This window comes from Vibrio clamense (genome assembly GCF_050337905.1).
GTDB lineage: Bacteria > Pseudomonadota > Gammaproteobacteria > Enterobacterales > Vibrionaceae > Vibrio > Vibrio cortegadensis.
On record NZ_JAKJTJ010000020.1, the window covers coordinates 57672 to 115342 of the forward strand.

Sequence of the window (57671 nt, forward strand, 5' to 3'; positions counted from 1 at the left end):
CATGGAAAACTCATTAATTAACAATAAATTGAATACAGATGAACCTCTGAATATTCGCCACTACTTTACCATTTTACTGAACTACAAATGGCGCATTCTCCTATTCTCAATAATGATGACAGCAATTGCAGTTCTGATTGTGCTATCAATACCATCACAATATACCGCAAAAGCTTCATTGCTCATTGAATCAAAACAAGCAAAAGCGGTCTCCATCGAAGACGTTTACGGTATTGATACAAAAAGCCAGGAATACTACCTTACTCAAATTGAAATTTTGAAGTCAGATCGAATTGCTGAAGAGGTTATTGCTCGTCTAAATTTAAACAGTAATCCAGAATTTGATCCAACCGTTGAAAAAAAACCAATGTTTGGATTGAATATTGACATTTTTGAACAATTTCCAGTCTTGAAAGCCTTCAAAAAAGAAGAGGTTCCTGCGTCAATAGAAGCGGCAGCGTATCGCAACAGCCGCTTGGTTCTTGCCAAATTCAAGCGGGGCCTAGAAATTAGGCCTATCAGAAAAACTCAGCTCGTGAGTATTCTTTATACAAGCAAGGATCCAAAACTATCAGCAAACATTGCCAATGAAATTGGTCGTGTTTTTATGGATAGCCACATTGAAGCAAAACTGGAAGTCGAGTTGAAAGCCAATACATGGCTAAACAATCGCATGGAAGAGTTAAGAGGAAAGTTAAGAACATCTGAAGCACAAATGCAAGACTTCTTAAAAACCGAAGGTCTGGTTGATATCAAAGGTGTAGAGAGCTTAGCATCTCAAGAACTTGCCGAGCTAACATCACAACTCAATAAAACCAGAGATCGCAGAGTTGCAGCTGAAACTCTGTTTTTAGTCGCTCAATCATACAGCCGTAAAGATAGTGATTTGTCTTCGCTCGCCTCTATTCCTGAAATATCCAATCACCCTATTATACGTGATGTAAAACTCGCTGAAGTTCAAGCTGAAAGAAAGGTTTCAGACTTATCTAAACGTTACGGTCCTAAACACCCATCTCTCAAGTCAGCACAAGCAGAATTAACATCCGTAAAACGAAACCTGAACTCTGAACTCAGACAGTTATTAAATGGTATCAATAATGAACTTCAAGCAGCGAAGCAGGCGGAAAAGTCATTACATAGAGAATTAAAGAAAAGAAAACTAGAGTTTCAAACACTCACTGTAAAAAATGCAAAATATTCTGAATTAAAACGCGAAGTACAAACCAATAGCGAGCTATTTGACCTATTTCTTAGTCGTCAGAAAGAGACCAGCGCATCCAGTGACTTTAATGCGACCATTGCGCGTTTTACTGATTTTGCAAATCCTCCATTGTCACCAAGCAAGCCAAACAGAAAACTAATTGTGGTACTGGTTTTCATAGCCTCTTTCGGATTTGCTTGTGTCATGGCATTCATGGCCGATGCAGTCAATGACACGTTCGTTGATATCAAACAAGTAGAAAAACAGCTTTCATTAAGCATTTTAGGCGTAATTCCAGAAATAAAAGTGAAAGGTCAGTTAAAGCTTAAGTCCTACTTTGATAGTAAATTCAGAGATTTAACAGAAGCGATCAGAACAATTCGAACAGGATACTTGCTCGCCAACACCAACAAAGAAGCCCATGTTGTGATGGTCACATCATCGTTGCCAGAAGAAGGAAAGACAACTTCAAGCATCAACTTAGCTTTTTCGCTTTCACAAATGGAAAAAACACTCCTTATAGATTGCGACTTAAGAAAACCATCTATTGCACATCGCTTTGATGTTCCAGGGTCTCAACCTGGTGTAACCAACTTGCTCACTAGAACTCATAGCTATAAAGACTGCATATACACAGATGAAGAGTCGAATTTAGATATTTTGACGGCAGGTGTTTTAACCAATAACCCGTTAGAACTGATTTCTTCAGAGGAATTTAAATTATTAATAAATAAGCTAAAAACTGTCTACACAAGGATTGTTATTGATACACCACCTTGCCTTGCCGTAAGTGATAGCTTTATGCTGACTCAATATGTCGACTCGACGATATTAGTCATTAATGCGGCACATACTAGAACTAAAGTTGTCCGTGATGTGGTCGGAAAATTAGCACAGCAAGGCGTCAGAATTGATGGCGTTATTCTAAACAAACTAAACGTCAAGAAAGCAGCACATTATGGTGGATATCATCAGTACCAATCCTACTATGGTTCTGAAAACTCTTAATGTCCAACTCAAAAGTACAATATAATTTTTATTTCAAACCTCTTAGATGGCTTGCCATCTTTGGGGCCTTGGCGATGGTATATTTCTCATTCTGCTTTGGCGTAGCATCTGTCTACGCCTCTGCTGCCGAGAAAAATATAGAGCGTTGGTCCATTCGTCCAGACAGCGTAACATTAGAAAACATATCAGAAACAAAAACAATCGCATTAAAAGCAATTAGTCTCCAACCTTCTCATCCTCACTACTTTAATATACTAGGTAAGATCTATGAGTGGGAAGCCTTTCTCAAGAATTCAACTGACAGAAAAAATAGTTTGATCCACGCTAAAAATGCTTATTTAGAAAGCGCATCATTAAGGCCAATATGGCCTGATACTTGGGCCGATTTAATTGTAGTCGACTCGCAATTAGATAGTAAAAATATCGTGCAATATATAAATAAAGCCGATAAATATGGGCCATTTACGCCTAAAGTAAACCAAACCGTTTCACAAGTTGGACTCATAAACTGGCAATTATTTACCTCACCACAAAAAAAACTAGCGCTAGATCATGCAGCACGAGCTTTAACTCATCCCAAAACCAGGGGTGACATGTATCGTTACCTTAAATCACAAGGCCAATTACACTCTGTATGTACTGCTATTGTTAAACACTCTAGGGACTATAATAATAATGTTCCTCTTTGCGATAGGTTTCTACAATGAATTCCACAATAAATAAAGTGATTAATAGACGCCCGATAGCACTGCTCGTTTTGACCTTAATCTCACTGGGCACCGCTCTACTCTCTCTATCGAAAACATTGAATAGCCATGGCAATAGCACATATTTGTTGGAGTACTACCTCGGGGGAGATTTATATTTACATTTTATCTGCGCTTTGCTCATTGCACTGATGTTTATTAGGGTACTTACAGCATTGCATGGCGTTAAATTCAGTACGATCTTCGCTTTTATTACAATTTCTTCATTTTGCTTGATTGATGAAAGTTTACAAATATTTTCAAGTACGAGGACATTCTCTTGGCTAGATATTACAGCAAGTTTATCCGGTATAACTTTTGCTGTTGTTATCGCTTATATGCTCAACCATGCTCATGGTCAACTAAAATATCGAACGAAAAAATATATTGTCGAAAAAACCTAATTATCTGGAAAATAGACATAATCAGATCGCCTTAAAAATGAGAAATAGACGGTTTTTACTCTAGCCATCCTATATTAGCAGCAATAACATAATTATAATTTGTCTATCTGGAATATAGGATACAGACATGAAAAAAACACTTTGGCTAGTACTACTCATCACAATTTCATTAGGATTAACCGTTGCATTAACGTTACCTAATATAAACAATAAAACAAACACGGCTTGTTCAAGCACTGAGGCAATAAAAGAACAGTTAGAGCAGGCAGATGACCTTGTAGGCTTAGTCAAGAAATTGTCTGCACAGTGCCCTAAAATGGCAAAAGAAATAGCTAAACTGGCTTCTTTAATACAACCCACTTTAATGGCAGAAATCCTAAAGTCGGTTTTAGAAATTGTTCCTAATAGTGATATTGCAGAATTAACAGCAATGCTTGTTGAAATCGCACCTAAAAATTTACAAGCTGAACTTGTACAAATTGCTGTAGAAGTAAATCCAGCTCTAGCGCAAGAGATCGTTGATGCTGTGGCTAAAATAGGAGCGATGGATCCAACAGATATAATTTTAGCTGCAATTAGTGGCGGTGCTGACCCGGCAAGCATTACTGAACCAACAGCCGCAGGTACACCGACCGCTGGAGCATTAGTTGCCGCTGATAATTTACCTGTGACAAACGATAACTCTATCCTTGTCAACTCCCCGACAGCAGATGGAACTTCTGAAACAGTTAATACACCTGCGGCGAACAGACCAGTTTTAACGACGAATACGCCTGCAGTTGCTAGTTCTCCGATAACGATCAACTCTCTGGCTGCCGATAACACTCCTATCGCAAACAATGCCCCTGTGAGTAATACACCAGTGAATAATGCACCTGCAATTAGTGCTCCCGAAAACGGAAACATACCTATTGCTAACTTACCGGTTACGGATGTACCTACGACACTACCAACCCCCCCTGTTCTGACAAATCCTGGAAACACATCCACTATAGGAACGGGTAGTGGTAGCGGTGGCGGTACCGCATCAACGAATTAGCACTCTATCATAATCCCCTTACCCCGGAGGTTGGTTAAGCAACCTTCGTCATTTGACGAACTATCGTATGCCTTTTATAGAAAAAATAACCTTTACCCTGTTCTTAATTTTCATCTTCTGGCTCCCCATACCTCTAGGAAGCAACCGTCCACTTGCCTGGTCTTTCAACGAAATATGGCTTGCTCTGATAATGCTATCTTGCTTGTTTATCTTCCCATTAAAGCATTGGGTCAACTGCATAAAACGAACAATTGTCATCGTATTACCACTTCTGATAACAGCAACATGGTCACTCATTCAAAGCATTCCGAACCTGCATTTATCTCAAGATCCTGGGTTAGTGTTAGTCTCTGCGCTTAAGGGATTTCACTATCTGCAACTTTGTTTAGTATCTTCAGTGCTTATCTATAATTCAACAACACTAAAATTGCTTGCCACTGTCATGCTCGCAGCCGGTATAACTCAGGCTTTTTATGCAAGCGTTATCAACCTACTCCATCTTGACCATTCATTAATATTTGAATTGCCACTAGGAAGTAGAGCATCAGGCAGTTTTGTCTATCATAATCATCTGGCTAACTTCTTAATGCTAAACCTTTGTATTGGCTTTGGTCTGTTGACAGCTCAGCTAGCAGACTCAAAATCCGTTGGGATCAAAAACAATATGGCGCATTTTTTGTCTGTACTACTCAATGACAAAACGTTTGTGCGCCTCGGGCTAATAATAATGGTTATCGCATTGGTTTTGACACGTTCAAGGATGGGAAATGTGTCTTTCTTTATTGCACTAGTTGTAGGGTGTGCCCTCTTGCTAAAACACTATAAGTTGAAATCAAAAAGTGTTTATATCTTAATTTTCAGTCTATTCATTGTGGATACATTTATCGTCAGTAATTGGTTTGGACTTGAGAAAATAAAGCAAAGGCTTGTGGCGACGAGTTTAGAAACAGAGTCCAGAGATGATGTGATTGAATACTCACTTGCTGCTGTTAAAGAAAGACCATTATCAGGCTTTGGCGCTGGTACTTTCTATTCAACTTTTCCGGCGTATAACCAAGGTAATGTCCAATTATTCTATGATCATACACATAATGATTATATCCAATTTACATTAGAGTACGGCCTAGTTACTGTCATGCTGTTAGGGGGAATGATTGTGCTCTCCGCACGCCACGGTCTTAAAGCCTTCAAAAGAAGAAAGAACCGACTAATGCGTGGAATTGGTCTGTCTTCATTAATGGCAATTATAGGCATGACTGTTCACATGAGTGTAGATTTCCCTCTACAAGCACCAGCAACAGCAATGTATTTTATACTATGTTTAATGATGGCTCATTGGTCATTAAAGATTCCGAGTTCATCCTACAAAACTCGGGGAACTACAGTTGCCACAGTTAACCACTGATAGGTTAAACAATAAATTAGCATCCTAATAACTAAAAACCCCCTATAACATCATCATAGAGGGTTTTTATGCCACATATTTGTCAACAAAGCTAATAGCCTAAGATATACCTACTATGATTAGGAATTAATTTTTTCACGGATAACGATGCAATAATACAAGCTGATAGCAGCAACCCAACGAAAAAGACAAAGAACAACCATGAGTCTAATTGAATATAATGTAAATTAAGCCTCGATATGATACTGATAACAAATGGGTGGATAAAGAATGCAGCGAAACTAGTTGATGCAATAACATTTATGTATTTGTTGTCCACATCCTCAAATCGATGTAGAAGTACCATAAAGAAGAAACACAATGCAATCTTTTGAATAAACATTAAATCTAAGCCCACAAATTCAAAAGGCTGTTTATGAGAACTCCCCTCACATCCCCAATAGATTTGCAATAAAAGCACTAAGAAAATAAAAACAAAGATATAAATTTCTTTACTTCCTAGGTATTTGTATATGTGGTTTTTATGAATCGAGGCCACCATTCCAATCAAGTATACTGGTGTAAAATAGACAAAACTCTGAATGACATTGATATTATCAATTGGGCGATGGATGAAAACCGCAACTAGTGATAATAATATGATAATCATCATCTGAAACTTTAAGTTTAAACGAATAAACATCACGTGTATGGGAGAAAGAAAAAAGGTTATCATGATAAATGGGATATACCAGTAAGCAGTAATAAATCTTCCAGAGATATAATACTTAATAATCGGTACAATATATTCGCTTAAAATCCCCTCACCATTGGGGAGGAAATATCCGTCAAAGGCACTACTCTGTGTTACCACATAGAGTGTAATAGGAGCTAATCCTATGATTAAATATGGATACAGCACATTTTGACATTTTTTAATGATGAACTTTTTATGGTTAAACTTTGAATAAAATACATGATGAAACAGAAACCCTGAGATAAAAACAAAGAGTGATGTCCCACCCGATATAAAATTCATTACAGCTTTATCAAATAAACTATCAAAACTCATCCCAACCACTGAAAAAGAGTGCCCTGAAATGATAAACAAGATTGCAATAGCTCTAAATTGCGTAAAAGAATTGATATGCATGGAAGCCCTAAACAATGACGCATAAATTATAATAAAACATGAATGATAAGGAGCAATTACCTAAATTTGATAAGCACCTAAGTACACTGGCATACTTCTTAAGATTTTCTTAATTTAGCTTTTATAAGTAGCCAAGCAAATTTGCTGTTTGTTATCAAGTATCGCTTCCACATTCTACGTGGTTCTTGAATTACTCGATATAACCATTCCAAGCCAGAATTTTGCATCCATAAAGGTGCTCGCGAAACTTTTCCAGCAACAACATCAAATGTTCCACCAACTCCCATAACAAAGTCGACGCCAAGCTCATCTTTCCACTTGTTTATAAAATTTTCTTTTTTTGGAGAGGTAATGGCTACAAAAAGTAGCTTAGCTCCAGATGCCTTAATTAAATGAACCAAAGCAAGCTCATCATCCCAAAAGTACCCATGATGAAAACCTGCGATCTCCAAGTTAGGATGTTTTTCTCGCATAACTTGTGCTGTTTTGTCGACAACCTGCTCCTCCGCTCCTAGATAGAAAACAGGAAATTTTTCTTGTTCTGCCATAGCATTAAGTTCATGGAACAGATCGACACCAGCCACGCGTTGCCCAACATTATGGCCCATAAAACGAGCCCCCCAGACAACCCCCATTCCATCAATATTAATGATATCGCACTCAGTGACCGAATCAGCAAGTTCAACATCCGCTTTCATGTTCACTATCTTTGCGACATTGACAACGACATGTTGAGTAAAAACCTGATCCGCAACCCGCTGCTTTATTGTTTCAACCGTTTCCTTCATAGACAAAACATGCATTGGTACATTTAAAAAATTTATTTCTTTGTTAACTAATTCGCTTTCCATAATTTTTCTCTAACAGTATTTTTCGATGTTACTTGGTGATTTCGGATGGCTATGAGTGGTTATGATTTTGGTTAGAATAAACAGAAAATGAATAATACATCCAAGCTTGAGTCCAACGAATGTAATTGATTCCAATAGAGAACCGAATATTCTTCTGATAAATAAATTGTTTCTTCTCTGCTGAGTACAGAGTATCAACAGAGTTATTCAGTATTTTTTTCGCCAAAGCGATATGTTCTGATGTAGGGTCAACTTTTATTAATGTGATGATAGCTTGGGCGACAGAATGAGGATCAATTGGATATCGATTAGTATTATAGTATTTCGCAGTACCATCTTTTTCGAAGAAGTTATTGATGTAATAGTCTAGCCCTTTTTTTATCGTCGCATCAAAAACATCAGTATCTAACGCTGCTTTAATTTCATACAGCGCTTCTAGATTATATCCAGTATGAAACCCATCGATAAACTGGTGATGGTGCCGTTCACCATAAACCCAACTACCATCTATAGATTGTTGCCCAGCACTACGGGCAGCAATCCTTAAAGACAAGTCTCGGTATTTCCTGTTTCCTGTTTGACTGGCAGAAAATGCCACCCAAGCAGCAGCCCAAAGACTAGCGTTGTGAACAAAAGCGATCTCACCCGGTATATAGGCAAAAAATTCCTGATTATCAATGTTCGTATAGAGATGGTTTACAATAAAATCAGCGCTGCTTAAGGCGGTATTGACCATATCGTCGCGTCCTAATTGGAGCCCGAGTTGATATAATGCGCGACTCACATAAACCGTGGTGATCACGTTAGGTTTACCTTTAGGAACAAAAAAAGCACGCGCTTTCCAGTCAAAATGATAACCCCAACAAGAAGAGGTCCATTCATCACCAGCACAATTTTGTTCAAGTAACCAATTACCTAACTCTTCAGCTTCAGCAAGTAATTTCGAGTCCTTTGTACTTTTGTACTCTTCTAGTATCCCTAAAATAAATAAACCGATCCCCTTAGGATTCCTTTTTTCAGGCACCCCAAATAACGGGCGAAAGTTGATAGGTGAACGCTTAAATAATTGGATCCAAGCTAGTCCAACGATGCTATCTTTCAAGCTTGGGAAATGACAGAAAAAACGGGCATTCAAACCATCAAATGGATCATATCCAGCAAAGTTTCGTAACTTCGCCTGTTGAAAAATAGTATCTTTTACATCAACAATGTTATTCATTTTCTAAGCCCAACGTATCATCATAAACTTTTTGCATCTGAGGGATAATTGCATCAAGAGAAAAATTATCATCAAATTTAGTCTTTGCCGCGTTAACAAACTCTCTATTTGCATCACGATCTGAAATCATAGTGATCAAGGCTTGCTCTAAATTTTGGATATCTCCAGCATCAACTAGCAGGCCATCAACACCATCAGATATGGCATCTGGAATACCCCCTGCATAGCTTGAAACGACAGCAATACCGGCAGACATAGCTTCTAGGACTCCCATAGGAAACCCTTCGTTGTAGCTAGGTAAACAATACACGTCCGCTTTTTTCAAGATATCTAATTTTTCCTGACCACTAACCCAACCTAAGAAGTGAACTGAGTCGTCAATACCCAGCTTTTTTGCTTCTTCTTTGTATTCACAAATATTTCCATCACCTGCCATCATTAATGTTGCATGTGGTAAAACATGTTTAATTTGCTTGAAAGCATGAATGAGATCGAGTGCACCTTTACGTGGGCCAATCCTTCCCAAAAAAGCAATCGTTCCAGGTTGGACTTCGGATCTCTTTATCGATAAAGTTGGAACTGCATTATAAATAACATTGACATGATCACTTTTATTAAGTGTTTGATACGCCCAATCAAGCCAGTGTGACGAAAGAACAATAACCTTATCAGACATTTCAAAAGTTTTTCTGATATGCGTTTTTTTCTTTTCATCACATTCATTGGCGTAAAACTCTCTGAACTCAGCACCATGTAGATGAAGAATCACTTTAGTGTTTAATGCTTTTACCATTCTGACTAACAGAGATTTACGCTTGTAACTTCCACGTGAAGACATATGGATATGAACTAAACCAACGTCATGAAATAAAATATAATAAGCTAACTTGAATATGCACATGACGAACAACTGCGCTGCGCCAAGGTGTCCCCATTTATTGTTAGAGGAGTGACTAGTAATTAATTTCACTCGATTATTTTCGAAAAAACCACACTCTTTATAGACACTTAAAACGGTAGCAACACCACCTTGACCATGAATATCGGTTGCCACTGTAATATTAATTTTTTTATTCACATCTATTCCTTGATTGTGCATATTGCTTGTCTTATTTTCCCATTTCGTGTTCTATCTAAAGAATTAACCAAATTAATGCTCACACTCATTGTTTGCCCCAATCTATCTTTGGTGTTAGCAATAAGTTTTGATTCCTGGTTTGAGTCAAACACAGTCTCATCTATGACCGCCGAAATGACGATTGAGCGCGGTTCATTTTGAATAAATTGACATGCAAGTAAGCCATCTACCCCTTTGGGAATGTGGTTCAAAATATGAACCTTCTGACCATCTTCACCGATAAGATAATCACCTACACGGCCCTCAATTTTACTAATGATGGGGAAGACTCTTCCGCATGGGCAGTGGGTCTCATCAGACAACACGACATGATCACCCGTTTTATATCGAATTAAGGGAAAATGTTTATTGTTAAAATTGGTTCCAACGATTTCGTGAGTTCCATCCCCAGCGTCAAAAAACTCCACATGAGAATAATCAGTTAACACGTGATAACGACCATGCTCGCAATTAGCGATTGCCGCCACTCGTTCAAATAACCCGTACCAATCAAAAACTGTACATTGGAACCTGTCTTCTACTACTCGTCTGTCTTCATCTGATAGCGATTCTGAAGAAGTAATTATGGACTTAAGGCCTAATGGGTAATATTCGCCTTGCGACTCTAGATATTTAGCAAGGGTAACGATTGATGACGGGTAGGCTTGGATAATTTCAACACCGAAATCAACCATCGCTTTAATGTAGTGTGGTAACGCATTTTTTGTCATATGAAAGGATGACAACATGATCATATCTTCGAACCATGAGTATCGCCAAAATGGGACGGTCTTCTGTTCTAAAGGAACAATCATGTCGCCTCGAATCCACGCGCGCTTGTCACCTTTTTGATAACCTGCCCAATCGAGGTGGCGAGCAACAAATGCTTGCTCGCGAATAACCGACTCAATATCTTGAGGGATGGACAAAGGAGTCCCAGTAGTGCCACTTGTTGCACCATGAATAACATTTTTCTTTTTTGCATCCGAAACAAAGTTTTCACTATTCGATTTGATATCATCTTTACTAATGACAGGAAAACTCTCTAATCCATCAGACTCTAACTTTGAATTTTTATAAGCTGGTACTGTTTCTGATTTTTTAATCACCGAATTTAACTCTAATTCAGAATATTTCTTCAACTGATTAAGGTTTTTATCATGTGCTAGTAATTTTTTAGTTAAGCCTTGTTGACTTTTTCCTTCACGAATAACAACTCTAATTAATGCCCGTACACTTAACAATGTATTCTGAACAAAGATTGGAGAGTTAATATAGATTCCACTTAAAAACATGTCTCGAGTCCTAAATAAAGTTGCTAGGGTCAATATCAGATTTGATCACCTTTGCAGGTATGCCACCAACAATAGTTGATGGTGGTACATCGGAGATAACCACTGCATTAGGTGCAATAATCACGTTGTCACCAATATTTATTGGACCAAGGACGCGAGCACCTGCACCGATATAAACATTATCCCCTATAATTGGGACATCTACATGTTTAGACCGACCACCTATAGTAATGTTTTGCCCAAAGGTGCAGTTTTTTCCGACCCGCGCTCTTTTATGTATAACACACCCAATACCGCCATAAGCAAATTTGCTACCTTTCCCGATAATGGCACTATGAGGAAGAGACGAATTGAAAAGAAAAAATTGGATTGCGTAAATTATCTTAGACACAAAACTCAAATGATGACTATTACACCATTTTCCAATTAACATTAAGTTTATCAACATTTGTTACAATACCCATTCATCAATAATTTATACTTTTTGTTTCGTCCTGACATTCTTTATACCTCAAATAGAGAATACATAAAAACAGCAGTAATACTGGTGTTTTAGTTGTTAATGAATTATTTGTTAGGCTTATAACGAAGAATGTCATCATCGCTAACTTGTCCGAATACCTTCCATTTATAGCGAAGAAAAACATTGGAAGAAAAACGCATACTGTTAAAGGTATCATCCCTAATAGTCCAAATGTAAAAATCCAACCAATAATATAATTTTCAATAACTTTTATCCCAATATACAATTCTATCGATTCAAGAAGTCTATCACTAGCGCCAAAGATCCATTCGGAAATGCTTAGCTGTTCAAATAAATAAAACACATCAATCCGAGCCGAAGCACTGCTATCTATATAGAGTTTTGACATAATTCGATCTGAAATATTTGAATCAATCAAAACAAATATAAATATAAGCAGTGAAAAATAGCCTAAAAGCAACAGCATCGAGATTTTAAACTTATCCCCATTGACACCAGTTGTACAAAATCGCCACAACACAGGAAGACAATAAAGAAAAACTGTGACAGAAAATATGACTAAAGCTGCTCTTCCTCCAAAAGAAAAAAGAGATAAAAGAATAATCAACACATACAGAAAACTTGGCACTACACTTCTGTTGAAAATAAGAATTGCAAGGCTTGCAGTAATAAGTGCATTGTTTAGCGGATGTGTGAGCAGAGCTGTTGAACGAAAAAACGAAAAAGAATTGAACTCAACATTGACTACACGGAAATGCAGTAAGTATTCAATAATTGCTATAATTGAGTTTATGAGTATCAAATAAGCTATTAACTTTTGTAATTTACTTGCTTGATCTTTACTTATTATTGAAAGCAATGGTATTAACAACAGTGGTGAGAGGAATGTATTAATCAAATATGCCATCCCTGATGTTCCATGTCGAACAAACCCATAGACCACAACAAATAGTAAAGATAAAATACTTACGTACCAAATACTATTCAATTTCCCTAATGATAATTCAAACCATCGAGGCCCCAACTTTAATGTAACAATTGCAAAGGAAAACATAATTGTATATGCATAAATATGTATTTTTACAAATGCGGGACCACCATTTGATACATAAGGAATCCCTATATTTTCAAGAAAATACCCACCAAGAGTTACCGACGAGATAATAGAAATTACAACATAGAGATAGATACTAGTGCTTTTCATTGACAGTTAAGCCCTTTATGTAGTCTTTGATAGAAAAGCTATTTAACATAAAATGCACTGACCCATATGATAAAAATCCAACGCTGATAAAGATAATAATAACAAGCCAACTCGGTAGTATATTTGTATACATGCCAGTAACATTTACAGATATAGCCATCATCATGGTTGCCAATAAAGTTTCAGGTAGATGTTGAGGACACGGATACCGATACCCAAGGCGCGTCCCCACGATTAAAGTGAAAATTGAAACTACAAAAAACGCTAACATAAAACTGATTGCAGCACCTATCGCTCCATACTCTGGAATTAGTTCCAAAGAAATTCCGACCTGAATGACAAATGCACTTAAGGTTAAAATTGGCATCCACTTTGTTTTCATTACGAATTGAAATCCATGGTCCAAAAAATGACACTTAATATTAAAAAACCAAGTAGCAATAGATAAAGCGTAAAATATCTTTAGATCCATACCTTGGTAGGGTTCACCTAAGAATAATTTAACTAAATGTGGTGCTAGCAAACATATACCAACTGTCGACGGTATACTGAGTGCGCATATAACACCTCCATAGTATCGATGCTTCTTATACAGTTCTGATTTGTCATTAACTACTTTAGTCAACTCAGGGAAAAGTGGTAATGCTACGACCATAAATACTAGTGACATAATTCCCATTAACAAATTAGAAACCGCAGAATATAACCCAGCCTGTTCAAGATCAGTTAATGATGCAATGAGCAACCGGTCGCTACGTGATGCTAGTATACCTAGTAATCCAGATATCATTAATGGAAGGCCAAAACTAAGCAGTGTAGTTTTCATCGATTTATTATATTTATTAGATATTGTCCCATGATATCCAACAATTACTAATGAAATTGTATAGCTTACAATCAATGCAAATATAGCTGACACAATATTCTCATAATACAAAAGGGTAATATAACTTATTATTACAGACAACATTGATTGAACAAAAACAGCTTTTCGATAATGAGTCACTCGCTCTTCAACCCTTGCACATTCCGTTAAATATAAATATAAACTCTTTGATATTAACAACAGATAAATGGCTGCAAAATTTGTTACGGTGAAAACATTAAACATCATCATGCATATAAAAATAACAAGTGATGATAAAAACAAGCAAACCAACAACCAAAATGACAACTGTGATACAAATTTCAACTTTGATGATGATGTTGAATAGAATCTCACTAAGCAGTTATTAATCCATTGAACCAGTACAGAGCGAGCACCTTCTGTAAATACTAAGAAAATTGCTAACAGACCGTATTCATTTGGAGATAAATACCTCGTCTGAATTGAGATGAGTAAAAACAGGCTAAATGCAGAGAGTATTTGAACCGGCGCATATTTAAAAAGCTTACTTATCACTATTAATATTTCCGTATGCCACTTGATACTTCTCAACGACGCTGTCTATTGAAAAAATGGATTTTATTTCGTCTCTATCAATTGTCTTCACACTGTTTATGTACGCTAATATTCTAGATACTTCATCATCCATTCTATTTACATCAATAAAGCAAACGCCTAATCCTCTGAAAAATGAATTTTTCTCATCCAGGATACCGACAGACGTCGATATCAGCGGCAACCCTGCAGCTAACATCTCCAACGGTGCTAGCCCAAATGTCTCTTCCTTTGATAAGAAAACACCTAAGTCCGCAAGTTCATATTGTTCAATTATCTGGGCTTGAGACATCGCACCCATCCAATGAACTTTTTCGCTAATATTTAAGTTTTCAGTTTTTATCTTTAGTTCTCTCGAGTATTCATTATCATCTGGGCCAATAATAGTTAGCTCTACATTAATTGAACTACTCAGAGTTTTAGTTAACTCAATGATTAGATCAATTTGTTTACGAGGTGTTATCAGGGCACAAGTAACTAACCGAATTACTGAGTCACCATATGAACGACTATTTTTCGCATGGAAGAACGAGCTATCAATTGGGTTGCCGATTTTAACTAACTTATGAAGGTGTTCTCCCTTCACTTCATCAAAAATGATATCGCCTACGCATGTGATCATGTTTGCTTTTGACAGAGTCATTTTTGGCAAGATTGACTCAAAGATTATATTGTTAAAAAAACCTCGTGACTTTCTCGCTATTTTCCCAAAAGAATGAAGTGTTAGTATGGATTTGACATTATTGGACGAAAATAGTGGGAGGCTTATTAAATGGCTATGTACTATATCCGGCTGAGATTCTTTTATTTTTTTGTATAGAAAGTAATTATGATAAACAAACCCAGGCACCGTAATCCCAAATAACGTCTCTTTTTCTGGGATAAATGTAAGCGTTACCCTTTCATGTAAAGCATACTGTTCAAATAATTCAACATCCGTCGTACCCACTTTGATTGCAACTATTTCATACATATAGCCTTCTGGCGGTTTTTCTGCTAACGAACGAATGATTTGCTGACAAACACTATCTACTCCTCCTGCATTTTCGCTTCCCCACTTGACTGTGCTGAGAGGAACAATAAGCAATATCTTTTTCATTACGTTTCCTTTAAGGCAACATTAAGAAATAACGCTGCCTTAATTAAGTTTGCATCACACCGCAATAAGACAGTGCAGATCAGTGAAAGCCATCTGTTTGTTAAGCGACTACGCCTCGAGTATCAATCACCACTTTCTTTGCAAAAGAGGTTTTATCTGCTGCTTTGAACTCTTTATGATCAACAAGAACAACAACAACATTGGCAATTTCCATCGCTCGCTCAAGTGTCACTAATTCAACACCCGCTTCTGCTAATTGGTTCGGCAAATCAGAGATATTCGGTTCAACAACAAGAATCTGCCCAATATCATCCTGAGCTAAGTTCGCTGTAATATCTAATGCAGGGCTTTCACGTAGATCATCAATGTCCGCTTTAAATGCAACACCAAGGCATGCAATTACTGGTTTTTTAAATTGGTCCGCCGCTTGTTTAACTTGCTCAACAACCCATTGTGGTTTGCCATCATTAACATTACGTGCCGCGGCAATCAGTTTTGACTCTTCTGGGCAACTATTGACTATGAACCACGGGTCTACCGCAATACAGTGTCCACCTACACCTGGACCAGGGTTTAAGATGTTAACGCGTGGGTGACGGTTGGATAACTTAATCAATTCCCACACATTAATTTTAAGCTTTTCGCTAATAAGAGATAGCTCATTTGCAAAAGCAATATTCACATCTCGGAATGAGTTCTCTGTCAGTTTCGCCATTTCAGCTGTACGAGAGTTGGTTACAATGCACTCCCCTTTAACAAACGTTTTGTACAGCTCCACCGATTTTTCACTGCAAGACTTGCTCATACCACCAATCACGCGGTCGTTACTCACGAGTTCTTGCAATACATAGCCAGGTAATACGCGCTCCGGACAGTGAGCCACTTTAATATCGGCCCCATCGCCTTTCTGCTGCGGGAAAGTTAAATCCGGCCTTGCCTCTGCCAACCAACCTGACAGTTTTTCTGTTGCCCCTACAGGTGACGTGCTTTCTAGAACCACCAAGTTTCCTTTCTCAAGTACTGGTGCAATCGCTTTTGCCGCGGCTTCAATATAACTAAGATCAGGCTCGTGATTATCCCCTTTAAATGGAGTAGGTACGGCAACCAAAAATGCATCCGCAGATTCTGGTGTAACCGTAGCTTTCAGCTTTCCTGTCATCACCGCACTTCTGACGACAATATCCAAATCCGGCTCAACAATATGAATCTCACCTTTATTAATGGTGTCGACAGCGTGTTGATTGACATCAACTCCGATTACATCAATTCCTCGTGATGCAATCACTGCCGCAGTCGGTAACCCGATATACCCCAAACCAATAACTGAAACTTTACTAAACATTTTTTTCCTCAAATTTTATCTTGCTAAAATATCTGCGATACGCTGACTTGCTTGACCATCACCGTATGGATTGTGCGCTTGGCTCATCGATTCATAAGCCTTTCTATCTAAAAGCAATTGAGTTAGCTCTTCATAAATAATTTGTGTATTTGTACCGACTAGCTTAACGGTACCGGCTTGTACCGCTTCTGGTCTTTCCGTTGTATCTCGCATAACCAAAACAGGTTTACCCAACGATGGCGCTTCTTCTTGAATACCACCAGAATCCGTTAAAATGATGTGTGCTCTATCCATCAAATAGATAAAAGAGAGATACTCTTGCGGATCAATGAGGAAGATATTGTTAACGTCGCGCAATAACCGATTGATTGGCTCTTGCACATTTGGGTTCAGATGGACAGGATAAAGAACTTGGCATTCAGGGTGCTGTTTAGCGGTCTTCAACAATGCTTCACAAATACGTTCGAAACCTCCGCCAAAACTTTCGCGTCGATGACCTGTGACTAAAATGAGGTTTTTTTCTTTATCGAGTATTGAAAATTGTTGGTCCAACGTCTCTTTCAAGTATGAATCGCTGTTGATTTTATTGCGGATCATAAATAGAGCGTCAATAACAGTGTTACCTGTTGTGTGAATGGTGTCAGCGCTATAATTTTCACTTAATAAATTTTGCTTTGACGTCTCTGTTGGTGCGAAGTGATATTGAGTCAGTGCTCCGGTTAGTTTCCTATTTGCTTCTTCAGGCCAAGGCGAATAAATATTTCCAGTTCGCAAACCCGCTTCTACATGGCCAACCGCTATTTGTTGGTAATAACAGGCTAGTGATGTAGCAAAAGTCGTCGCTGTATCCCCATGAACGAGAACTACATCAGGCTTGAACGTCTTTAAGACGCCCTCCATTCCATTTAAAATCTTAGTTGTCACGGTACTTAACGTTTGACCAGGCTCCATAATATTCAGATCAAAATCAGGCATAATTTCAAACAATGCCAAGACCTGATCAAGCATTTCTCTATGTTGTCCTGTCACACATACTTTCGTTTCAAAACGACTGTCTTGCTTCATTTTATGAACCAATGGTGCCATTTTTATCGCTTCAGGCCGTGTACCAAATGCTATTAGAACCTTTTTCACAATATCGACTTCCTGTTATTCCAATTAAAATACCTACTCAAGGTCGAGATTCACTTCACAACATTGAAATCAGTAGTTATCACAAATTTTGAGCACGCTACCGCCACTAGATATCGCCTCTAGAGTGCTATTTACAGCAGTAACAACATAATCATTGTTTATAAACACTTATATTTTCGCGCTCTGCGTGATATTAGGGCTCACGCTAAGCAGTAAATTTATTAAAGATCCCTTCAGAACCAACATCAATTAAGTCAAATGCTTGTTCAAAAAGTGATATCCCACCTTGGTATGGATCGGGAATTTCTGTTTCATTAATGAGACTATGGGATAAAAACAGAGATAATTTATATCTATATTCAAATGGACAAATATCAAAAAGGTCTGCAAGCGTTGATTTATCAACAGCTAAAATCAGATCAAACGTTTCAAAATCATCATTTGTTATTCTCCTAGACTTTGAAACTAAAGGATTGTAACCACGATTATTAGCAACCAATATAGCTTTAGGATCGGGGGCCTTCCCTTGAATAAATTTGAAGACACCAGCACTATCAACTTTCCAGCATAAATCTCTCTGCTGCGCCTTTTGCCTCAAAACAGCTTCCGCCATTGGAGAGCGACATATATTCCCAGCACATACGACAAGAATTGATAGATTTTTTCTTTCCATGACAAATAACAAGGTCCTAAATAATGATAATCGCTTCTTGAATATCCTGTATCTTTTGATGGCAAGGATAATATCTTAAGACGCGACCTGAGTTTGTCTCATAATTGCAACTAACATTAAATATAAAGTTATTTTATGCTGACAATTTCATGCTCTATGACTTAGAAGCAGCTTGTGTTCGAAATTTAACCATCAGCTTTGCAATCTGACTCAGTCATCTTCCCTCACCCGCCTCATCCATTCTTAAATAACATTAAAAGGTTTTATTTACAGTAAGTTATAACAAGTTCATTTTTCAAAAAAGCCTACTATTAAAGTAAAAAGTGAGCCTTGGTTATCATCTCCTTGATAAATTTCTCATCGAAATAAAATTTTTTAATTTATTATTCTGACTCTATTATTGATAAATCAACGCCTATTGTGCGTTGAATATTTGCTTGCTAGACTCATTTCGAAATAAATTCACCCCTTATTAAATAACTTATGGTGTTAAGATGAACAAATTATACTCTTCGCTCTTGATTAGCTTTACCTCTTTATTTACGACAATGTCAGTTAGTGCCGATGAAACCACTCAACAAACATCTGCAAACATTGAACTATCAACCCAAAATATCCAAGAAACTGGTGGCTACTTATCTGCGGATATATTCATAAATAATAAAAGCAATGACTTCGAAAACATTAAATATTGGCTATCAGTAAAAGGCCCAAAAGGTTTATCTTTCCCTGCTAAATCAGTAGTGCAAGGCGATAACTCTAATATTGAGACGGTAGAAACTGGAAGTATTCTCAGTTTCAGTCGAGGAATTTGGATTCGTGATTATATGGAAGATGGCTTATATACTGTATCTATTGAAGGTGTAAATACTGACACCGGAGTAATATTTAAAGAGTCAAGCCAGTTTGTTAAGGGCGTTGATTTATTAAATCCAGCAGTTATTGACGGTCTAAGTTTACAAGTTTCTTTATCTATTGCGTCGAGTATTCCAAGTGATGGCGGTTACCTACCTCTTTATATTGATGTTCAAAATGCCAGAGAAATCCCTGCTAGTGTTGAGTTTTGGATAACCGCAGAAGGCCCTGACGGACTCAACATCCCAATTAACTCTAGACAAGCTCTAACTATTGGCGGGGAAGACTCGTATACTAAAGCTCGTGGATTCAGATTCGATGCAAGTTATCCTAAAGGTGAGTATGTGCTCACTACGCAGATGTATGATGTAGCATCTGGTCAGCACATAGAGTATTCTCTAAGCGTATTCAAAGACTAATCGATACTAGCCTCAACTGGAATACTATTATTTCCCTCAATATCGATATCAATTACGTTTTTATCGATGAATAAAAACGTATATTCATCTCTATATGAATTATTCTTTATAGCGACGTTAGAAAATGACCAGCGCTCATCCTTTGTTATTGTACGGATCGCTGTTTGATATTGAGGGTTACTCACACCATCAAATGTGATGACTTGAAATTCATTGTTTGTTATAGATATATTTTCAATAGGGCTAGTTGCTTGTTCCCAATCAGAATAACTCTGCAATCTAATTCCTTGCTGAGAATAGCTAAACTGATTATGATTAATTCTCAATCCACCCCAACTAACCTTTCTGTCTGATCTAGAGTTTGGGTAGATATTCAACAAGAATCCATCAATGTTTGATAAATTATTATTTTCAAAAAGAACGTCTGAGTAATAACTTAACTCCACGGCGCTTCCGGTAATATTATTGAAGTCATTATTTATAACTTTTGCATTCGACACTTCTGTTCTTGATGATAATTTAAGTGAACATTCAATAAATTGGTTTTCGATAATAGAAATATCATTACTTCCTCCGACAAATGTATTTTTTGTTGCTTGAGTCGTTGTAACTTGAGCACATCCCTGAAACTTATTCTTCATTACTATTATGTCTTCAGAACCAACGGCATATTTTCCTTCGTCAGGACTTGTCGTTATCCTTAATGCCGCATCACCAAAATGATAGAACTCGTTATTTACTATCATACTGTTTTTGGTACTGGCTAAGTACAGCCCCTGTTCTCCCCAAACTTGGTTACTGTTTCCATTATTCAATCCAGTAAATACGACATCAGAGATCATCAGATCTGTCGTGTGCTTAATATACAACAGATACTCACCAACAAAGTCATCACACTTTGCCAGTTCAGCTTTTCCTGCCCCTATAATCGATATATTTCTTTTACTGAACAACGAAATAGTTCGACAAATATCATAAAGCCCATTTGGGATCATTAGCGTATCGTCATCATTTAATTCTGCTAACGCTGACTGAAAAGCTAAACTGTCATCTTTACCATCATCTGCTATGGCACCAAAATAGGTCACATCGTATACATTACCCTGTGCATTCATGATCGGTAGACTAAGAGATGCAAATAGTAAAATTAATCCTTTCATAATTTATAGCCTCAAAAAAAACATACCAACCAACAGAGAATAGTAGCATATCAATCCGTATTTAATTTTTATTATTAATGGTGAGAGCCTCTTAATTTAATTCTTATTTATGAAACATCTCATTAATGAGTCAATGTTATCCTCCTTTTCAGTTGAACTTTATCTACCTGATATAGACAATTCCCCCTAGAGCATCCCCTAACCTGATTTGCTCATAACTACCAGTACTAATTTAATATTTCAGACACACCTATATTATTTTAATAATTATCAAACATGCGAATTAGAAGGAAGCTTTCATGTCGCTCAAGTATTTTGTTCTTACCATAGGCGCTATATCGTCAGCCCTATCCACAGCACACGCAGATACGATTCACTCGAATGAAATATATACAAATTTAAAATGGTCGTGGAATCAGAGTCAATTTGAGCCAAGTTCGGTTCAGGTAATGGCAACCCCTGTTGTCGCTCAACTCAATGACGATAATAGCGACAATATAATTGATAATAATGATGTCGCTGATGTCATCATCATCACCTTTAAGAACAAAGATTACGCGAAAGGCGGTATAATTCGAGCTCTAAGTGGCACGGACGGTGCTGAACTGTGGGCTTACAATAACGGTGCTATTATCGCTGATGCTCGTTATTCTCCTGCAGTTGCTGACCTTGATGGTGATGGCGTTGTGGAAATTGTCACAACCAGTAGCTCTAGCAACTTTATCAATATTCTTGATGTCGACGGCAATATAAAAAAACAAATTCCAAAGGTGGAAAGTGGGTGGAGATCTGTCGGTGATATCTCTTTAGCCGATCTAGATGGTGATGCCTCGATTGAGATTCTCTCAGCCAATGCTGTATACAATTACGATACTGGTTTAGTGTTCAGTCACCCTTGGGCTCCGTCATCGATTAGTGGTGATTTTAATGGCGACTCAAGAGCAGAAGTCTTTACTGGTGGTGCTTTATATCAAAGTAACGGTTCTTTCGATTGGCAATACCAGGCCAATGATACAGTCTGGTTCTCATCTTTAGTCAACCTCGATGACGATAAGCAACCAGAAGTTATCGTGTCTGTACCAGCAACGTATAATTCAGCTGAAAATAGTGTGTTTACTGTCTTGGAACATGATGGAACCACAAAGTGGGAAGTGACCAACCTCGAAAATTCAGGGGGAGGTGTTCAAGCTGTATCAAATTTTTTAGGTCGTGAAACTCCAATAACAACAAGCTTGTCAAAAATTTTCGGTTACGCCAATTACCACAGCTCACCTTCAGCAACCATTACCATTGAAGAGAGTGATAAGCTTTGGATTCGTTCTGGAGCAGCTATCGATGCGATTGGGACTGCGCCTAGTTCAGTAGTAGGAGGTAACGGCGGGTATTTAAATAGCCCAATAGATCTCTCTCAAGTTGAAGCAATAGATATTACTTCAGGTCGATACTGGTGGGGGGGATATCATGTCCTTGCCTTAGATTTCTATTTAAAAGATGGCTCCCAAGTATCGATGGGCTCAAAACGTTACTACTCTCATCATATCAAAACTGAGCGAGTGACCGTGCCACACAACTCCTTTATCAAAAGTATCAATGTCTGGACATCATATTGGTTGGTCGATGGCTTGCAGTTTCAAATCGCATCAGTACCTGACAACCACGATGTCAAAGGCATCGTTTATGCGGGCTATTCAGCCGTGGATATGTATAATTTCAAAGGGGAAAAAGTGTGGTCAGTACCAAATGATGACATAAATAGTGGCAAAATTGGGGTATCCGCTTTCGATTTCGATAATGACGGCATTGATGAGGTGTTAGTTCAAGATCGTCAAACCGTTCGTATTCTTGATGGTCAAACAGGTCGTGTATTAAGCTCTATTGATAACTCTTCAGGTACATTGTGGGAATATCCAATTGTTGTCGATCTTGCAGGTGACGATAATGCAGAGTTAATTGTCGTTGCTAATGATTATGACCGTCCTTATGCAATAAATCATGGTGTCTATGTGTATGAATCTGCGGACGATGACAAGCCATGGAAAAATGCCACACGTATTTGGAACCAACACTCTTACCATTTCTCGAATATCAGTCAAGATGGGTCGATCCCAAGCAGTGCAACATCTAGCTGGTTAACACACAATACTTATCGTTCAAGCACCTTACGTGGCGTTGTAAACAATACGAAGTCTCCTATTTTTGGTCGCCAAACAGGAGAGATCTCTAACCATCATGTATTAAACGATCAAACGTTATTTGTACGTTCTGGTTTCGCGATTGACGCTTTAGGTACAAGCCTTGATCATTTAGCCGGTGGGGATGGTGGAGCATTGCGTTCGCCTGTCAATTTAGCTCAAGTTGAATCTATCCAAGTAACCTCTGGTGATTATTACTGGGGTGGCAATCATATTATTGCCTTAAAGTTCACCTTCAAAAATGGCTCATCAATTCTCATGGGATCTAAACATTACGCTTCAAACAAAGTCGTGGAAACATTCACTATTCCTCAGGGAACGCAGATACAACAGATGAATGTATGGACCAATGGTTGGTTAGTTGACGGATTACAATTTGAACTAAACTAACATCTAACCGTTAGAGACTAAAAAAGCCCGGCATTTGTCGGGTTTTTTATTAATGAAGTGAATACGGAGATCAAATAAACCGTTCTATTCTCTTTCCTCTCTACCTATGAACCTTACTGCTTTTTCTTCTTGCTGTAAGCTCGCTTCTTTCTTTTAAAAGCAGGGCGTTCAACCTTAGGAAGCTGCCTCAATGATTCTGGAATATCACCTGTTTTTACGGTGTGCATTAAATGGTCGATTCGAGTTTCTAACGCTTGCATAAATGGCTGATAGGCTTGATTTCTTTCTGCCATTCCTTGAAGTTGATGTTCCCAATGCGCTGTCATATCGGGATAGGTAGACTCAGAAGGTAAAGCATGAATTAACCCACGACCCGCTTCGCTACTTAAAATGGTTTTTCCTTGGCGCTTGAGTAACTGTCTTTTAAACAAGGTATCAAGAATACCTGCTCGTGTCGCTTCAGTGCCCAATCCATCCGTCTCTTTAAGAATTGTCTTCAACTCTTTATCTTCAACAAATCGAGCTATACCTGTCATTGCTTGTAATAGAGTGGCTTCAGTAAAATGCTTTGGCGGTTCAGTTTTTCGGTCTTTAATCTCACCTTCTCGACATGTTAATACGCTACCTTTTGTTAAAGGTGGAACACTATCCATTCCTGCATTATCATCTTCAATTTTTCCCATCAAGGCTTTCCAGCCAGGCGACACCAATTGACGGCCTTTCGCAATAAACACACCACCAGCAATATCAAACACCAATTTAGCCTCTGCATAAACGGCTGATGGATAAAATTGCATCAGATATTGCCTTGCCACTTGCTGATAAATTTTCATTTCATCGGCAGACAAACTATTCATCGACATTTTCTTAGGCGTTGGAATAATGGCATGGTGCGCATCGACTTTTTTATCATTCCATGCTTTTGATTTAAGGGATAAATTAGCGTTTTGAACCGCTTCTGTTAACTCTTTACTGTTATTGCCTATCGCCTCAGTCACCGACCTAGCTTGCGAGTAATGTTCCGTTGGCAAATAACGACTATCTGAACGTGGGTAAGTGATCAATTTGTGTTTTTCATATAGCGACTGACAGACATCTAGCACTTGTTGAGCACTCATACCAAATCGCTTAGAAGCATCAATTTGCAGTGCAGATAACGAATAAGGTAATGGTGCAGATTGCTTGGTTTGTTTCTGTTCAGACTCAGTTACCGTTGCTGGTTGATTCATTATTCGCTGAGCCACATTTTCCACAAGCTTACGATTCAGCACTCGCCCTTCTTCATCCTGCCACGGTAAACACGCCTCACTCGGCTTCCAACGGGCCCGAATATCAAATTGCTGATTGCCATCTTGATAAGGGATCAAAGCATGTAAGGTGAAGTAATCTCTAGGAATAAAATTTTCTATCTCTTCATCTCGACGAACGACTAGCCCTAATATTGGTGTCTGAACTCGCCCAACAGAGAGCACGCCTTGATAACCAGCTTTCTGCCCTAATAGCGTATATGCGCGGGTCATATTCATGCCATACAACCAATCGGCTCGAGAGCGTGCTAATGCAGACACTGACAATGGAATAAAGTCATTATTACTTCGAAGTTGTGTAAGTGCTCTTTTCACAGCAGGTAAATTTAAGTCGCTGATCAACAACCGTTCCATCGCCGATTTTTTTGTCTTACTCACTTTGCAGTAGTCAATCACCTCATCAACTAATAGCTGCCCTTCTCTGTCTGGGTCACCCGCATGAATGATATGCGTCGCCTCTTTGAGTAACTTACGAATAACCGTAAGTTGTTTACTCGATGTTTTACGCGCTCTTAATTGCCATTGCTGCGGCACAATAGGCAAATCATTTAAGTTCCACTTTTTATATCTCTCTTCATAGCAGTCTGGTTCTACTTGTTCTAACAGGTGTCCAATACACCAAGTCACGATATCCCCATTACCACAACGAATGAAACCTTGATCTTTCTTTTGAGGATTAGGAAGTGCCGCTGCAATTGCACGGCCAAGGCTTGGTTTTTCGGCGATAATAAGACGAGGCATAGTAATGAAATTCTATTTTTGAGACATGTTAGAAACAGTTGAGGCCACATTATCTAATGTGGCCTCAACAAATCAAGAAAAACTGTTTGTTTATACAGTTATTGTTAATAATAGTTATAAATACTCGACATATTTATCTAAATCTCGCTCTTGAACTCGCATTGGTGTGCAACCCGGCGTACCTAAGTAGAGAAAACCAACGATTTGGTCCTCCCCTTCAAGACCGAAAGCTGCGCGAACTTGAGGGTGAAACATCCATTTTCCCGAGCGCCAAAATCCCTGAAAACCTTGTGCTACAGCAGCCATTTGCATTGCTTGAGCCGCACAGCCAGCAGAAAGATGTTGTTCAAATGCAGGCACTTTATCGTGCTCCCTCACTTTCGCGATCACGGTAATGACCATGGGTGCACGAAAAGGCGCTTTCCCTACCTTTTCTATCACCGCATCTTCACTTTCATCAGAAACTGCCGCTTTCACTAAAATATCCGCTAACTTTTGTAGCCCCGCCTCACCTTGTGAAATCACAAATCGCCAAGGGGTTAACGCTCCATGATCTGGCGCTCGCAACCCTGCTCTTATGATATTTTCAAGCACAACACCTTCTGGTGCTGGTGATGACAATTTGGCAATTGAACGTCTATTTAGCAAGAGATCTAACGCATCCATAGTGAATCCTTATTTATCGCTTTGTTTTTCTTTTTATTAGGAAATATCCGATTTCCCTCACTCTAGCATAGAACATAAACGATAATAAGTCTCAATATGGGTACTTTAAACCTCAATACTATTTCAATGTCTTACAGCTTAATCGCCAACTCAACCCCTTGACGTATTGCTCTTACGGCATCCAGTTCTCCGGCATGATCCGCCCCACCAATTACATGAAGTTTTTCCCCTAAATCATGCCATTTGTCTTCAAACGGACGCACCGATTCCTGACCTGCACAAATGACAATTTTATCAGCCTCAAGTAACTGCGGCTTACCTTTAATCGAAATGTGTAACCCTTCGGCATCAATTTTGTTGTAACTAACCCCGCCCATTAAGTTCACACCACGTTTTTCTAATGTGCGCTTATGGATCCATCCTGTCGTTTTACCCGGCCCTTTTCCTACTCGTCCTACTTTACGCTGTAGAACCCATACTGTTTTATCACTGAATGAATCTGGGTATGGATATAAGCCCCCCGGATGAGACATCTCTTTATCAATGCCCCAATCATGCAACCAATCATCTAAATTATGTCCGGCAGGCTCAGTTAACATGGTTGCGACATCAATACCGATGCCTCCAGCACCAACAATCGCAATTTTTTCACCCGTGGGTGTTTTTTCTTTAATCAATGTTTGATAATCAACAACTTTATCGGGATCATCAATGCCTTCAATTTTCACTTTACGCGGTTCAACACCAGATGCCATCACCACTTCATCATAGTCACTAAGCATCTCAAACGTTGCTTCAGTATCCAGCTTCAAGTTCACACCTGTCTCATCAATACGGTTAGCAAAGTATCGAATCGTCTCTCTGAACTCTTCTTTTCCTGGGATCTGCATTGCCAAGCGGAATTGACCACCAATTCGATCATTTCGCTCAATGAGATCCACTTGGTGTCCTCGTTCCGATAATGTAGTCGCACAAGAGAGCCCCGCAGGCCCCGCCCCAATGACCGCGACACGTTTTTTTACTTCAGCAGGCTGAACGACAATTTCGGTTTCATGACATGCTCTCGGGTTGACTAGGCAACTGGCTCGTTTCGCTTTAAATACATTATCGAGACACGCTTGATTACAACCGATACAGGTATTAATAAATTGCGCATTATTTTGCTCAGCTTTTAATACAAATTCAGGGTCGGCAAGGAATGGACGCGCCATTGACACCATATCGGCTTGCCCAGTGCTTAATATTTTTTCGGCTTCGTCCGGCGTATTGATTCGATTACATGTGATCACTGGTACTTTTAGATAAGGTTTTACTTTTTCAGTGACCCAAGAGAATGCTGAGCGCGGTACTTGCGTGGCAATCGTTGGAATTCGTGCTTCATGCCAACCAATGCCCGTATTAATAATGGTGACACCTGCTTCTTCGAGTGCTTGCGCAAGCTCAACAACATCTTCGAATGTACTGCCCTGCTCAACCAAGTCGAGCATGGATAAACGGAAAATAATGATGAAGTCTTTTCCGACGGCGGCACGAATTGCTTTCACTATCTCTAATGGGAATCGAATGCGTTTTTTGTAGCTACCGCCCCAATCGTCATATCGCATATTGGTACGTTTACAGATAAATTGGTTAATCAAATACCCTTCTGAGCCCATCACTTCCACACCGTCATACCCTGCAAGCTGTGCAAGTTCGGCGCTGTTTGCGAAGGCATCAATGGTTTTTCTGATTTGACGAGGGCTCATTTCGCTTGGAGAGAATTTAGCGATAGGCGCTTTCATGCCAGACGCACTTTGAGCAAAAGGGTGCATCGCGTAACGACCAGCATGTAAAATTTGCAGTGCTATTTTCCCACCATGTTTATGCACAGCTTCAGTGACCACTTGATGAGCTCGCGCATGTTTTGGCTTACTAAACTCCGCACTTAATGGATGTAAACGTCCACGTAAGTTCGGAGAGAAGCCCCCAGTCACTATTAGGCCAACACCGCCTTTCGCTCGCTCTTCGTAAAACGCGGCAAGCTTTTGTAAACCTTCTTTGTGCTCTTCTAAACCTGTATGCATCGATCCCATCAAAACGCGATTTCGCAACTGAGTGAATCCTAGATCTAATGGCTCTAATAAATGTGGGTACATGGCTGACATCACTTTTCATTCTAGTTTTTGTGGTCTGACCACAATATTACTCACCAGACAAAAAATCAAACATCCGTTTACAATTTTGTAACACCGATCATCTTGTTCTACTTTCAAATAGCAACAAAACATTGAAAGAGAAGCTAAAATAAAAAGTAATGGTTGATAATCACATAGATAAGAATCAACGCTGGCGTGTCAATCTTGAGGTGGTTTGCTTCAAACAATTAACGTAGGATAAGTAACTAATATTATTGAGTTTACTCTCCAACTAATCATCAGCACTCATCCATATGAGTTGTGGGGACCCGATGAAAACAGTATTTAACTTTATACGCATGATTTTTAAAGGTATTTGGAAAGCCATTACTTTTATTCGTCTTGCTCTGGCTAACCTGCTCTTTTTGCTCAGTATTGCCATTGTTTATTTTGTCTATTTCCATGGTAATGCCGAACAACCGCAAGTACAGAAAGAGTCAGCACTGGTTCTTAATCTTTCTGGGCCGATTGTGGAGCAAAGTCGCCAAATCAATCCAATGGATTCAGTCACAGGCTCACTGCTCGGACAAGATCTTCCAAAAGAGAATGTGCTTTTCGATATTGTGGAAACCATCCGAGCCGCAAAAGACGATGAAAAAATCACAGGTATTGTGCTCGCCTTGCGTGAATTACCAGAAACCAATTTAACGAAGTTGCGTTACATCGCTAAAGCACTCAATGAGTTTAAATCTTCAGGTAAACCTATTTACGCCATTGGCGATTTTTATAATCAGAGCCAATATTATTTAGCCAGTTATGCCGATAAGGTTTATCTGTCTCCTGATGGTGGCGTAATGATCAAAGGGTATAGTGCTTACTCCTTATATTACAAAACCTTACTAGAAAAGTTAGACGTCAGTACCCATGTATTCCGTGTCGGTACATATAAATCAGCCATTGAACCTTTCATTCGCGATGATATGTCAAAGGCAGCGAAACAATCTGCATCACGTTGGTTGACTCAACTATGGGGCGCGTATGTTGATGACGTATCCAATAATCGCCAAATAGATGTCAAAACACTGAACCCTTCAATGAAAGAGTTCCTTGCTCTGATGAAATCCGTCGATGGTGATCTTGCAGCTCTCTCTTTGAAACTAGGTTTAGTGGATGAACTTGCGACTCGACAACAAGTTAGAGCAGCAATGGCTGATGTATTTGGCAGTGATGGTAACGACAGCTACAACGCTATGGGGTATTACGAATATCGCACCACACTTGCACCACAGCTCAATACTGCGAGTGACGATATTGCAGTGATCATTGCAAGTGGCGCTATTCTTGATGGCCAGCAACCACGCGGTACTGTCGGTGGAGACACAACAGCCGCTCTACTTCGTCAGGCTCGAAATGATGACAAAGTTAAAGCGGTGGTTTTACGTGTTGATAGCCCGGGTGGAAGTGCGTTCGCATCAGAAGTTATTCGCAACGAAGTTCAAGCGATTCAAGCGTCTGGAAAACCCGTAGTTGTATCTATGTCTAGTCTTGCTGCTTCTGGTGGCTACTGGATTTCCGCGGGAGCCGATCAAATTATGGCTCAGCCGACAACATTGACTGGATCGATTGGTATTTTCAGTGTGATCACGACGTTCGAAAAAGGCCTTAATAAGCTAGGGGTATACACTGATGGCGTAGGAACATCACCATTCTCCGACGTTGGGATCACGAAAGGTTTATCCAAAGGCGCAGCCGATGCCTTCCAGCTAGGAATTGAACATGGTTACAATCGCTTCCTTGGGTTAGTTGGTGAGAGCCGTAACATGTCCCGTGAACAAGTGGACTCTGTCGCTCAAGGTCGAGTTTGGACAGGCCAAGATGCATTGAAACATGGCCTGGTCGATAAAATGGGTGATTTCGATGATGCTGTTGCGCTTGCTGCTGAGCTCGCACAATTAAGTGAATACAATATTTACTGGGTGGAAGAGCCACTTTCACCAGCAGAGCAATTTATACAGGAGTTTATCAATCAAGTTCAGATATCCGTTGGGCTAGATGTTAATTCTTTGCTTCCTGCGAGCATTCGCCCTATCTCAGAACAATTAACTCAAGACGCTCAATTACTCAACAGTTTTAACGACCCTAAAGGGCAATATGCTTTTTGTTTAAACTGCCAAGTTCAATAATAGTTAACTGAGTATCAACTATTGAATAAAAGGGGGGCCTCTATGTGAGGCTCCCCTTTTTATTGCGTGACGATTGGATATATAATCGCAGCCCTGTTCCCTACATAACATTAAGTGATTTCAAGCTATGGCTAGAAAACATATCTATATCGCCTACACAGGCGGAACCATCGGCATGCAAAAATCAGATCATGGCTTTGTTCCTGTTGCTGGTTTCATGGAAAAACAATTACAAAGCATGCCTGAGTTTCATCGACCAGAAATGCCAGATTACACAATCCACGAATACGAACCTCTGATCGATTCTTCAGATATGACACCAATGGATTGGCAACAAATTGCTGATGACATTAGAGAAAACTACGATAAGTATGATGGGTTCGTTATTCTTCATGGTACTGATACCATGGCATATACCGCTTCGGCCTTATCGTTCATGCTTGAGAACTTAGGCAAACCAGTCATCGTAACGGGTTCACAAATCCCTCTGGCTCAGTTACGTTCTGACGGTCAAGCTAACTTGCTTAATGCGCTTCATATTGCAGCCAACTACCCTATCAATGAAGTGTCGCTCTTTTTCAATAATCAATTGATGAGAGGTAATCGTAGTACTAAATCTCACGCAGATGGTTTCAGCGCATTTACTTCACCAAACATGCCAGCACTACTAGATGCAGGGATTAACATCCAGATAAACAGCAGCATTACGGTCAACCAGCAACCTGAAGGCGCTTTTAAGGTTCACGATATTACACCTCAACCTATTGGTGTAATTACAATGTACCCAGGCATTTCACACGAAGTCATTCGCAATACATTGCTACAGCCTGTAAAAGCGATGATCTTACTTACTTTTGGAGTAGGTAATGCACCACAAAACCCTGAGTTGCTAAGCCACTTAAAAGATGCGTCTGAGCGTGGCGTGATAGTGGTCAACCTAACGCAATGTCTGGCTGGAAAAGTCAATATGGGGGGTTATGCAACAGGCTGTGCTCTTGCGGAATCAGGTGTGATTAGCGGCTTCGACATGACCCCAGAAGCGGCGTTAGCTAAGCTACACTTTTTACTTAGCCAAAACTTAAGCTATGACGAAATTAAAACCAAAATGCAGCAAGTTCTGCGTGGTGAAATGAGCCTATAAAATAGTATCCACACTACCGTCATGGTATACAAAAAAGGGTTGGTGAACGTATTCATCAACCCTTTTTTATTAAGCTTTATATTGTATTAGAGATGACGCATTAACCACGACTCACGTTCATTCTCACGATATCGCTTTGATCAGCTTGAAACTGTTTTTTTAATTCAGCTTTCGACTTAAAGCTAATATCGCCACCTGCCGCAACTGTCATATGTTGCGCATCTACATTATGCTTAGATTGATACAACATCACAGCTTGCATACATGAATCTCGCTGCTCTTTAGAAAGTGATGTACCCTCAGGCCACTTGCCTGTTTCTACAGCAAAATTTAAACGTTCGTAAACTTCAGGAGTCATCGCGTCGAGTAATTGTTCTGGGTTCATAATGCACCTTATATTGACCACTTGCAGACAGAACATAACCCGTTGATAAACTGAGTCAAGGATTGTTAAAAAAATAAGTCTATTCGATCACAAGAGAGTAACAATGAAAACTCTAAAATGGCTAGTCGCTCTTTCTGTACCACTCATCGTTAGTGGCTGCTTTGAAAATAATAACACCACAGAAAAACTGTGTAATAACAACCCAGATCTACGTTGTGACCAACTCAATATGAATGATGGTCAATGCCGTTTACCGAGAACGGATCTTATCTGGCACCGATTTGAAGTGAAGAAAAACCCAACGGATGACAATAAAATCAAAGAGTATGAATTTGTCGCTGCTTACAGTAAGTGTCTAGAACTCGCATCTCAAATCGCCCCTATCGATCAAACTCTTTTGAAACAAAAACGTTTTAACGCTCTGATACACAGCATCGCGGAAAAAGAACGTATTGCCGGAGAGTTAACAAACTCTACCGCGCCCAACACGCTCTATTTTTTATGGAGCCAAATTGGCAGTGACAATGCCCGTAGAAAATTTTTGCGCTTAGAAGGGACAAAACAACTCGAAACCGCTGAGCTACAGTACGCACTTGCGACCTTCTACACGACTCGTGATAAACCGAAAACCATTTCTTTGCTGCACAATGCCCTCGTCTTAACCAAGCCAGGTAAGTTAAATAGCGAAATCGTAAAATCGCTTGCGAGCATTAACCAGTCTCTTGGGTATTCTGAGCACTCTTACATTTGGGCCATTGTCGGTAAAGAATTTGAAGTTCCCATTGCTTCTGAACGCGACTTACAGCGAATGTATGGTTTTGATCAAGAAAAAGTCGACCGACTCAACACCATCGCTGAAAATATCGCAGACGAGATAAAAGACGGTAACTATTCTCGAAACATGCTGCCTAAAATAGACAAGCTGCAATAAATACTATGCGATCAGTTGAACCTATCGTTTAATAAAGCATTGAAAGAATGAGACAATAAGCGGTGAATTATTCACCGCTTTTTTCTTTTTTGTTGAAAACTAACGACACCGAGTTGACACAAAATCTTTCATTTGTTGTTGGAGGCCCATCAGGAAAAACGTGACCTAGGTGGCTATCACATGCAGCACAGCGGATCTCGACTCGCTTCATTCCGTGACTTGTATCCTCTAAATATCGGATCGCTTCATCATTGATCGGTGCATCGAAACTTGGCCAACCACAACCAGAATCGTACTTATTATCTGAGATAAACAGTGGCGACTGACAGCAGGTACAGCAATAGATACCCGTCTCTCTATTGTGCAATAATTTTCCAGAAAAAGGCGCTTCTGTTCCTTGTTCCCGACAAACCTTATATTCGGTATCAGACAAGGCCTCACGCCAGTGTTCATCAGGCTTTCGCATCTTATTAACATCATTATTCATGTTAACATCTCTCCATATCTGCAATTAGTTCATTCATTATTTTGCATAAAAACTTGCACCAACGGCCTTTTGTAGCACATACTTTCTTTCCGTGACACATTGGACACAAAACATTTAAATTGCTTTATCATTTTAGGGCATTTTACCCCAACTGGAAGAGCCCCGAACAGGCGTTTACGTTCAAAAAGTAATCATTTGCATAAGAATGTTAAGAAAAGCGGTGCTTTTTTTTGACTTTAAACAAGTTAAGACGGATTATCTATTGCAGATGGTAACTGGGTTCTGTAATTTTACTACCAGTTATCTTAAATCAGAAATTAAGTTGTGGAGCAACATAATGACTATCAAAGTTGGTATTAATGGTTTTGGTCGTATCGGCCGTTTCGTATTCCGTGCAGCACAAGAACGTAATGACATCGAAGTTGTAGGTATTAACGACCTTATCGATCTTGACTACATGGCTTACATGCTAAAATACGATTCAACTCACGGCCGTTTCAACGGTACTGTTGAAGTTGAAGGCGGTAACCTAATCGTTAACGGTAAAACTGTTCGTGTAACAGCTGAGCGTAACCCAGAAGAACTTAAGTGGGATGCAATCAACGTAGACGTTGTTGCTGAAGCTACTGGTCTTTTCCTAACAGACGAGACTGCACGTAAGCACATCACTGCTGGTGCTAAGAAAGTTGTTCTTACTGGTCCTTCAAAAGACGCAACTCCTATGATCGTTATGGGCGTTAACCAAGACACTTACGCTGGTCAAGACATCGTTTCTAACGCTTCTTGTACTACTAACTGTCTAGCTCCTGTAGCTAAAGTTCTTAACGACAAGTTCGGTATCGAATCTGGTCTTATGACTACAGTTCACGCTACTACAGCAACTCAAAAAACTGTAGATGGCCCTTCTGCTAAAGACTGGCGCGGTGGCCGTGGTGCTTCTCAAAACATCATCCCATCTTCAACTGGTGCTGCTAAAGCTGTAGGCGTTGTTCTTCCAGAACTAAACGGCCTTCTAACTGGTATGGCTTTCCGTGTACCAACTGCTAACGTTTCTGTAGTTGACCTAACAGTTAACCTAAAAACTGCTGCATCTTACGAAGCAATCTGTGCTGCTATGAAAGAAGCATCTGAAGGCGAACTTAAAGGCGTTCTTGGTTACACTGAAGACGCAGTTGTATCACAAGATTTCATCGGTGAAGTTCAAACTTCAGTATTCGATGCTAAAGCTGGTGTTGCACTAACTGACAAATTCGTTAAAGTTGTATCTTGGTACGACAACGAAATCGGTTACTCAAACAAAGTTCTAGACCTAATCGCTCACATCTCTAAGTAAGCATTAGTTTAGACTTTCTTTGAAAGCTAACTTGAAAGGTTTTCGAATCTTTTAAGTATAAAGGGCGACTTAATTGTCGCCTTTTTTGTACCTGCTATTTAGCATTAACCTCAGAAATCAGAACTAACTGCTAACTGCTAACTGCTAACTGCACATTTTAAAGCTTAGGATCGTCTTGCAATATCTCGGTTCAATACTGCAAACACACATTTACTAAAATGCATTCGATTGCCATGTGCACGTCGGCAATCGAATGCAATCTTACTCAAGGAGTATCTAATGACTTTACGCCACTTTCCAACAGTGTCAGTTCTATCTGACAACGTCACCATCATTGAAAAAAACGGTATTAAAATTGTTCGAGTGATCCACGAAAAAGCAGAAGCAGGTATTTCTTTGCACGGTGGGCACGTCTTATGGTTCAAACCTCAAGGACAAGATGATGTCATTTGGCTAAGTGACAATGCAGAATTCGATACTGCAAAAGCATTTCGTGGAGGCATTCCTATCTGCTGGCCTTGGTTTGGTCGCATCGCCGCACCTGCTCATGGTTTTGCACGTACGAGCCAATGGACACTGATCGATCACCGAGAAAACCATCATGGCGTCATCGTTAGCCTAGGGCTCGAACAAAATGAGCGCACTCTTGCCATATGGCCGCATCAATTCCAAGCCCGCGTAAACATCGAAATAACAGAAACACTGAAAGTCACTCTGGATGTCAGCAACACCGATACCAAGCCATGGGTTTTCTCAGGAGCCCTCCATACCTACCTCAATGTTGGTGATATTCACCAAACTCAAACTACCGGTATGGGTTCTGAATATATTGATAGCCTACTTGATGCGAAAGTATGCCAAGGTGGAGATGTGCTAACACTCACCGATACCATTGATCGCGTTTACACCTCTCCAACGGATCAGATTGAAGTTCAAGATGACCAACTACAACGCACTCTTGTGGTTAAAAACCAAGGCGATAATTCAGCCGTATTATGGAACCCGTGGGCTCAAGGCGCTCAAGGTATGGCTGATATGACTGATGACGGCTACTTGACCATGTTATGTGTAGAATCGGCTTTACATGCCCCAAGCATCGAAATGGGTAAGACATTGCAACCAGGTGAAAGCCACCAACTCGTTACTGAAATTTTAGTTAAATAATCCAATTGAATAAAATGAATTCAGCGAGAGAGCGTCGCCGTATTTATTGGTGACATGAGGCGCGGTTTTGGTAAACTTGCGCCTTATTTTTTAGTAGCAATATAACTCCCAAGGATCGTTATGGCTTATCAATGCCCACTATGCCAACAGGCTCTTTCGCAAGTAGACAAAACCTTTAAATGCGTCAAGAACCATCAATTTGATTTGGCAAAAGAGGGGTATGTAAACCTGATGCCGGCACATCATAAGCACAGTAAAAATCCAGGTGATAATAAGGAGATGATGCAAGCTCGTCGACGTTTTCTGGAAGGAAATCACTACGATCCTATGCGTCAAGAAGTCGCTCGCCTATGCCAATCATATTTAGCAGATACCAACTATCAACTTCTTGATATAGGTTGTGGCGAAGGTTACTACACCGATCAGATCGAACGAAGCATCACGGCTCAATCCCCAAATGCTCGCGTATTTGGACTCGACATCTCTAAAGTTGCCATTCGTTATGCAGCTAAACGCTACACTAATTGTCACTTCTCAGTAGCCTCAAGCCATCGCTTACCTTTCGCAGATCATTCTCTGGATGCCATTTTACGTATCTATGCCCCATGTAAAGCAGATGAGCTTGTACGCTGCGTGTCTGATCATGGTGTTGTTATCACCGTAACACCTGCTGGCCGTCATTTATATCAGCTTAGAGAGCGTATTTATGATGGAGTAAAGCTACACAGTGAAGAAGCAGAAGAGATTGAAGGCTTTGCGCTGGAGCATCAGCAAAAATTGAACTACATGATGGATTTGCCAGGCCAAGAGGCGTTCGACTTATTACAAATGACCCCTTTTGCTTGGAAAGCCAGCGATGAACTTCGACAAGAACTTAAATCAGCATCACTATTTCAATGCGAAGCTGATTTTATGCTTAGAGTCTACCGCAAACAGTAAGGCTTTTATCAAAAAGTCAAAAAGGCTTTTGCCATTATTTGTCGAGAATGATACTCATTATTATTGATAAATATAATCGCCTCCATTATTATCACCATCTTATTTTTTGGAGGCGGCGCATATGCGTATTATTTTTGTTTTTCTCACCACTCTACTCACAGGTTGCTCAGCAGCGTCTATTTTTAGCCCACAATCTGAAAACGTGCTCCACTCGGCTTCCGTCTCTGCGGTTCAAAATCAGCAAGTCCACACATTCTACGACTATCAACTTACCACTCCGACTGGCCAAATACTGTCAATAAGTGCGCTTCCTGAGCACATTACTGACGCCGATGTCATTTTAATTGGCGAGTGGCATACGCACTCAGCGATACACCGTTTTCAAACCGATTTGCTCAAACAGCTAAATACTCAAAAGGCCAATATCACTCTGTCGATGGAGCAATTCTCACGAGATTCACAACCTGTACTTAATCAGTATCTTGCAGGAGAGATTGGCGAACAACCATTCACGAAGCAAGCGAATGCATGGCCCAATTATGAAAGTGATTACCGTCCTCTCATCGAATATGCTAAGTCGAATCAGGTCGATGTGATCGCAGCAAACGCGCCAAAAGCCATCGTTCAGTGTATAGGGAGAGTTGGGCTAGAGTATTTAGAAACGCTTCCCGTTCAACAACGTCGCGACATTGCCGAAACGGTCGATAATTCTGCGTCTGAATATAAAGAAAAATTCATGGCATCACTGCACCACGGAACACCAGAGCAGACAGAAAAGCAGTACTCCGCACAGATTAGCTGGGATGAAACGATGGCAGAAAGTATCACCCATTACTTAGCTCAAAACCCTGACAAACAAGTGATGCACATTGCAGGAAAGTTTCATACTGAGGGTGGATTGGGCACCGCAACTTCAATCCTCAATCGTAACTCAGCATTGAACATTGTGGTGATCACGCCAGTTACTCAGCTTCAACCCAACAGTTCAGATTATCAACTGCTTGTTCTTGATCCCCCAACCCGTTTTGTTAAACCTGAAAATAGAATGAAAGCTTATAAAGCTCTCAGCCAACGCAACAAAGATCTGAAGTGTGACTAGCCCTTAATGATATTTCTCTTGGTGCCTATTCACTTAATAAGTAACAGGGCCAAGAGATACATCTATTTCCTTTCTAAAACTCAAATCCCCTCCTCTTACTAATGCCCATACGTTCAAGATGGCTCATTTTTTGCTTATTACCTTTCGAGCGTTTTTTATCCAAATTGAATCTAATTTACACAAGTTTTTCACGAACCTGTCGATATATTATCTGAAGGTTAGGAAGGGAGATCACCATGACACCTGTAGGTATGAGTTCAGCAACAGTTAACACTCAGCAACAGATCAAGCCTCAAATAGACAGCGATAAAGCCAGTGCCGTTGCTACCTCGTTGAAAGTAGAGAAAAATACTGTCACGCTATCCAATGAAGGTAAGGCTCTCCTTGCTGCCTTACAAGAAATTGATAAAGAGAGCACTAAACCAGCAGAAGATAAAACGGTTGGAGAAAAAGTGGAGGCATTCACACATGGCGCACTTGGTATGGATAGTCCTGAAAAAATAGAAGAGGAGAAAGACAGCTCATATTCGGCAGGGCAATATCTTTCCGCAGCGGTAACCGTTGGCGGCATAATTTTAGCTTTAGCGTAACTCAGCTAAGTCGGGTTAACTGATTCGAACGATCTATTACACAACCTTATACGCTAATTTCGTTAATGGGTATCTCACCCAGAATTTGCCGTGAACGTAAACTCTTCCTTTTCTTAGCTTCCTCCCTCAAAAACAACAATCTCACACGGCAGCCATCACCTTACTTGTAAATAGCACAAACCGATAACCCACTCCTTGAATTTTCTTTTCTGTCATAATAGTTTTCTATTAGTTTATTAAAACTGTCACATATCAATGATTAACTAAGCCCGCTTTTATCAATAAGGAATAGAAAATGAAGCCGTTAATCAAACCACTTATCTTAGCCGCAGCAACCTATACGCTCTCCTTCTCTGCTCTATCTGCTGAGATAAAAAATGTCATCCTAATGATTGGTGATGGCATGGGACCGCAACAAGTTGGTTTACTTGAAACATACGCTAATCGAGCGCCGCACTCCGTATATAAAGGAGAAACAACGGCTATCTATAAGCTCGCTCAACAAGGCGTAATTGGATCATCATTAACTCATCCAGAAGATGCGATTGTGGTTGATTCCGCGTGTTCAGCTACAATGCTAGCAACGGGTATCTATACGGGTTCAGAGGTTATCGGTATCAACTCAAATGGCGATCATGTTGAAACCGTATTAGAACAGGCAAAACGCATGGGGAAAGCGACTGGGTTGGTGTCAGATACACGTCTAACTCATGCCACTCCAGCCTCTTTTGCGGCTCATCAACCTCATCGTTCTTTAGAGAATGATATTGCATCAGATATGCTACATACTGGTGTTGATGTCATGTTATCTGGCGGATTACGTCACTGGATCCCGAAGTCGACGAATGACAAAAAACAAACTTATAAAGATCTACAAGCTCTGACAGGCGGTGATGTATACCTTAAATCAAAACGCAAAGATGAGCGAAATCTACTCGCTGAAGCCCAAACTGATGGCTACAGCTTAGCGTTTAACAAAACCATGTTAGACAGTGCTCAAGGCGATAAATTATTAGGTCTTTTCGCCTATTCAGGAATGAATGACGGCATCGCTTATACCAACTCGAAACGCGATCCGAACCGCACTCAACCTTCGCTTAAAGAGATGACAGAAAAAGCACTCAATGTCTTATCAAAAGATGAGGATGGGTTTTTCTTGATGGTTGAAGGAGGACAGATCGACTGGGCAGGTCATAGCAATGATGCAGGAACAATGCTACACGAAATGATTAAATTTGATGAGGCGGTAAACTCGGTCTACCAGTGGGCTCAAGGTCGTGAAGATACAATAATTATCGTCACTGCCGACCATGAGACAGGTTCATTCGGCTTTAGTTACTCTTCAGATAAGTTACCAAAACCAGAAAAACGCACTGGCGAAGCTTTTGAGAAGCGCAGTTATGCCCCTAACTTCAATTTCGGAAAGTTTGAAATTTTAGATGGCCTGTACAATCAAAAACAGAGTTATTACGGCATGATCAGCGCATTTGAAAAACTCGATGAAGCCCAACAAACACCAGCAAAACTGGCAGAGATAGTGAACCAAAATAGTGAATTCCCAATTACAGAAGCTCAAGCGGCAAAAGTAATGAAGAGTAAGCCCAACCCATATAGACTTGCTGGCCATAAATATTTAGATGCCGAGAATGTACCAGCGATAAACGACTTTGATGCATTTTTCCCTTACAACGACCGTGGTAATTTACTCGCAAGAGAACAAGCAACTGGCCAAAACACCGTTTGGGGTACTGGTACTCATACGCACACGCCAGTGAACGTTTTTGCGTGGGGACCAGCAGAAAACATTATCCCAGTGTCAAAAATTATGCACCACTCTGAACTGGGGCAATATATTAAAGACCAAGTAAAATAATCAGGTCAAAGCGCTCTGAACGGAGCGCTTTTTACTTTAGAGTAGCCATACCGATAAAGTAGTCATACAGATCATATGGAAGAAAGTGTCTGTTACACACCTATTCAGGATTCTTGCTGACCTTTCACCATATGCAGATGAACATCTTGCTGTGGGAATGGAATCGAGATCCCCTCACGATCAAACCTCAGTTTAACCTCTTTCGTTACGTCCCAATACACATCCCAATAATCCTCAGTTTTCACCCAAGGGCGGACTATGAAATCCACAGAAGAAGTGTTCAACGTATGTACTTTAATTGCGGGCTCAGGCGTTCGTAACACAGCAGGATGGGTGGTAACAATGTCAGTCAAAACAGACTCCGCTTTTAGCAAGTCATCGCCATAGCCAATACCAAAAATCATATCGACTCGGCGAACTCTTTCATGCGTCACATTCTTAATCACATCACCCCATATCTTACTATTGGGCACAATAATAATTTGGTTATCAAAGGTTTTGATTGTGGTGTTAACCAAGCTCATATGGCTCACCTTACCATCGACTCCACCAGCAAAAACAAAATCGCCAACATCAAATGGTTTATAAATCAGCAGCATCATACCTGCTGCAAAGTTCGATAACGTATCTTGCAATGCAAAACCGATGATGACACCCGCGATACCGAAACCGGTCAGAACTGGTGTTAAATTAAGCCCTAATTGAGATAGCCCGACTAAAATACCGAGAACCCACACCACATTGCCCGATATGGTGATAAAAAAGTTCTGCATCAATTGCGATAATTTCAGGTTTTTTGATACAACCGCTTTGCTAGTGATCTTACGTACTAACTTTGCCGCAACACTGCTTGCAAACAGAATGAATACAAACACAAATAACTGGAAGACGTGCTGAGGCGCATTGTTCGCCACCCAACTCCAAAGGTCCGAAGACCAATTTGTCACCAAAGACCAGAGCACTTTACTGTCGAGTAAATCCTGAGTGATACTTCCCGTCACTTCAAACATCAAACGCTTATATTCTGAGGTATCAATATCAAGTTTATCGGCAATAGAGAGCATGGAGCGTAAACTATCAACCGCAATATCAAGTCGTTGATTGATGACTAACTGGCTCAATTGAAGCGAAGCTTTTTCTGATTCAGGGCTCACCGCTAACTGTTTACCGACACTTTTGACCTGCTGGTTAAAATATTCAACAGATGCATAAGTCAACCTTAGCCGCTTTACTACCAACTCCCGATACATTTTCTCCGGTTTGCTTTCGTCCACCCCGAGGGTTTTAAGCCATTCGATATTTTGCCAATTAGCCTCCACAACCGTATCAAGATAGGTTTGCAACTCTTGAGACTCGTTTAGCATTGCAAGCCGTTGTTCATCCGTGGCGGCATTTATTTTTTCATTAAGCGCTCGGATTTTCTCTTCTAAATAAATCGCAGCGCCTTGGGAGTATTTTTGCTGCATTTTAACTTGAGAAATCAGTTTATCTTTAGGGATGGTTCCTCGGCTAACCGCTCCAGCCAAAAAAGAGCGTAGATCATCATTTTTTTGGAACAGTTGAAGTTGAATCGCGTCTTTCTCATTACCTGTTGCGGTAGTTAATGCATTCGATAACTCTTGAATATCCTGATTAACTTGCGCAATATTTTGCTCCACTTTCGATAAAACCGGAGCCTCAACCTCTTCCTCGGCTAAGGCTCTAGGCATAACAAAAGTGGCAAGTAACACCAACAAACTAAAAAAAGAGAAAATTGAATAGCGACGGAAAAACGGTTCCATGACAACCTCACCTATGACAAGTCTTTGTTTCATATAGATAGTCTAAGTGTACACCACGAGTTCTAAATAAGTGGTGAATATTCGTTAGAGTTTAGTGAATAGTATTTGGGTGGACGAGAACTGGCATGAATCGAAAAAATAAAGCCACTGGAATTATCCGCTGGCTTTATTTTAGAAATTTGGCTATCTATTGGGCTACGATATATCTTAGTGCATGTCTTTAGTTACGATTTGGGTGATTCAAAATGTGGTCCTCCCAATCAACCACATCAATTTCGTATACTACTTTATTTCGTACACTTTCACCCTCTGCGTGCATTGCAGATTTTGAACCTGTGATCAGTGGATGCCATGCAGGTAAAGGTTTTCCTTCCGCTAGCACTCGGTAAGAACAGGTTTCAGGCAACCAGTTAAACTCGTCAACTTTATCGCGAGTTAGCTTCAAGCACTCTTCACCAGATTCAAATCGGTTTGGGTAATCTTTACATGAACAGGTTTTGCTATTGAGTAAGCTGCACGCAACGTTGGTGTAGTAAACATCATCGCTATCTTCATCCATTAATTTATGCAAGCAACACTTCCCACAACCGTCACAAAGAGATTCCCACTCTTGTTCAGTCATTTGTCCTAGGGTTTTCTCTTGCCAGAATGGAGTGCTCATCAGTCTACTTCTTTACTTATTACGTGGGAGGCGATTTATACCGCCATGACACACAAAGTGCAAGGATAAAAAGTTTTCCACCTTGCTGTGCGCATGGATAATTTCTGCTACTATCGCGCCCCTTAATCACTTCAACTGGTACTTATTATGGATTGCAGACTCGGATGTGGCGCTTGTTGTATCGCCCCTAGCATATCTTCTTCTATACCAGGGATGGAAAACGGAAAGCCGGCAGGGGTTCGTTGCATTCAACTCAACGATGACAACTTGTGCAAACTCTTTGGTAAGCCGGAACGACCAAAGGTGTGTCACGCTTTTAAAGCTTGTCCGGATGTTTGCGGGAAAACCAATCAACAAGCGCTAGACAACATCACGGAACTCGAACGAATCACCTAAAAAAATGCCGCTCTCGTTGAGCGGCATTTTTAGATTCGTTGTCGACCCAGTAGCGAATGAGACAATGTTGTGCCATCCACCAATTCTAACTCACCACCAACAGGAACACCGTGAGCGATTCGACTTGCGCCAACTTCATGGGCATGGCAAAGCTCAGCAATGTAGTGAGCCGTCGCTTCCCCTTCAACCGTTGGGTTGGTTGCTAAGATAACTTCTGAGATATCTCCACGACGTAAGCGATAATCCAGCGTATCTAAACCAATATCGCTCGGACCAATCCCATCTAATGGAGATAGGTGCCCCATTAAAACAAAAAATCGGCCTGAGAACTGGCCTGTCGCTTCAATGGCTGCGATATCAGCAGGGCTTTCCACCACACATAACTGTCCATTTTCTTGACGCTTTGGATTCGTACAGATATGGCATGTTTCTTCTTCTGTAAAAGTTCGACACTCATTGCAATGCCCTATTTCAGTCATTGCTTGAGAAAGTGCATCCGCGAGTTGCAGACCACCTTTTCTGTCTCGCTGTAACAAATGAAAGGCCATACGTTGTGCCGACTTGGGACCAACCCCAGGTAGACAGCGTAAGGCCTCCATCAAATGCTCCAGCATATGGCTAGTACGCATTATTTATATCGTTACTCTTAGAATGGCATCTTCATGCCTGGTGGTAATTGCATACCGCCAGTTACTGAGCCCATTTTTTCTTTTTGAGTCTCTTCAACGCGACGAGCAGCATCGTTAAATGCAGCAGCAATAAGATCTTCAAGCATCTCTTTGTCGTCTTCCATCAAGCTTTCGTCGATTTCAACACGGCGAACGCTGTGGCTACCAGTGATAGTAACTTTAACTAGACCAGCACCTGACTCGCCTGTTATTTCCATATTTGCAATTTCTTCTTGAAGCTTTTGCATGCGATCTTGCATTTGCTGGGCTTGCTTCATTAGGTTGCCCATACCGCCTTTACCAAACATGTTAATCTCTCTGGTTTATTGAGTTATGTTCAAATAGATGGGGTTGAGTCATCGACTATTCAACCCGCATTCTGCGTTAAATTGGTCGAACACTATCGCGGTCAAGCTCTGCCGCAAAGCGTTTTTCAATAAATTGTACGACTGAATCACTTTCTAAGCTAACAAATGCTTGTTGAAGCTTCGCTTGATAGAGTTTTTCGCGCAGTTCTAGAGGCGTTTCACCTTCGTCACTGATCGTCACTGTTAGATGGCACTCTTCCGCGTACGCAGTGTTCAGCGCTTGTAGTAATTCACTCTGTGCACGATCGGTATTCAAGTGGGCTTGTGTCGCCCTTAAGTGAAGTTCAATCGATGAATCTGTTTTCTTAAATGACGAATTCAATGCGAGCTGTTCAACCAGTTTAGGAATGTTTAATCCTTGAATGGTTGCAGACCAAGCATCTTTTCCTACAGATTCTTGCAGTAATTTTTCCACCATTTCTGGGGTTTTAATATGCTCTAACGCATTTTTTATCTGAGTCGGTGTAAGCTCTTTTTTCTCTTCAGCCACAACAGGTTTAGATGGACGCCAGCGATATGCTTCATCATCTGGTTTTTTATCTGTTTGCGGCGCATGAGTGTGAGAAAGTGGCGACACCAACTCAGAATTACCGTGCTTTTGCGCTACACGGTCTAATACTGATGTTTTTGCTGATGCCGCTTTAGCCTTTTTTACTGGAGAACCAGACGTTGGCTTGTCGCCGCTTTGATTGCGACGCTGAGAGCGTAACTGATGACGAAGGCTACTCACAGGGGACGCAGGCGTATTGCTCGCGGGCGCTTGAACAGGTCGTTCAGCCGGTCTCGTTACAGGCGACTCTTGTGCTGTACCTGAGTTCGCATAGGATTCATTCGCATGCTTGCCATCAGAATACGAGCTATCAGGGTACGGACTATTTCCATATTCTGGTGGTACGTTCCCATGATGGTAGTCGCTCGGAGGAACATCATCATACTGCGGAACCATCTGATCATAATGCGGATCAGAGACAGGGGCTTGCGAAGCTTGATTGTACTGAGCTTGCGATTGCGGCGTTGGCACAGCCTGTCGTGGACTAGATGGTGCAGGAGTAACAGGAGCTGGCTGATCTTGACCAACAGACTGAGACGGTACTCTTTGAGAAGTACTCGGCTGAGGCACCGGATTACTGCGTAGCTCTTGCTGACTTGACGCAGTTTCCGGTGCAGAAGCTGCGGTATTGTCGCTGCTCGTAATAGCACTTGCTCCGACGCTTTGTGCAGGGCGAAATGCCATCATACGTAAGACAATCATCTCTAACCCAACACGTTCAGTTGGAGAGAGAGGTAAATCCTCACGACCTTTAAGTGCAATCTGATAATAGAGCTGTACGTCTTGCGGCGTTAAGCTTTTAGCCAACAACTCAATTTTAGCCGCATCAGGTTGGCTTTGATCCAGTGTTGATGGTAAAGCTTGGTACATAGCAACACGGTGCAACTGAGTAGACAACTGGCGCAGTAAGCCATCCCACTCAACACCATTTTCCGCAAGCGTTTGGATACTATCCATTGCCACTTGAGCTTGCTTGCTGCTAATCGCCTCTAACAAATGGATCGCTTGATCGGTATCAAGCGTACCTAACATATGAGCAACCGTATCAGTGATAATACTGCCATTACCCAAAGCAATCGCTTGATCAGTCAAGCTCAACGCATCACGCATACTGCCGTCAGCAGCGTGCGAGATCATGCCTAGAGCACGAGCATCTGCTGTGACTTGCTCTTGTTCTAAAATTCGGTCTAACTGCTGGTGAATATTATCAACGCTGATTGGCTTCAAATGGAATTGAAGACAACGAGATAAAATCGTCACCGGCAGTTTTTGCGGATCTGTGGTCGCAAGAAGGAATTTCACATATTCAGGCGGCTCTTCTAACGTCTTTAAAAGCGCGTTAAAACTGTGCCTTGAGAGCATGTGAACTTCATCGATCAGGTAAACCTTAAATCGACCACGAGCCGGTTTATACTGAACGTTGTCGAGTAGTTCTCGAGTATCTTCAACCTTAGTACGAGACGCTGCATCAATCTCTAATAAATCAACAAATCGCCCTTCATCAATTTCACGGCATGTAGAACATTCACCACAAGGTTCGGAAGTAATTCCCGTTTCACAGTTTAGCCCCTTAGCAAAGAGGCGACCGATGGAGGTTTTTCCCACACCTCGAGTGCCACTGAACAGGTAAGCATGGTGCAACCTATTCTGGCTAAGTGCGTTCTCCAATGCTGTAAGAACATGGGCTTGACCAACCACTTCATTAAATTTGGTTGGACGCCATTTTCGCGCTAAGGCAAGATAACTCATTAACTAATTTCCAACGAATTTGTATATAACAACGTTTTCATTCTTACGATTGGCAGATTAATGCCCTTCAAATTCGCAAATGCTGTATACGTTCAGGTCTAAACCTTGAAGGCGCTTCTCACCACCAATTTCTGGCAAGTTGATAACAAAAGCAGCATGCTCCACTACACCACCTAATTGGCGGATAAGCTTAGTTGTCGCTTCAATAGTGCCACCAGTCGCCAGCAGGTCATCAACAACAAGAACTTTATCACCTTCCACAATCGCATCTGTGTGAATTTCTAGTGTATCAACACCATACTCTAGCTCATAAGTTTGCGCGATAGTGTTGCGAGGCAGTTTTCCAGGTTTACGAACTGGGACAAAACCAACCCCTAATTCTAAAGCAAGAGGAGCACCAAATAGGAACCCACGAGCTTCCGTTCCTACCACTTTGGTAAAGCCCATGCCTTGGTATTTTTCTACCAGCAATTGAATTGTTGCGCGGTATGCCGCTGGGTCTTCCATCAAGCTTGTTACATCACGGAATAAAATGCCCGCTTTTGGGTAATCTTGGATGCTTTTGATGCTTGATTTGATCAGAGAAATTGTTTCTGTAGTCATAATAATAAATTTACTTAGATTGGCTCATTACATCCTAAATATTATTTTTTTATCGCAAGGGGTAAAGAACGGTTAGTTCTCAACAGTTATCAATAAGGCTGAATATTCATAATGCTGAAAAAACAAACGCCCACTTCGAAAAGCAGGCACATTTCTACGTAATGCTAGTGATTTTCTTGCCGGTTAGCAACTGGCTCGTGCACTGGGATACGAACAAACCAAGTGATCAGCACCACAAGCATAGCAATCAGGGTAAATTTCACCCAAAGAATCGGGGCAATGAAGATAGAAAAAGAGAAACTCAACAGAATGAGAACCAAACCGCGCATTTTAACTTTGTTCGTAACAGCGCCGTTTCTTTGCCAGTTTTCTAGAATGGGACCAAGTGTTTTTTGAGTATGCAACCAGTGATGGAACCGAGGACTACTACGGACAAAGCAAGCACTAGAAAGCAATAAAAAGGGTGTGGTAGGTAAGAGTGGCAGCACGATCCCCACGATACCCAGTAGAAGACTAAGGCCACCAATCACATTCAATCCTAAATGCCGAATACTGATGATGACCTCCTATCTGCTCAACATGAGCTTAAATTGACGTAGTATCGCTTAAAAAACAGCGTAACCATTGAATATACGAATCCACGTCAGTGTTGCAGGTAGTGTCGGAATTAGCAATGCTGCCACTAACCCCAAAAAATAAAAAATATTATACGGTTCGTTAAATGTTTCGTTGTCTGCCATGAGCTCTTCCAGATGTAGATGTTTCACTTTTCCAACTCAATACCGTTAACCAAAAGTTAATGGGTTGAGTGTTAATTGTTTTAGGTGGCAGACTATACCTGAAAGCAATTAACAGAAAAACCGATGCTATGTAAGGTTATTACTATGTAATCTTGTTATTTATGTATCTTGCTGTGAAAGACTATTGGCTAGAGCCTTGATGAATATCCAAACTAAAGCTGCTTGCCCCCAACTTACTCAATGAGAGCTGGCAGCCAGACTGAATCGGTAAATCCATTGTGATGAAATTTTTAACGCAATTTTCCCCTAACCGAACTCCCGCGGGAAGGTGCTGACTTACATATCCATTTGACCACTGCCCATCTAAACCCGCAGGTAAGATAGACAACGTACCTTGCGATAAATCAGCGACACCAAATAACGCTTCAACCGGTGCGGCACACTCTGAGCAAGCGAGCCCTTTCTCCAGAATCTCCGCCATATCTTTGAGATCGGCATTGAAGCACTTCAAATTACGTAAGTAATCATCAAAAAGTGCACGAACTAGCAAAGTCGTGGCAACCCCACCCTCCTCTATTGAAGAGGAATCGACGAGATAAAAAGCAAACTGTCCGTTGATCAACCAAGCATAATCAAAAACCAACGGCATGTTATCGATTGACTGTAATAATCGATAACTGCACTTCCAGCTGCCTTGAGATGTATCTTTGTCGGGTAACAACGCATGAAGCAAGCTACGAGCCGAGGATGGATTATTCTCTAAATACTCTAAATGCCAATGCAATTCTTGATCCGCTGGTATGTCACCACCATCATCCACGCGAAACCATTGGCTGGCAAAATCGCGCTGATCGGCGAGGTGGTTAAACGTATCCTCTAAGGTATTTTCAATTGCAGAGGTTAGATGCTCATGGTTATCGATGGGTTTGGGTAAAAAATCTTTAATCCCGAAACGCAATGCTTTGGCAACATCTGACATCTCTTCTGTTGCAGAAACAACAATCAATGGCAGCGATGGGTACTCTAAACTGACCTCTTCTACAAATTCGATGCCGTCTAATATTGGCATTGAGAGATCACACAGAATCAGATCAGGTTCTGAATGTCTTAACTTCTGTAAGCCATCTAAACCATTCTCCGCTTCAATAATTTTGTAGCCCTGAACTTCTAAATACGCTGTTGTGATGCGTCGAAAGATAGGGTCATCATCGACCAACATGATCAGTTTTGGGTTGATCGCTTCTTGTGCCGAGGTCATTATGGATCGACTGTGAGTTTTATACATAAGCTTGCGCCTCACAATGCTTAGTCAATTAATCATTGTATTTTTTATTATTGTTGTTCAAATACACACTAATATAAAAAGTAGCCTTGAAATGCCATTTATACAAATGCGCCACTCGTTATTAGTGATGCATACTATATATATGGATTATTGTAAATGACGCAACATGTTGATGTGACGCAAACATTGATCACGGATTTGCGTTTAAATTAACTGGATTCGTAACAAAGTGTGTCTGAAAGTATGAAATTAGACGATTTAAACCTATTTCGACTCGTTGTCGAAAATGGAAGCTATACTGCAACATCGCGTAAAACCATGATTCCTGTTGCAACAATTACCCGACGTATCCAAGCTCTAGAGGATTCTTTAAACTTAAGGCTTTTAAATCGTCACGCTCGCAAACTCTCATTAACCGAGGCTGGCGAACGTTTTTTCAATGAATGCTCTCCTCTATTGCAGAGTTTAGCCTCAACCACAGAAGAGCTAACGGACGAATGTCGTGGTGCCTCTGGTAAAATTAAAATATCGGCACCATCAAACTTAACAAAGCGCATGATGATGCCAATGTTTTGTGAGTTCATGAAAAAGTATCCTGATATTAATCTGGAGCTAACCATGAGCAATCAAGCCGATCAGCTCGACCCAACAGAGTGGGATGTTATTTTCCGCGTCGGTCCACAAAGAGATTCGAGCCTGATCGCAAGAAAACTGAGTGAAGTAAAAGATATTTTAGTGGCGAGTCCTGACTATTTGGCAGCCCACCCGGCTCCTACGCATGCTGAAGAGCTAACACAACATTCATTGTTGAAAGGTCGCCCATTAATCAAATGGCAACTGACAAACTCGAACGGTGAAACCATTGTTAACTGTGAGAAAGGTCGATTCCAAGCCAATGCACTGAATGTGATTCGTCATGCTTGTTCTGATGGACTTGGGATTACGCTGATGCCAGATGTCATGATCAGAGAGTACATTGAAGACGGCAGCCTTGTTCAGATCCTTGAAGAATGGAGTGCAAACTCGCGTGATATCTACATGCTTTACAATCACAAAGATCATCTACCAGAAAAAGTGCGTCTGTTTATCGACTTTATGATTGCCTACAGCCTTCATTAAACGTTGGTTTCCGCGACAATAAAAAACCCAGAGCTTGTTGACTCTGGGTTTTCTTTTTCAACTAGGTAACTGTCATTCAAGAAGAAAGAATATTAAACATCAAAAATTTAAGCACCTTCATTATGCAGTTCTAAATTGGCTAAATCTTGCTGCATTTCTCGTGCAGTTTTCGAGTCATCATTGCGCAACGATTCTAGAAAATCGAGGTAGTTTTGATCGATATCACCCGTCACATATTCACCATTAAATACCGACGCGTCAAAACGCGCAATATCTTGATTACTAAGACCGACGGCATCCACTAAGTCTTCAAGTTTTTGATAGATTAACGCATCTGCACCGATATGATTGCAAATAGTTTGGTTATCACGGCCATGAGCAATTAACTCACTTGCACTTGGCATATCAATACCATACACATTCGGGAATCGAACTTCTGGCGCTGCCGACACCATAAATACTTTCTTCGCCCCTGAATCTCGAGCCATCTCAATAATTTGCTCAGACGTTGTACCACGAACAATCGAATCATCGACTAGAAGCACATTTTTATCTTTAAATTCAGAGCGAATCGCATTCAGTTTACGGCGAACGGATTTCTTACGTTGCTGCTGCCCCGGCATGATAAAAGTACGCCCAACATAACGGTTTTTAACAAACCCTTGACGATATGGAGTGTCGATTGCTTGAGCAATTTGCAAGGCAATATCGCAAGATGTTTCTGGGATAGGAATAACAACATCAATGTCTAGATGTGAAAATTCATCTTTAATGCGCTCACCTAGCTTTTTTCCCATCTCTACGCGTGCGCTATATACTGATATTTTATCAATAAACGAATCTGGGCGTGCGAAGTAAACGAATTCAAAAATGCAAGGATTCAACTGAGGGTTGTCGGCACATTGCTTAGTAAAGAGTTGACCATCAAACGCAACGTAAATCGCTTCGCCCGGCGCAACATCACGAACAAAATCAAAACCAACCGCATCCAGTGCAACTGACTCTGAAGCCACCATGTATTCAAATTGTCCATTCACTTCGCGCTTACCTAAGCACAAAGGACGGATACCATGAGGGTCACGAAACGCCACCATGCCATGTCCGATGATCATTGCCGTAACCGCGTAAGCGCCACGGATAGTTCGATGGACATTCGCGACAGCACGAAATACATCTTCAGATGTCACGTTCCCTTTAACAGTATCAATCTCATGAGCAAGAACGTTGAGTAACACTTCTGAGTCTGAAGTGGTGTTAACGTGGCGGCGGTCTTTTTCAAAGAGTTTTTCACGCACGTCATTCACGTTAGTCAAATTACCGTTATGAGCTAAGGTGATACCAAATGGGGAGTTAACATAAAATGGCTGCGCTTCAGAAGCACTTGAACTACCTGCTGTTGGGTAACGAACATGGCCGATACCAACGTTGCCCTGTAGACGTTGCATGTGTTTTGCTTCAAAGACATCTTTCACTAAACCATTTGCTTTACGCAGACGGAAACGATTGCTTTCTATGGTAACAATACCAGCGGCATCTTGGCCACGGTGCTGTAAAACCGTTAGCGCGTCATAGATAGACTGGTTTACAGGTGATGTACCCACGATTCCAACAATCCCACACATGTCCTAATCCTCAATTTGGCGACAGTTACTGGCGCTAAACTGCGCCAGATAAGAAACTTGATGTTGCTTGTAAATGTTCGAAGAACGGTGCAATGATTCGACTAAATTCAGGAACCAATTGCGAGTTCTTCCACCACTCAGAACTTGGGAAGGCGGTGAATGTATCCATAAAAAACAGCAGTGCTGACACAATTAGAATTCCACGTAAGCCGCCGAAAACGACACCAAGAACTCTATCTGTACCCGATAACCCTGTTTTTTGCACTAGCTGACCGATAACATAGTTAACTAGAGCCCCAACTACGAGCGTTGCAACAAATAGTGCTGCGATTGCGGCTCCGTTGCGGAACATATCATCTGCAATATTGGTAAAATACACCGCAAGTTTTGCGTAGTATTGGCTGGCAATAAAAAATGCACCACACCAAATCACCAATGACAATGCTTCCTTTGCAAAGCCGCGAACTAAACTGATCAGAGCTGAAAATCCGACCACACCTAAAATGACAAAATCTAACCAATTCATGAATTCTACATCTCAGTTGGCGCGCATTTTAACAGAAAAAAACGCGACGCAAACGTTTTCTTATGGGTTTAGTGGTTTAAATTTGAGCAATTGACCTTTAGAACCAGTTATTTTTTCCAATTCTTTAACTTGTCGCTCAAGTTTCGTTTTTGATACATCAGGGCCAATAATAATACGAGTAAATGAATTTTCTTTCTTCGTATGAGCTTGGTAACCTCGTTTCTTTAGATCCTTCACTAAGTTTTTAGCATTATCTGCACTCTTTAATGCCATCAGTTGAATGATCCACGCACTGTCTTGATAATCGTTCTTTTCAGGTACGACTTTCGCAACCGTTTTTACCTGATCCTTAGATGCAGATGTCGTCGAAGGCTTCGAGCTATTTACATCCGAGCGATCCACATTCGAATCAAGTACAACTTCTACAGGTGAATCTGGCAGAACCGATTCATCTTCAATGGGATCCAGCAACTCGAAAGTTTCTACGTCACTATCAAGCTCTGGTTTAATTGGGATGCTGGCAAATTCTTCTTTGTAATGCAGTTTTTGACCATCTAAAACATCGGGTAAAACAATCACACCCATCGCAACCAGTATGATCGTTCCAACTAAGCGGCTTTGAAATTTACTTGCCATCTAGATTCCTTTTTTTTGCCAGTAATCGAGTACTTCACCTACGGTATGAAATGAACCGACTACAAGGATAAGTTCTTTATCTTTCGCGGTAGCCAACGCAGCGTTAAAAGCATCAACAGCCGTAAGGTACTGCTCTACATCACTTTCAAGGGACTGACACAATTCCGAGGCCAGAGCCGCTCTAGGCCCAGAAAGAGACGCAGGATACCAATAGTTGGCTATGGGTTTTAGTGCCTCAAGTGTCGCCGCGACATCTTTATCATGCAGCATCGCAACGACAACATGGATCGAATGATCTGAATAATGCGCCTGCATCTGCTTAACTAAATATTCAGCGGAATGGGGGTTATGAGCGACATCAAGAATGATCTTCGGAGCCTCGGAGAGCGTCTGCATTCGACCAGGCAGTGATGCAGTTTTAAGCCCATTAACAATATTCACGTCGCTAACATCAAGTTCAGCGCAACCCAATGCCATTATCGCTGTGGCGGCGTTAGGTAAAGGCAACTGCGGAATAGGTAAAGCCTCTAATGTAAACGACCCACTTTTCCATACCCAAGTATCACCTGTCAGCGAGTAATCAAATTGAATACCGACTTGATGAAACTCTGCATTAATATCATCGGCATGAGCGGCAACAGTTGCTGGAGGCTTAGGTTGCCCACAAATAGCAGGTTTGTTAGAACGGAAAATTCCCGCTTTTTCAAAACCTATCACGTTAATGTCATCACCAAGCCAGTCAACATGATCAACCGCTAAACTGGTAATAACAGAAACATCATGGTCAACAACGTTTGTCGCGTCTAAACGACCACCTAAACCAACTTCCAGCAACACAATATCGACCTGTTCCGTTTGAAACAGTCTCAGAGCTGCCAAGGTGCCATATTCGAAAAAGCTTAAACTGATTTCACCACGCTGTTGCTCAATATAAGAAAAAGCCTGTGCATGTTTTTCATCAGGTAGATCTTGACCATTAACACGTACGCGTTCGTTATAACGAATCAGATGGGGAGAGCTATAAACGCCAACAGAATAGCCTGCATCAAGCAAGATGGCTTCCATTAAGGCACAGGTAGAGCCCTTGCCATTTGTTCCAGCAACGGTGATGATTTTAGGTGCGGGTTTAGTAAGCTTGGTTTGAGCAGCAACGGCTTGTACGCGATCTAAGCCTAAGTCGATAGCACTCGTGTGGATGTTTGATAAATAATCAAGCCACATCGATAGAGGTGATGTGGCTTGTGGGATTGGGTTTTGACTCATCTAACTAATAACCATCAATTAATATTGGTTTGTTAGCGACTACTTTACCCTTTTTCAGAAGCTTCTGGTACTTCATAAGTCGTTTCATTTGGTGAATCGTTCACAGAAACTACTAATGGAGAGCTATGATTCGTCATTTTCGCAACTAAACTGCCGACACGCTGACGCATTTCACGGCGGTCAACGATCATATCGATAGCACCATGATCAAGCAAAAACTCACTACGCTGGAAACCTTCAGGTAAGTCTTCGCGTACGGTTTGTTCAATAACACGACGACCAGCAAAACCAATTAACGCTTTAGGCTCACCGATATTGATATCGCCTAGCATAGCTAAACTCGCTGAAACACCACCCATTGTTGGGTCTGTCATCACAGATACAAACGGTAATCCTTTTGAAGACAATCGCTCAAGAGCCGCGCTGGTTTTTGCCATTTGCATTAATGACATCAGTGCTTCTTGCATACGAGCACCGCCACTTGCAGAGAAACAAACGAGACCACAATTACTTGCGATAGCCGCATCAACAGCCGCGACAAAACGAGCACCGACTACAGAGCCCATTGAACCGCCCATGAATGAGAATTCAAAAGCACAAGCTACCAATGGCATGCCTAGCAACTCACCTTGCATAACAACAAGCGCGTCTTTTTCACCGCTATTCTTCTGTGCAATTGAGATTCGCTCTTTGTAACGCTTAGAGTCTTTAAATTTCAGTTTATCTTGTGGTTCGAACTCCGTCGCGAGCTCAACACGATTATTCTCATCTAAAAACGTTTCTAAACGACGACGAGCCTTCATGCGCATGTGATGATCACATTTAGGACAAACTTCTAAGTTACGTTCTAGTTCTGCATGATAAAGAACCTGTTCACATGAAGTACATTTAGTCCAAACCCCTTCAGGGATAGACGCTTTACGTGAAGTAACGATGTTGCTTTTTTCTAAAATTTTTTCAAGCCAACTCATGGAAGACCTTTTCTGTCAGCTCTTTCACTTGATTGCGAAAGATGTAAATTTGGAATATATGCGTGAGGATTAAACCACAATAAATGGCAAGTGTAGATAAAAAACTGGTTGTACCTATTTTCAAATTCTATCTTACCTGCCCATTAATATTAGTTTTTGAACCTAAGTCTCACAATTAGTTCAAATTATCCGCGAGAAACAACGGTCCGATCGGCTCTCTTGGCAGCTCATATTCAGCCGGATAGTCCACATCAACCAGATATAAACCTGCTGCTTTTGCGGTCGCTCCTGCCAGCTTTCGCTCTTTTGCTTCTAATAGCCATTTAATCCATTCAGGATCTTTCTCTCCACGCCCGACTGCAATCAAACTGCCCGTAATATTGCGCACCATGTGGTGAACAAAGGCGTTTGCTTTGATATCAATAATGACGTATTTACCATGTCGTGTGACATTTAAATGCATCATATTTCGGCATGGACTTCTTGATTGGCAATGCAAAGCGCGAAATGAAGTAAAATCATTCTCGCCTAATAGATACTGCCCCGCTTCCTGCATTTTCGCCTCATCAAGCTCACCATGGTAATGGCTAACACCTGAAGACATGATTCCCGGACGATACGGGCTGTTATAGATAATATAGCGATAACGCCTTGCTGTGGCAGTAAAGCGAGCATGGAATTCATCAGGGACTTCTTTAGCCCATCGTACCGCGATATCTTTAGGCATGTTTGCATTTACGCCCATTGTCCATGCCACCATTTTGCGTGTGGAGGTCGTTTCAAAATGAACAACCTGCCCAGTACCATGTACACCAGCATCAGTACGACCGGCACAAAACACTTCAACAGGATGGTTAGCGACAATAGCCAGTGCCTTCTCTAATTTCTCTTGGACACCTATTACATCTTTCTGGCGTTGCCAACCATAGTAGTGAGTACCGTCATACTCAATACCTAAAGCAATTTTCATGTTGTGCTCTCTTTGAAAATGGGGCGAAGAGTATAATATCAATCCATTGAGATTTCTAATCTCGTTGGTGATTTCTTCTATCGTTAAAAAAGAAAAAGAGCAACAAAATTGCTGCTCTTTGAATTTACTTATTGCGGACGATTAACCCGTTATTGACGATTTAAGGTATCGATTAAATTTTTTGCTTCTCGGCGAATCGTATCATCACCGTAAACAATCGCCTCTTCCAATAACTTAATCGCACCGTTGCTATCATTCATCTCAATATAAATTTTAGCCAAATCTAGCTTGCCGGCCGCTTCACCATGGCTGTCGACATCCACATCACCATTGTCGCCGATCACATCTGGGAATTCATTTAAGCCTACATCAAGCTTTAACTCTTCTTCATCTGGGTTCGGTTGTGGTTCATTCTGATCGACTTCAGCCATTAATTGGTCAATGGTCATGAACTCCGATTTTTTTGCATCAAAATCAGAAAATTCATTTTGATTGCCCCAATCCTCAGCTTGGATTTTTGGCTGCTCTAATTGCGCATCATCTTGCCAAACCTCACGCTGATCTTCTGGAACACCGGTTAAGTTACTTGCGTTCTGATCTGGAGATAAATTGAATCCATCCCAATCTTCTCCGCCAACATCAAGCATCGCTTCAATATCTAACCCGGCACTATCTGAAGCACGGCTATCCATCGGCTGACGGAACATATCGTCCACAGAGTGCTGAACATCTTCTGATAGCAATTCCGCTAGTGCTGACTCATCAAAGTCACCAACAATATCTTCTTCTAAGATTTCATCGGCACTTGCTGAAAACAGATCTTGTAGAGCATCTTTATCGGAATTGTCTTCGAAAGAGGCCGTATTTTGAACCGCTTCTGCCTCGCCCTCCTCACTACCTAGATCTAGATCTGAATCTGAGTCTAGGTCGAAGCCAGTATCCGCTCCCACACTAGAGAATGCATCCGCAAGAGCATCTTGCTCACTGTATTCAGGAAGTT

At 40.8% G+C, this 57671-nt stretch carries 49 protein-coding genes and 3 pseudogenes (1 of these 52 only partly in view); 18 read left to right on the plus strand and 34 right to left on the minus strand.

Features of this window, described 5'->3' with window-relative positions:
- Position 1 precedes the first annotated feature (1 nt).
- The 5 genes from vpsO (at position 2) to L4C39_RS05395 (ending at position 5803) form a co-directional block, all read left to right on the plus strand.
- Positions 2–2209, plus strand: a complete 2208-nt coding sequence (gene vpsO / locus L4C39_RS05375) for an exopolysaccharide regulatory tyrosine autokinase VpsO (protein ID WP_113799922.1) — start codon at positions 2–4, stop codon at positions 2207–2209.
- Positions 2209–2916 carry a VpsP family polysaccharide biosynthesis protein gene (locus L4C39_RS05380; protein WP_429744883.1) on the plus strand — a complete coding sequence of 236 codons (708 nt, stop codon included), beginning with the start codon at positions 2209–2211 and terminating at the stop codon, positions 2914–2916. Before vpsO ends, L4C39_RS05380 begins: the two co-directional genes overlap by 1 nt.
- Positions 2913–3359: a VanZ family protein gene (locus tag L4C39_RS05385; RefSeq protein ID WP_017053508.1), complete on the plus strand. Its 447-nt coding sequence runs from the start codon at positions 2913–2915 to the stop codon at positions 3357–3359. Before L4C39_RS05380 ends, L4C39_RS05385 begins: the two co-directional genes overlap by 4 nt.
- A 127-nt stretch (positions 3360–3486) precedes the next feature.
- Complete coding sequence (locus tag L4C39_RS05390) at positions 3487–4398, plus strand: hypothetical protein (protein ID WP_429744885.1); 912 nt, start codon at positions 3487–3489, stop codon at positions 4396–4398.
- A 67-nt stretch (positions 4399–4465) separates the two neighbouring features.
- Positions 4466–5803, plus strand: a complete 1338-nt coding sequence (locus L4C39_RS05395) for an O-antigen ligase family protein (RefSeq protein WP_017053506.1) — start codon at positions 4466–4468, stop codon at positions 5801–5803.
- Positions 5804–5894: 91 nt separating this feature from the next.
- Here L4C39_RS05395 and L4C39_RS05400 read toward each other — a convergent pair whose 3' ends face one another.
- The 12 genes from L4C39_RS05400 to L4C39_RS05455 form a co-directional block, all read right to left on the minus strand.
- Positions 5895–6935, minus strand: a complete 1041-nt coding sequence (locus tag L4C39_RS05400) for an acyltransferase family protein (RefSeq protein ID WP_113799991.1) — start codon at positions 6933–6935, stop codon at positions 5895–5897.
- 98 nt (positions 6936–7033) lie between these two features.
- On the minus strand, positions 7034–7786 hold the full coding sequence (locus L4C39_RS05405) for a WecB/TagA/CpsF family glycosyltransferase (RefSeq protein WP_429744888.1): 753 nt from the start codon (positions 7784–7786) through the stop codon (positions 7034–7036).
- Between the two features lie 49 nt (positions 7787–7835).
- Positions 7836–9005, minus strand: coding sequence for an aspartate-semialdehyde dehydrogenase (locus L4C39_RS05410; protein ID WP_429744890.1), 1170 nt, complete (start codon positions 9003–9005; stop codon positions 7836–7838).
- The gene (locus tag L4C39_RS05415; protein ID WP_429744892.1) at positions 8998–10083 is read right to left on the minus strand and encodes a glycosyltransferase family 4 protein; all 1086 of its coding nucleotides are present in this window, start codon (positions 10081–10083) and stop codon (positions 8998–9000) included. Before L4C39_RS05415 ends, L4C39_RS05410 begins: the two co-directional genes overlap by 8 nt.
- A 2-nt stretch (positions 10084–10085) precedes the next feature.
- Positions 10086–11417 (minus strand): phenylacetate--CoA ligase family protein, encoded by a 1332-nt coding sequence (locus tag L4C39_RS05420; protein ID WP_429744894.1) that lies wholly within the window; start codon positions 11415–11417, stop codon positions 10086–10088.
- Positions 11418–11427: 10 nt separating this feature from the next.
- On the minus strand, positions 11428–11850 hold the full coding sequence (locus tag L4C39_RS05425) for a serine O-acetyltransferase (protein ID WP_253825327.1): 423 nt from the start codon (positions 11848–11850) through the stop codon (positions 11428–11430).
- Between the two features lie 34 nt (positions 11851–11884).
- Positions 11885–13105, minus strand: coding sequence for a VpsF family polysaccharide biosynthesis protein (locus L4C39_RS05430; RefSeq protein WP_371730299.1), 1221 nt, complete (start codon positions 13103–13105; stop codon positions 11885–11887).
- Entirely contained in the window at positions 13092–14507 is a 1416-nt protein-coding gene (locus tag L4C39_RS05435) for an oligosaccharide flippase family protein (RefSeq protein ID WP_429744897.1), read from the minus strand. The genes L4C39_RS05430 and L4C39_RS05435 overlap by 14 nt, the downstream gene beginning before the upstream one ends.
- Positions 14497–15645, minus strand: a complete 1149-nt coding sequence (locus L4C39_RS05440) for a VpsD family glycosyltransferase (RefSeq protein ID WP_017053496.1) — start codon at positions 15643–15645, stop codon at positions 14497–14499. Before L4C39_RS05440 ends, L4C39_RS05435 begins: the two co-directional genes overlap by 11 nt.
- A 100-nt stretch (positions 15646–15745) precedes the next feature.
- Entirely contained in the window at positions 15746–16987 is a 1242-nt protein-coding gene (gene vpsB, locus L4C39_RS05445) for a UDP-N-acetyl-D-mannosamine dehydrogenase VpsB (RefSeq protein WP_113799902.1), read from the minus strand.
- Positions 16988–17002: 15 nt separating this feature from the next.
- Complete coding sequence (wecB, locus tag L4C39_RS05450) at positions 17003–18121, minus strand: non-hydrolyzing UDP-N-acetylglucosamine 2-epimerase (protein ID WP_429744899.1); 1119 nt, start codon at positions 18119–18121, stop codon at positions 17003–17005.
- 205 nt (positions 18122–18326) lie between these two features.
- The gene (locus tag L4C39_RS05455) at positions 18327–18794 is read right to left on the minus strand and encodes a low molecular weight protein-tyrosine-phosphatase (RefSeq protein ID WP_429744901.1); all 468 of its coding nucleotides are present in this window, start codon (positions 18792–18794) and stop codon (positions 18327–18329) included.
- Between the two features lie 494 nt (positions 18795–19288).
- Between L4C39_RS05455 and L4C39_RS05460 the strand changes: the two genes are divergently transcribed.
- Positions 19289–20068, plus strand: coding sequence for an RbmA family biofilm matrix protein (locus L4C39_RS05460; protein WP_017053492.1), 780 nt, complete (start codon positions 19289–19291; stop codon positions 20066–20068).
- Here L4C39_RS05460 and L4C39_RS05465 read toward each other — a convergent pair.
- On the minus strand, positions 20065–21228 hold the full coding sequence (locus L4C39_RS05465) for a glycoside hydrolase family protein (protein WP_429744903.1): 1164 nt from the start codon (positions 21226–21228) through the stop codon (positions 20065–20067). The two genes, L4C39_RS05460 and L4C39_RS05465, sit on opposite strands and share 4 nt — an antisense overlap.
- A gap of 299 nt (positions 21229–21527) precedes the next feature.
- On the opposite strand from L4C39_RS05465, the gene L4C39_RS05470 reads away from it, so the two are divergent.
- Complete coding sequence (locus tag L4C39_RS05470; protein ID WP_429744905.1) at positions 21528–23810, plus strand: beta-prism lectin domain-containing protein; 2283 nt, start codon at positions 21528–21530, stop codon at positions 23808–23810.
- Between the two features lie 113 nt (positions 23811–23923).
- On the opposite strand, the gene L4C39_RS05475 is transcribed toward L4C39_RS05470, so the two are convergent.
- From L4C39_RS05475 to L4C39_RS05485, 3 genes are all read right to left on the minus strand, one after another.
- Positions 23924–25858, minus strand: a complete 1935-nt coding sequence (locus tag L4C39_RS05475; protein WP_429744907.1) for a DNA topoisomerase III — start codon at positions 25856–25858, stop codon at positions 23924–23926.
- 114 nt (positions 25859–25972) lie between these two features.
- Positions 25973–26524: an NAD(P)H nitroreductase gene (locus L4C39_RS05480; RefSeq protein ID WP_429744909.1), complete on the minus strand. Its 552-nt coding sequence runs from the start codon at positions 26522–26524 to the stop codon at positions 25973–25975.
- 131 nt (positions 26525–26655) lie between these two features.
- Complete coding sequence (locus L4C39_RS05485) at positions 26656–28668, minus strand: FAD-dependent oxidoreductase (RefSeq protein WP_429744911.1); 2013 nt, start codon at positions 28666–28668, stop codon at positions 26656–26658.
- Positions 28669–28970: 302 nt separating this feature from the next.
- On the opposite strand from L4C39_RS05485, the gene sppA reads away from it, so the two are divergent.
- On the plus strand, positions 28971–30821 hold the full coding sequence (sppA, locus tag L4C39_RS05490; RefSeq protein ID WP_429744913.1) for a signal peptide peptidase SppA: 1851 nt from the start codon (positions 28971–28973) through the stop codon (positions 30819–30821).
- A 127-nt stretch (positions 30822–30948) separates the two neighbouring features.
- Positions 30949–31962 (plus strand): asparaginase, encoded by a 1014-nt coding sequence (gene ansA / locus L4C39_RS05495; protein ID WP_113799886.1) that lies wholly within the window; start codon positions 30949–30951, stop codon positions 31960–31962.
- Between the two features lie 100 nt (positions 31963–32062).
- Here ansA and L4C39_RS05500 read toward each other — a convergent pair whose 3' ends face one another.
- Positions 32063–32347, minus strand: a complete 285-nt coding sequence (locus tag L4C39_RS05500; RefSeq protein ID WP_017053090.1) for a YeaC family protein — start codon at positions 32345–32347, stop codon at positions 32063–32065.
- A gap of 103 nt (positions 32348–32450) precedes the next feature.
- Here L4C39_RS05500 and L4C39_RS05505 point away from each other — a divergent pair, with 103 nt between their 5' ends.
- Positions 32451–33278: a DUF2989 domain-containing protein gene (locus L4C39_RS05505; protein WP_261888420.1), complete on the plus strand. Its 828-nt coding sequence runs from the start codon at positions 32451–32453 to the stop codon at positions 33276–33278.
- Positions 33279–33345: 67 nt separating this feature from the next.
- Here the strand turns inward: L4C39_RS05505 and msrB are convergent, their stop codons facing one another.
- Positions 33346–33783 carry a peptide-methionine (R)-S-oxide reductase MsrB gene (gene msrB / locus L4C39_RS05510; RefSeq protein WP_084654965.1) on the minus strand — a complete coding sequence of 146 codons (438 nt, stop codon included), beginning with the start codon at positions 33781–33783 and terminating at the stop codon, positions 33346–33348.
- Between the two features lie 319 nt (positions 33784–34102).
- On the opposite strand from msrB, the gene gap reads away from it, so the two are divergent.
- The 6 genes from gap to L4C39_RS05540 all read left to right on the plus strand — a co-directional run bounded on the left by gap (position 34103) and on the right by L4C39_RS05540 (position 40763).
- Positions 34103–35098 (plus strand): type I glyceraldehyde-3-phosphate dehydrogenase, encoded by a 996-nt coding sequence (gene gap / locus L4C39_RS05515; RefSeq protein ID WP_029203427.1) that lies wholly within the window; start codon positions 34103–34105, stop codon positions 35096–35098.
- Positions 35099–35377: 279 nt separating this feature from the next.
- The gene (locus tag L4C39_RS05520; protein ID WP_429744915.1) at positions 35378–36262 is read left to right on the plus strand and encodes a D-hexose-6-phosphate mutarotase; all 885 of its coding nucleotides are present in this window, start codon (positions 35378–35380) and stop codon (positions 36260–36262) included.
- Between the two features lie 120 nt (positions 36263–36382).
- The gene (rlmA, locus tag L4C39_RS05525; protein ID WP_429744917.1) at positions 36383–37201 is read left to right on the plus strand and encodes a 23S rRNA (guanine(745)-N(1))-methyltransferase; all 819 of its coding nucleotides are present in this window, start codon (positions 36383–36385) and stop codon (positions 37199–37201) included.
- 121 nt (positions 37202–37322) lie between these two features.
- Entirely contained in the window at positions 37323–38300 is a 978-nt protein-coding gene (locus L4C39_RS05530) for a ChaN family lipoprotein (RefSeq protein WP_429744919.1), read from the plus strand.
- Positions 38301–38536: 236 nt separating this feature from the next.
- Complete coding sequence (locus L4C39_RS05535) at positions 38537–38890, plus strand: hypothetical protein (RefSeq protein WP_017053083.1); 354 nt, start codon at positions 38537–38539, stop codon at positions 38888–38890.
- A 295-nt stretch (positions 38891–39185) separates the two neighbouring features.
- Complete coding sequence (locus L4C39_RS05540; RefSeq protein ID WP_371712286.1) at positions 39186–40763, plus strand: alkaline phosphatase; 1578 nt, start codon at positions 39186–39188, stop codon at positions 40761–40763.
- Between the two features lie 104 nt (positions 40764–40867).
- Here L4C39_RS05540 and L4C39_RS05545 read toward each other — a convergent pair whose 3' ends face one another.
- A complete protein-coding gene (locus L4C39_RS05545; protein ID WP_429745244.1) occupies positions 40868–42544 on the minus strand; it encodes a mechanosensitive ion channel family protein in 1677 nt (558 codons plus the stop codon).
- A 220-nt stretch (positions 42545–42764) separates the two neighbouring features.
- On the minus strand, positions 42765–43205 hold the full coding sequence (locus tag L4C39_RS05550) for a YcgN family cysteine cluster protein (RefSeq protein WP_017053080.1): 441 nt from the start codon (positions 43203–43205) through the stop codon (positions 42765–42767).
- A gap of 147 nt (positions 43206–43352) precedes the next feature.
- Here L4C39_RS05550 and L4C39_RS05555 point away from each other — a divergent pair, with 147 nt between their 5' ends.
- Positions 43353–43601 (plus strand): YkgJ family cysteine cluster protein, encoded by a 249-nt coding sequence (locus tag L4C39_RS05555; RefSeq protein ID WP_113799870.1) that lies wholly within the window; start codon positions 43353–43355, stop codon positions 43599–43601.
- A gap of 29 nt (positions 43602–43630) precedes the next feature.
- Here L4C39_RS05555 and recR read toward each other — a convergent pair whose 3' ends face one another.
- The 6 genes from recR to L4C39_RS05585 form a co-directional block, all read right to left on the minus strand.
- Entirely contained in the window at positions 43631–44230 is a 600-nt protein-coding gene (gene recR, locus L4C39_RS05560; RefSeq protein ID WP_029203426.1) for a recombination mediator RecR, read from the minus strand.
- A 17-nt stretch (positions 44231–44247) separates the two neighbouring features.
- Positions 44248–44577: a YbaB/EbfC family nucleoid-associated protein gene (locus L4C39_RS05565; protein WP_113799868.1), complete on the minus strand. Its 330-nt coding sequence runs from the start codon at positions 44575–44577 to the stop codon at positions 44248–44250.
- Positions 44578–44653: 76 nt separating this feature from the next.
- Positions 44654–46936, minus strand: a complete 2283-nt coding sequence (gene dnaX / locus L4C39_RS05570) for a DNA polymerase III subunit gamma/tau (protein WP_429744923.1) — start codon at positions 46934–46936, stop codon at positions 44654–44656.
- A gap of 57 nt (positions 46937–46993) precedes the next feature.
- Positions 46994–47539 carry an adenine phosphoribosyltransferase gene (gene apt, locus L4C39_RS05575; protein ID WP_017053076.1) on the minus strand — a complete coding sequence of 182 codons (546 nt, stop codon included), beginning with the start codon at positions 47537–47539 and terminating at the stop codon, positions 46994–46996.
- 164 nt (positions 47540–47703) lie between these two features.
- Complete coding sequence (locus L4C39_RS05580) at positions 47704–48069, minus strand: YbaN family protein (protein ID WP_429744925.1); 366 nt, start codon at positions 48067–48069, stop codon at positions 47704–47706.
- 391 nt (positions 48070–48460) lie between these two features.
- A complete protein-coding gene (locus L4C39_RS05585) occupies positions 48461–49564 on the minus strand; it encodes a response regulator (RefSeq protein ID WP_029203424.1) in 1104 nt (367 codons plus the stop codon).
- A 243-nt stretch (positions 49565–49807) separates the two neighbouring features.
- Here L4C39_RS05585 and L4C39_RS05590 point away from each other — a divergent pair, with 243 nt between their 5' ends.
- Positions 49808–50683 (plus strand): LysR family transcriptional regulator, encoded by an 876-nt coding sequence (locus L4C39_RS05590; protein WP_017053073.1) that lies wholly within the window; start codon positions 49808–49810, stop codon positions 50681–50683.
- Between the two features lie 107 nt (positions 50684–50790).
- Here the strand turns inward: L4C39_RS05590 and purF are convergent, their stop codons facing one another.
- From purF to L4C39_RS05630, 8 genes and pseudogenes are all read right to left on the minus strand, one after another.
- Complete coding sequence (gene purF / locus L4C39_RS05595) at positions 50791–52305, minus strand: amidophosphoribosyltransferase (protein ID WP_171757029.1); 1515 nt, start codon at positions 52303–52305, stop codon at positions 50791–50793.
- Positions 52306–52339: 34 nt separating this feature from the next.
- Positions 52340–52831, minus strand: coding sequence for a CvpA family protein (locus L4C39_RS05600; protein ID WP_017053071.1), 492 nt, complete (start codon positions 52829–52831; stop codon positions 52340–52342).
- Positions 52832–52891: 60 nt separating this feature from the next.
- Positions 52892–53173, minus strand: a pseudogene (locus L4C39_RS05605) (SPOR domain-containing protein); the annotation flags it as partial.
- A gap of 68 nt (positions 53174–53241) precedes the next feature.
- A pseudogene (locus tag L4C39_RS05610) lies at positions 53242–53467 on the minus strand (cell division protein DedD); the annotation flags it as partial.
- A complete protein-coding gene (gene folC, locus L4C39_RS05615; protein WP_429744928.1) occupies positions 53468–54730 on the minus strand; it encodes a bifunctional tetrahydrofolate synthase/dihydrofolate synthase in 1263 nt (420 codons plus the stop codon).
- A 44-nt stretch (positions 54731–54774) separates the two neighbouring features.
- Positions 54775–55701 carry an acetyl-CoA carboxylase, carboxyltransferase subunit beta gene (gene accD / locus L4C39_RS05620; protein WP_017053068.1) on the minus strand — a complete coding sequence of 309 codons (927 nt, stop codon included), beginning with the start codon at positions 55699–55701 and terminating at the stop codon, positions 54775–54777.
- 175 nt (positions 55702–55876) lie between these two features.
- A complete protein-coding gene (gene truA / locus L4C39_RS05625) occupies positions 55877–56671 on the minus strand; it encodes a tRNA pseudouridine(38-40) synthase TruA (protein WP_017053067.1) in 795 nt (264 codons plus the stop codon).
- A 149-nt stretch (positions 56672–56820) separates the two neighbouring features.
- Positions 56821–57671: pseudogene (locus L4C39_RS05630) on the minus strand (FimV/HubP family polar landmark protein) (it continues 3849 nt past the right edge of the window).

Coding starts and splice junctions, on each gene's coding strand:
- L4C39_RS05440 (WP_017053496.1), bottom strand. CDS start 15,645: ATGAAAAAGATATTGCTTATTGTTCCTCTCAGCACAGTCAAGTGGGGA.
- L4C39_RS05545 (WP_429745244.1), bottom strand. CDS start 42,544: ATGGAACCGTTTTTCCGTCGCTATTCAATTTTCTCTTTTTTTAGTTTG.
- L4C39_RS05425 (WP_253825327.1), bottom strand. CDS start 11,850: ATGTTAATTGGAAAATGGTGTAATAGTCATCATTTGAGTTTTGTGTCT.
- ansA (WP_113799886.1), top strand. CDS start 30,949: ATGGCTAGAAAACATATCTATATCGCCTACACAGGCGGAACCATCGGC.
- L4C39_RS05385 (WP_017053508.1), top strand. CDS start 2,913: ATGAATTCCACAATAAATAAAGTGATTAATAGACGCCCGATAGCACTG.
- vpsO (WP_113799922.1), top strand. CDS start 2: ATGGAAAACTCATTAATTAACAATAAATTGAATACAGATGAACCTCTG.
- apt (WP_017053076.1), bottom strand. CDS start 47,539: ATGACTACAGAAACAATTTCTCTGATCAAATCAAGCATCAAAAGCATC.
- folC (WP_429744928.1), bottom strand. CDS start 54,730: ATGAGTCAAAACCCAATCCCACAAGCCACATCACCTCTATCGATGTGG.
- L4C39_RS05505 (WP_261888420.1), top strand. CDS start 32,451: ATGAAAACTCTAAAATGGCTAGTCGCTCTTTCTGTACCACTCATCGTT.
- vpsB (WP_113799902.1), bottom strand. CDS start 16,987: ATGTTTAGTAAAGTTTCAGTTATTGGTTTGGGGTATATCGGGTTACCG.
- L4C39_RS05420 (WP_429744894.1), bottom strand. CDS start 11,417: ATGTTTTTAAGTGGAATCTATATTAACTCTCCAATCTTTGTTCAGAAT.
- truA (WP_017053067.1), bottom strand. CDS start 56,671: ATGAAAATTGCTTTAGGTATTGAGTATGACGGTACTCACTACTATGGT.
- L4C39_RS05530 (WP_429744919.1), top strand. CDS start 37,323: ATGCGTATTATTTTTGTTTTTCTCACCACTCTACTCACAGGTTGCTCA.
- L4C39_RS05600 (WP_017053071.1), bottom strand. CDS start 52,831: ATGAATTGGTTAGATTTTGTCATTTTAGGTGTGGTCGGATTTTCAGCT.
- L4C39_RS05475 (WP_429744907.1), bottom strand. CDS start 25,858: ATGCCTCGTCTTATTATCGCCGAAAAACCAAGCCTTGGCCGTGCAATT.
- dnaX (WP_429744923.1), bottom strand. CDS start 46,936: ATGAGTTATCTTGCCTTAGCGCGAAAATGGCGTCCAACCAAATTTAAT.
- L4C39_RS05540 (WP_371712286.1), top strand. CDS start 39,186: ATGAAGCCGTTAATCAAACCACTTATCTTAGCCGCAGCAACCTATACG.
- L4C39_RS05500 (WP_017053090.1), bottom strand. CDS start 32,347: ATGAACCCAGAACAATTACTCGACGCGATGACTCCTGAAGTTTACGAA.
- gap (WP_029203427.1), top strand. CDS start 34,103: ATGACTATCAAAGTTGGTATTAATGGTTTTGGTCGTATCGGCCGTTTC.
- L4C39_RS05455 (WP_429744901.1), bottom strand. CDS start 18,794: ATGGAAAGAAAAAATCTATCAATTCTTGTCGTATGTGCTGGGAATATA.
- L4C39_RS05480 (WP_429744909.1), bottom strand. CDS start 26,524: ATGGATGCGTTAGATCTCTTGCTAAATAGACGTTCAATTGCCAAATTG.
- recR (WP_029203426.1), bottom strand. CDS start 44,230: ATGCGTACTAGCCATATGCTGGAGCATTTGATGGAGGCCTTACGCTGT.
- L4C39_RS05535 (WP_017053083.1), top strand. CDS start 38,537: ATGACACCTGTAGGTATGAGTTCAGCAACAGTTAACACTCAGCAACAG.
- L4C39_RS05585 (WP_029203424.1), bottom strand. CDS start 49,564: ATGTATAAAACTCACAGTCGATCCATAATGACCTCGGCACAAGAAGCG.
- L4C39_RS05565 (WP_113799868.1), bottom strand. CDS start 44,577: ATGTTTGGTAAAGGCGGTATGGGCAACCTAATGAAGCAAGCCCAGCAA.
- L4C39_RS05460 (WP_017053492.1), top strand. CDS start 19,289: ATGAACAAATTATACTCTTCGCTCTTGATTAGCTTTACCTCTTTATTT.
- sppA (WP_429744913.1), top strand. CDS start 28,971: ATGAAAACAGTATTTAACTTTATACGCATGATTTTTAAAGGTATTTGG.
- L4C39_RS05410 (WP_429744890.1), bottom strand. CDS start 9,005: ATGAATAACATTGTTGATGTAAAAGATACTATTTTTCAACAGGCGAAG.
- L4C39_RS05485 (WP_429744911.1), bottom strand. CDS start 28,668: ATGTCAGCCATGTACCCACATTTATTAGAGCCATTAGATCTAGGATTC.
- L4C39_RS05555 (WP_113799870.1), top strand. CDS start 43,353: ATGGATTGCAGACTCGGATGTGGCGCTTGTTGTATCGCCCCTAGCATA.
- L4C39_RS05395 (WP_017053506.1), top strand. CDS start 4,466: ATGCCTTTTATAGAAAAAATAACCTTTACCCTGTTCTTAATTTTCATC.
- L4C39_RS05430 (WP_371730299.1), bottom strand. CDS start 13,105: ATGAAAAGCACTAGTATCTATCTCTATGTTGTAATTTCTATTATCTCG.
- L4C39_RS05550 (WP_017053080.1), bottom strand. CDS start 43,205: ATGAGCACTCCATTCTGGCAAGAGAAAACCCTAGGACAAATGACTGAA.
- L4C39_RS05590 (WP_017053073.1), top strand. CDS start 49,808: ATGAAATTAGACGATTTAAACCTATTTCGACTCGTTGTCGAAAATGGA.
- L4C39_RS05390 (WP_429744885.1), top strand. CDS start 3,487: ATGAAAAAAACACTTTGGCTAGTACTACTCATCACAATTTCATTAGGA.
- L4C39_RS05380 (WP_429744883.1), top strand. CDS start 2,209: ATGTCCAACTCAAAAGTACAATATAATTTTTATTTCAAACCTCTTAGA.
- purF (WP_171757029.1), bottom strand. CDS start 52,305: ATGTGTGGGATTGTTGGAATCGTGGGTACATCACCTGTAAACCAGTCT.
- rlmA (WP_429744917.1), top strand. CDS start 36,383: ATGGCTTATCAATGCCCACTATGCCAACAGGCTCTTTCGCAAGTAGAC.
- L4C39_RS05405 (WP_429744888.1), bottom strand. CDS start 7,786: ATGGAAAGCGAATTAGTTAACAAAGAAATAAATTTTTTAAATGTACCA.
- L4C39_RS05520 (WP_429744915.1), top strand. CDS start 35,378: ATGACTTTACGCCACTTTCCAACAGTGTCAGTTCTATCTGACAACGTC.
- L4C39_RS05400 (WP_113799991.1), bottom strand. CDS start 6,935: ATGCATATCAATTCTTTTACGCAATTTAGAGCTATTGCAATCTTGTTT.
- L4C39_RS05465 (WP_429744903.1), bottom strand. CDS start 21,228: ATGAAAGGATTAATTTTACTATTTGCATCTCTTAGTCTACCGATCATG.
- accD (WP_017053068.1), bottom strand. CDS start 55,701: ATGAGTTGGCTTGAAAAAATTTTAGAAAAAAGCAACATCGTTACTTCA.
- L4C39_RS05470 (WP_429744905.1), top strand. CDS start 21,528: ATGTCGCTCAAGTATTTTGTTCTTACCATAGGCGCTATATCGTCAGCC.